This window comes from uncultured Turicimonas sp., from assembly GCF_902477955.1.
Classification (GTDB): domain Bacteria; phylum Pseudomonadota; class Gammaproteobacteria; order Burkholderiales; family Burkholderiaceae_F; genus Turicimonas.
This window is the reverse complement of record NZ_CABSJB010000026.1, coordinates 1-41,735: the sequence shown is the minus strand read 5'-3', so window position 1 is coordinate 41,735 and position 41,735 is coordinate 1. Positions and strand designations below refer to the sequence as shown.

General features: G+C 44.7%; 39 protein-coding genes and 2 tRNA genes. 14 read left to right on the top strand and 27 right to left on the bottom strand.

Translation table 11 applies throughout. The annotated features are described in order from the left end of the window. Positions 1–314 precede the first annotated feature (314 nt). The 4 genes from RDK53_RS08555 (at position 315) to RDK53_RS08540 (ending at position 4,141) form a co-directional block, all read left to right on the top strand. Entirely contained in the window at positions 315–983 is a 669-nt protein-coding gene (locus tag RDK53_RS08555; RefSeq protein WP_308514173.1) for a hypothetical protein, read from the top strand. Beyond that, positions 938–2,005 (top strand): ammonia-forming cytochrome c nitrite reductase subunit c552, encoded by a 1,068-nt coding sequence (locus tag RDK53_RS08550; RefSeq protein ID WP_308514172.1) that lies wholly within the window; start codon positions 938–940, stop codon positions 2,003–2,005. Before RDK53_RS08555 ends, RDK53_RS08550 begins: the two co-directional genes overlap by 46 nt. A 118-nt stretch (positions 2,006–2,123) precedes the next feature. After that, entirely contained in the window at positions 2,124–3,638 is a 1,515-nt protein-coding gene (locus RDK53_RS08545; protein ID WP_308514171.1) for a PLP-dependent aminotransferase family protein, read from the top strand. Continuing rightward, complete coding sequence (locus tag RDK53_RS08540; RefSeq protein WP_308514170.1) at positions 3,635–4,141, top strand: pyridoxamine 5'-phosphate oxidase family protein; 507 nt, start codon at positions 3,635–3,637, stop codon at positions 4,139–4,141. Before RDK53_RS08545 ends, RDK53_RS08540 begins: the two co-directional genes overlap by 4 nt. A 254-nt stretch (positions 4,142–4,395) precedes the next feature. Here the strand turns inward: RDK53_RS08540 and RDK53_RS08535 are convergent, their stop codons facing one another. Genes RDK53_RS08535 through RDK53_RS08510 form a run of 6 tightly spaced genes read right to left on the bottom strand, consistent with a single transcriptional unit; the run spans position 4,396 to position 9,278 of the window. Further along, complete coding sequence (locus RDK53_RS08535) at positions 4,396–5,454, bottom strand: aldo/keto reductase (RefSeq protein WP_308514169.1); 1,059 nt, start codon at positions 5,452–5,454, stop codon at positions 4,396–4,398. A 12-nt stretch (positions 5,455–5,466) separates the two neighbouring features. Further along, positions 5,467–6,492 (bottom strand): alpha/beta hydrolase, encoded by a 1,026-nt coding sequence (locus RDK53_RS08530; protein ID WP_308514168.1) that lies wholly within the window; start codon positions 6,490–6,492, stop codon positions 5,467–5,469. 9 nt (positions 6,493–6,501) lie between these two features. Then, positions 6,502–7,041, bottom strand: a complete 540-nt coding sequence (locus RDK53_RS08525; protein ID WP_308514167.1) for a flavodoxin — start codon at positions 7,039–7,041, stop codon at positions 6,502–6,504. Positions 7,042–7,056: 15 nt separating this feature from the next. Next, on the bottom strand, positions 7,057–7,680 hold the full coding sequence (locus tag RDK53_RS08520; RefSeq protein WP_308514166.1) for a flavodoxin: 624 nt from the start codon (positions 7,678–7,680) through the stop codon (positions 7,057–7,059). Beyond that, positions 7,673–8,281 (bottom strand): hypothetical protein, encoded by a 609-nt coding sequence (locus tag RDK53_RS08515; RefSeq protein ID WP_308514165.1) that lies wholly within the window; start codon positions 8,279–8,281, stop codon positions 7,673–7,675. Before RDK53_RS08515 ends, RDK53_RS08520 begins: the two co-directional genes overlap by 8 nt. A gap of 10 nt (positions 8,282–8,291) precedes the next feature. Then, the gene (locus RDK53_RS08510; protein WP_308514164.1) at positions 8,292–9,278 is read right to left on the bottom strand and encodes a cyclophilin-like fold protein; all 987 of its coding nucleotides are present in this window, start codon (positions 9,276–9,278) and stop codon (positions 8,292–8,294) included. A gap of 110 nt (positions 9,279–9,388) precedes the next feature. Between RDK53_RS08510 and RDK53_RS08505 the strand changes: the two genes are divergently transcribed. Further along, positions 9,389–10,279, top strand: a complete 891-nt coding sequence (locus RDK53_RS08505; protein ID WP_308514163.1) for a LysR family transcriptional regulator — start codon at positions 9,389–9,391, stop codon at positions 10,277–10,279. A gap of 90 nt (positions 10,280–10,369) precedes the next feature. Here RDK53_RS08505 and RDK53_RS08500 read toward each other — a convergent pair. The 8 genes from RDK53_RS08500 to RDK53_RS08465 form a co-directional block, all read right to left on the bottom strand. Then, positions 10,370–10,446, bottom strand: a tRNA-Val gene (locus RDK53_RS08500). Positions 10,447–10,746: 300 nt separating this feature from the next. Beyond that, complete coding sequence (locus RDK53_RS08495; RefSeq protein WP_308514162.1) at positions 10,747–12,846, bottom strand: bifunctional (p)ppGpp synthetase/guanosine-3',5'-bis(diphosphate) 3'-pyrophosphohydrolase; 2,100 nt, start codon at positions 12,844–12,846, stop codon at positions 10,747–10,749. Positions 12,847–13,041: 195 nt separating this feature from the next. Then, positions 13,042–13,392 carry a RidA family protein gene (locus RDK53_RS08490; protein ID WP_308514161.1) on the bottom strand — a complete coding sequence of 117 codons (351 nt, stop codon included), beginning with the start codon at positions 13,390–13,392 and terminating at the stop codon, positions 13,042–13,044. Positions 13,393–13,404: 12 nt separating this feature from the next. After that, a complete protein-coding gene (locus RDK53_RS08485; RefSeq protein WP_066590592.1) occupies positions 13,405–14,778 on the bottom strand; it encodes a PFL family protein in 1,374 nt (457 codons plus the stop codon). Between the two features lie 28 nt (positions 14,779–14,806). Continuing rightward, on the bottom strand, positions 14,807–15,373 hold the full coding sequence (locus RDK53_RS08480; RefSeq protein ID WP_308514160.1) for an ACT domain-containing protein: 567 nt from the start codon (positions 15,371–15,373) through the stop codon (positions 14,807–14,809). An 85-nt stretch (positions 15,374–15,458) separates the two neighbouring features. Further along, on the bottom strand, positions 15,459–16,295 hold the full coding sequence (locus RDK53_RS08475; protein ID WP_308514159.1) for a TatD family hydrolase: 837 nt from the start codon (positions 16,293–16,295) through the stop codon (positions 15,459–15,461). Further along, the gene (locus RDK53_RS08470) at positions 16,279–16,971 is read right to left on the bottom strand and encodes an ABC transporter ATP-binding protein (protein WP_308514158.1); all 693 of its coding nucleotides are present in this window, start codon (positions 16,969–16,971) and stop codon (positions 16,279–16,281) included. The genes RDK53_RS08475 and RDK53_RS08470 overlap by 17 nt, the downstream gene beginning before the upstream one ends. Beyond that, complete coding sequence (locus RDK53_RS08465) at positions 16,964–18,172, bottom strand: lipoprotein-releasing ABC transporter permease subunit (RefSeq protein ID WP_308514174.1); 1,209 nt, start codon at positions 18,170–18,172, stop codon at positions 16,964–16,966. The genes RDK53_RS08470 and RDK53_RS08465 overlap by 8 nt, the downstream gene beginning before the upstream one ends. Before the next feature lie 132 nt (positions 18,173–18,304). On the opposite strand from RDK53_RS08465, the gene RDK53_RS08460 reads away from it, so the two are divergent. From RDK53_RS08460 to RDK53_RS08435, 6 genes are all read left to right on the top strand, one after another. Beyond that, positions 18,305–19,360 (top strand): hypothetical protein, encoded by a 1,056-nt coding sequence (locus tag RDK53_RS08460; RefSeq protein ID WP_308514157.1) that lies wholly within the window; start codon positions 18,305–18,307, stop codon positions 19,358–19,360. Between the two features lie 3 nt (positions 19,361–19,363). Continuing rightward, positions 19,364–21,085 (top strand): single-stranded-DNA-specific exonuclease RecJ, encoded by a 1,722-nt coding sequence (gene recJ / locus RDK53_RS08455; protein WP_308514156.1) that lies wholly within the window; start codon positions 19,364–19,366, stop codon positions 21,083–21,085. Between the two features lie 460 nt (positions 21,086–21,545). After that, a protein-coding gene (gene prfB / locus RDK53_RS08450; protein WP_277041041.1) for a peptide chain release factor 2 occupies positions 21,546–22,650 on the top strand; the annotation gives its coding sequence in 2 pieces (ribosomal slippage) (positions 21,546–21,626 and positions 21,628–22,650; 1,104 coding nt in all). Position 22,651: 1 nt separating this feature from the next. Beyond that, positions 22,652–23,419: an SDR family NAD(P)-dependent oxidoreductase gene (locus RDK53_RS08445; protein WP_308514155.1), complete on the top strand. Its 768-nt coding sequence runs from the start codon at positions 22,652–22,654 to the stop codon at positions 23,417–23,419. 2 nt (positions 23,420–23,421) lie between these two features. Continuing rightward, positions 23,422–24,945: a lysine--tRNA ligase gene (gene lysS / locus RDK53_RS08440; protein ID WP_308514154.1), complete on the top strand. Its 1,524-nt coding sequence runs from the start codon at positions 23,422–23,424 to the stop codon at positions 24,943–24,945. 2 nt (positions 24,946–24,947) lie between these two features. Continuing rightward, the gene (locus tag RDK53_RS08435) at positions 24,948–25,802 is read left to right on the top strand and encodes an NUDIX domain-containing protein (protein WP_308514153.1); all 855 of its coding nucleotides are present in this window, start codon (positions 24,948–24,950) and stop codon (positions 25,800–25,802) included. 94 nt (positions 25,803–25,896) lie between these two features. Here the strand turns inward: RDK53_RS08435 and RDK53_RS08430 are convergent, their stop codons facing one another. From RDK53_RS08430 to uvrB, 11 genes are all read right to left on the bottom strand, one after another. Continuing rightward, on the bottom strand, positions 25,897–26,580 hold the full coding sequence (locus RDK53_RS08430; protein ID WP_308514152.1) for a hypothetical protein: 684 nt from the start codon (positions 26,578–26,580) through the stop codon (positions 25,897–25,899). Between the two features lie 200 nt (positions 26,581–26,780). After that, positions 26,781–26,975, bottom strand: coding sequence for a Fe-S cluster assembly protein IscX (gene iscX / locus RDK53_RS08425; RefSeq protein WP_308514151.1), 195 nt, complete (start codon positions 26,973–26,975; stop codon positions 26,781–26,783). A 2-nt stretch (positions 26,976–26,977) separates the two neighbouring features. Continuing rightward, on the bottom strand, positions 26,978–27,316 hold the full coding sequence (fdx, locus tag RDK53_RS08420) for an ISC system 2Fe-2S type ferredoxin (protein ID WP_277037719.1): 339 nt from the start codon (positions 27,314–27,316) through the stop codon (positions 26,978–26,980). Positions 27,317–27,318: 2 nt separating this feature from the next. Continuing rightward, a complete protein-coding gene (hscA, locus tag RDK53_RS08415) occupies positions 27,319–29,181 on the bottom strand; it encodes a Fe-S protein assembly chaperone HscA (RefSeq protein WP_308514150.1) in 1,863 nt (620 codons plus the stop codon). A 4-nt stretch (positions 29,182–29,185) separates the two neighbouring features. Then, positions 29,186–29,686, bottom strand: a complete 501-nt coding sequence (gene hscB / locus RDK53_RS08410; RefSeq protein ID WP_308514149.1) for a Fe-S protein assembly co-chaperone HscB — start codon at positions 29,684–29,686, stop codon at positions 29,186–29,188. A 20-nt stretch (positions 29,687–29,706) separates the two neighbouring features. Continuing rightward, complete coding sequence (gene iscA / locus RDK53_RS08405; RefSeq protein WP_066595548.1) at positions 29,707–30,030, bottom strand: iron-sulfur cluster assembly protein IscA; 324 nt, start codon at positions 30,028–30,030, stop codon at positions 29,707–29,709. Beyond that, the gene (gene iscU, locus RDK53_RS08400) at positions 30,030–30,425 is read right to left on the bottom strand and encodes a Fe-S cluster assembly scaffold IscU (protein WP_066595546.1); all 396 of its coding nucleotides are present in this window, start codon (positions 30,423–30,425) and stop codon (positions 30,030–30,032) included. Before iscU ends, iscA begins: the two co-directional genes overlap by 1 nt. A 15-nt stretch (positions 30,426–30,440) precedes the next feature. Beyond that, positions 30,441–31,649, bottom strand: coding sequence for an IscS subfamily cysteine desulfurase (locus RDK53_RS08395; RefSeq protein WP_277041059.1), 1,209 nt, complete (start codon positions 31,647–31,649; stop codon positions 30,441–30,443). A gap of 12 nt (positions 31,650–31,661) precedes the next feature. Further along, positions 31,662–32,135 carry an Rrf2 family transcriptional regulator gene (locus tag RDK53_RS08390; RefSeq protein WP_308514148.1) on the bottom strand — a complete coding sequence of 158 codons (474 nt, stop codon included), beginning with the start codon at positions 32,133–32,135 and terminating at the stop codon, positions 31,662–31,664. A 386-nt stretch (positions 32,136–32,521) separates the two neighbouring features. Beyond that, a complete protein-coding gene (locus RDK53_RS08385; protein ID WP_066595539.1) occupies positions 32,522–33,022 on the bottom strand; it encodes a low molecular weight protein-tyrosine-phosphatase in 501 nt (166 codons plus the stop codon). A 176-nt stretch (positions 33,023–33,198) separates the two neighbouring features. Then, complete coding sequence (gene uvrB / locus RDK53_RS08380; protein ID WP_308514147.1) at positions 33,199–35,244, bottom strand: excinuclease ABC subunit UvrB; 2,046 nt, start codon at positions 35,242–35,244, stop codon at positions 33,199–33,201. Positions 35,245–35,602: 358 nt separating this feature from the next. Between uvrB and RDK53_RS08375 the strand changes: the two genes are divergently transcribed. Further along, entirely contained in the window at positions 35,603–35,845 is a 243-nt protein-coding gene (locus tag RDK53_RS08375; RefSeq protein WP_308514146.1) for a hypothetical protein, read from the top strand. A gap of 243 nt (positions 35,846–36,088) precedes the next feature. Here the strand turns inward: RDK53_RS08375 and potE are convergent, their stop codons facing one another. After that, positions 36,089–37,396: a putrescine-ornithine antiporter gene (gene potE, locus RDK53_RS08370; protein ID WP_308514145.1), complete on the bottom strand. Its 1,308-nt coding sequence runs from the start codon at positions 37,394–37,396 to the stop codon at positions 36,089–36,091. A 66-nt stretch (positions 37,397–37,462) separates the two neighbouring features. Next, a complete protein-coding gene (speF, locus tag RDK53_RS08365; RefSeq protein WP_308514144.1) occupies positions 37,463–39,655 on the bottom strand; it encodes an ornithine decarboxylase SpeF in 2,193 nt (730 codons plus the stop codon). Positions 39,656–40,287: 632 nt separating this feature from the next. Between speF and RDK53_RS08360 the strand changes: the two genes are divergently transcribed. Continuing rightward, positions 40,288–41,490 (top strand): amino acid aminotransferase, encoded by a 1,203-nt coding sequence (locus RDK53_RS08360; RefSeq protein WP_308514143.1) that lies wholly within the window; start codon positions 40,288–40,290, stop codon positions 41,488–41,490. A 90-nt stretch (positions 41,491–41,580) separates the two neighbouring features. Then, positions 41,581–41,656 (top strand) — tRNA-Asn (locus tag RDK53_RS08355). The last annotated feature ends 79 nt before the right edge of the window (positions 41,657–41,735 follow it).

Sequence of the window (41,735 nt, the reverse complement as noted above, 5' to 3'; positions counted from 1 at the left end):
AAGGTTGGAGTCGATGAAGTGAGAAGCCTCGTCCGAAAGGACGGGGAGATGTCACAGGACCTTTTTATCTTCGTTAGTTCAGAATTGAGTTTCATTCTTGGCCAACCGTCCCCAGCCTCTGAATACTAAACTCTCCTCTCCATCACCGATGTCGGCCCTCTTAGAACTTTTTTGAGTATTTACCTTTCCTTCTACGCTTTGAGCTACAGGATCCTGGGAAAAAACCTAAAAGTGGACATAAATACCAGATTCAAAGTGGTATCAGAAAGCTTAACAGGCCTTAATAAAATGGTTTTGTGAACAAGGAGAAATAAATGAAATTTCTATCGACCACTACCTTATTAAGCTTTTCGATGTTACTTGCTACATCGGTTTTCGCTGCCGACAATACGGCAAATTCAAATTTCTTAAAAGAAGTAGACAAGAACCAATGTTTTGGTTGTCATAGCACTGCAATTAAAACGTTATCAACCCGAGGTGCCCACAAAAATTTAAACTGCACCTCTTGCCATGATATCGATGCAAACCACTTGAAGGCCCCTAGCGCAGACAACCGTCCTACGACGCACTTTGAATATGCGGCCTGCGGTCAGTGTCACCAGGAACAGCACAAAGACATTATGGATCCCAAGTACCACTATCAGTGGGCTTTAAACAATAAACCTCAGACGTATTCCGTCATTAGAGATATCGCCGGTGATAATTCCTTCAGAGACATTCAATATCGTTTGCCTAGATTTCACTCAAGCATCGTCACAGATTTAGCAAATATTCGTTCTGACGGTCGTTACGAATACAAAGACTTTTACAAAGACATGTCCAAGCCCGGCGCTCCTATGTGGGAGGCTTTAATTGACACCAGACCTCAAGAAGGTGATGCTATCAAGCCGTCAAAGACTCTGTCCCTAACATGGCGTCGCATAAAGGAAGAGAGATTATGGGCCGCTCCGACTGTCTTAAATGCAAAACTAACGACAACATGATGGATTTTGCATACCTCGGAAAGAAACATCCGAAGGCTCCTTTAGCTTTCAATGATCTGGATCACAAGGTCTTAAAGACAGTCAACAACAGCTTCAACTGCATTACCTGCCATGATCCTCACTCGGCCGAACCAAGAATTGTTTTTGATCACTTGATAGAGGCCATGACCCATAAGGACTTCAAGGACTACAACTATCAAAAGAATGCCGGCAAGACAGGTTATCCGAAGATTGAAGTTTTCAATATGGGTGTAAGAGGGTATCCGAGAAAGATTGCAATTTTGGATAAAGCCAATTCAAACTACATGTGCGGACAGTGCCACCAAGGCCACAATCGTTCTGAAACTTTCTACAAAGATTCCGACGGTCAGCTTGCCCATCCAAAAGAGGCGATTGATCGAGAAGGGTGGTCCGTGGGAACGTTTTTTGCGGCCAATCCAATCGAGCGTTGGAATATTGTCAGAGGCTTAGGACTGCATAATGGTGTTGACAAAGAAACCGGTGTGAAAACAGTTTCTACTGACCATTATCACATGGAAACACTTGTTGGTTCCACACATGGTAAAGCCGGAGTTGGATGCACTGACTGCCATTTCGCGAAGAAAGAAAACGGTAAATTAGAACACCAGCCGAGCTTACCAAGCCTCAAATACAAGAACACATGCGCCCGCAGCGATTGCCACGGCAATCCGAACGGAGACAACTGGAGCGAAGGTCAAGCGGCTTATATGGTTGCAACTATCCAGCAAAGATACCGTATCCATAAGGAAAGACTTGAACGATACGGCGCCGCTGCTAGAAAACTGCTGATACAAGCGAAAAATGGTGACGTTAAGATACCGGAAGCTCAATACAAAGAACTTCAAGACGCCTACAGTCTGTATTTACACACTAGAGGTTGGTACTTCAGTGACTATTCCGAAGGAGTACATGACCCAAGAGGATTCGAAAAGACTTCCTCCGAAGTTATCAAGAAATTAAGAACAGCCACAACCGAAGCCAATAAGGCGATCAAAGGCTAGATAAGCTTTAACTGAAACGAAGTTATATGCTTCGTTTCAGTTTTTTCTCTCGTTGGTGGTAAACAAAAGCAACGAGTGCTTTGATAATATTTTCTGTGCATCCTCTGTTAGAAGTTATTTGCTGACTCAGATTCCTATGACTCAAGCTATTAATCCATGTTTTCAGATTATTCGTATATCCAAAGAGAAAGGATCTCCTGCAGCTTATTATCAACTGTCAAAGAAAATCGAAAATCTGATTTCCGAAGGTTTTTTAAAAAGCGGAGATGAACTTCCATCTTCTCGAGTTTTGAGTTCTATTCTGAATTTATCTCGCACAACAGTCACACAGGCTTACAAGCGCCTATTAGAAGAAGGATGGATATTCAGTCAGAAAGGCCGGGGCTGTTTTGTCAGTGAATGCTCAATTGATTTGGATTTACATAAATCTTCCTTTGCGACGCTGTCCGGCAATATTAAGAAGCCTAAATTGCCAGTTAAAGCTGAAATTGCAAAACAAGCTTTACAGTTCCCAGTACAAAAGGAAGTACCTTTTGCTCTTATTGCACCTGACATGGAAAGCCTGCCTGGTAAAGACTGGACAACAATCGTGGCAAGAGTTTCAAAAAGCCCTTGGATGCACAATGCCTATGCAGAACCGGGCGGTTATCGACCGTTTAAAAAAGTCATTGCTGATTTGTTGAGAAGAAGCAGAGGGATCAATTGTTCCGGTTCTCAAGTAATTATCACATCCGGGGTTCAGGAAGACCTTTATTTAGCGTTACAAGCTCTGTTTAGTGAAGGCTCCAAAATCGCAGTTGAAGATCCCGGCTTTAGGCCTCATCGTGATTTAGTTGAATTTTTAGGGCACTGCCCTATTCCTATCCCGGTAAACGAGAACGGTATCAGCATCAATCAGCTTTCTAGCGATAAGGAGCTAGATGCTGTAATCGTCACACCGAGCTTTCAGTATCCAACAGGACATTTGATGAGTCTGGAGAGAAAACTGGAACTTATCGACTGGGCAAATTCTTGCGGAAAGTGGATTTTAGAAGACGGTTACGATACCGAACTTTTTACCGCTGACGACCCCAACCCCGCTATTGCATCTTTAGATCAAACAGGCTCAACCATTTACATGGGAAGCTTTACGAAAACAATATATCCTGGGTTCAACATGGGATACATTGTTCTTCCGGAACAATTAATTCCGGTTGTTGAAGGCATAAAAATGCTGACCCTCAGACATTCGAGTGAGGTCCACTCGGTAATCCTTACGGAATTTATTGAGGGCGGGTTCTATGAGGCTCATATCAGAAGACTCAAAAGAATGTATCAAAAGCGGCGCGAAACTTCTGTCCATTGCATCCAATCTCTTCTAAGCCAGTTTGGATCTCTGAAAGCTAATACCGGCGGTACGCATTTAACCTTTATCTTCAAACCTGAGTTAAAAATAAATGATGTTGAGTTAAACCTCTATTTACGACAAAATTATCATTTAGAAAGCCGACCGTTGTCCCCCTGTTATGTGAGGGATAAACCTCAGTCCGGTTTGATTTTAGGATACGCCCATTTCTCTGAACAGATATTGACTGACAGCTACCGTCGGCTAAGAGACGGCATCACAAACTTCCTTAAACGAGCCTATTTATGAGACAAGACATCGTCCGAAACAAACAAGTACTAAGTATTGAAGAATGTAAAGCCATACTGGATAGGAACATTCATGGCGTTATCGGTTTAAACGGAGATGACGGCTATATCTACACCGTTCCCGTGAGCTTTGTTCGGCATGGTGACCAGATATTTTTCCACGGTCGGCCCAAAGGCTATAAATCTGAAAGTTTTAGGCGAACCAGTAAAACCAGTTTTTGTGTGGTCGATCAGAGCTTTGTAGTCCCTTCTCTGCGAGCCAACGATTTCAGAAGTGTTATCGTTTGGGGACACCTCAAAAAAATTGAGACTGAAGAAGAAAAAGTCAAAGCATTACGAGCCTTGGCTCATAAATTTTGTTTCGGGATTCCTGACAATGAAGAAGAGATTCAATCTGCAAAGCAATATACAGAAGTGTACGCGCTCGTCATTGAATGCATGACCGGAAAGCAGGCTCTAGAAGAAGTGCGGCTTGCAGGCCAAAAACTCCGCGGGCAGAAATAGCAATATTTCCATTTCCCGTCTTTAGAACCAACCGAGGCCGGGATGTCTGTAGTTGTGTTCGATGCAATGGAAAATCTCTAATAAAAATACTTCTCTGCTGTTGACCCTTTTATTTTCTTATTCATAAGTAAACAGTTCCTGCCGGCGAAATCCGTTATTCCAACCTCCTTCCTGATGAACTCGGTTCTCCGGCAGTAACCGAAAAAAGATTCAGCACTCTTGCAAGTATCCATAAGATTTTTCCTGAAATACGTCTAGCAAACCTGAGCGGCTTCAACTTTTCCGTATCTGCTTCCTACGATAGGCTGACGCATAATTTCATCTTCGAGGGTTTTCCACTCACGCTCATCAATCAAAACGCATCCCGAAGCAAAATTCTCTTTCATATGTTCTGCTCGAGTAGTTCCCGGGATCGGCACAATCCAGGGCTTTTTAGAAAGAGCCCAGCCCAGTTGAACTTGAGCGACGGACAGTCCGTGTCGATTTCCGAAATCCTTGAGCTTCTCAACAATCGTGAAATTCTTGCTAATCGCATCAGGCGTAAATCGCGGCAGTGAAGACCGATTGTCATTGACAGCGGCAAATGTCGTTCCAGGCGTAATAGATCCAGCTAAAAAACCTCTGTTTAACGGGCTATACGGAACGAAACCGATACCGAATTCCTCTAATGTTGGAAATATCTTGTACTCAGCTTCACGCCACATAAGATGGTATTCACTTTGTACAACTGTGACGGAAAAAATCTTATGACTTCTTCGGATAACCTCAGCTGAAGCTTCACAAAGACCGAAATGTCTGACTTTTCCTTCTTTAACCAGGTCTTTCACCGTCTCGGCAACCACTTCCGGCGGAACTTTCGGATCGACACGATGTTGGTAAAAAACATCGATGACATCTCTCTTTAGTCGTTTAAGAGAGGCCTCACAAACCTTCCTAATTCTCTTAGGCGAGCTGTCCAGCGCTCCGTAAATCGGCTTTTCGTTTACGTCAAAGGCGTGACCAAATTTTGTAGCTACGAAGATGGATGAGTTGTCTCCGAGTGCTTCTCCAACCAACTCTTCATTATTGAAAGGACCGTAGATTTCAGCCGTATCAAAAAATGTGCATCCGCAGTCTACAGCCTCCTTAAGAAGACGAACCATAGAAGCTCGCTCCTTGATCGGACCTCTATGGTGTGTCATTCCCATGCAGCCAAAACCTAGAGGACTGACGGTTAGAGCAGCCTCTCCTGAGCCGAGTGTTCTTTGAGTGATGTTTGTTAGTGTTTTAAAAATAACACTCATTTTCTTGACCTTATATTTGGAAACGGACATCTCCGTCTTCTTCTATTTGCTAATCAGGTTCTTCCTAAAGAAATCGGCTAATTTTGCAACAGTAGGCGCCACAAATTCTTCTTTGTCATACATAGCAAAGTGAGAGGCTCCGGGAACCACGACTAGCTCTTTTGGTTCTTTTGCTTTTTCGTAAGCTTCCTTGCTGAAGCGCAGCGTCTGTGCCTTTTCTCCAGCGATGATTAGGACAGGTCTGGGTGAAATAGCTTCCATGTGCTCAAGCGGATAATACCCAGCGAACAAGCCTAACGTTGCAAAATGGAATCTATTGGATGCATTGGGAGAGGCGCCCCGCTTCTCCCGATAGTAACTAAAGGCTTCTTTTGTGAAGTCATCGGTCTTATCCGTCCAGTCCTTTTTATCCGGAAGCAACGGAAAAACCTTCGGCTTTTCGCCTTTTTCAATCCGGCTCCATTCGTCAGCAACCGCGTTCAATGTGTTTTGGAACTGCTCAAAGGAGACCTCAGCTCCTTCAATGCCGTGGCGCGCGGCCCCTCCGATATCGTAGGCTACAACAGAAGCCGTAGCTTTGACCCGAGGATCGAACTGCGCCTCATGCAAGGTATAGCCGCCTCCGGCGCAAATACCTAAGGTACCCACCGCTCCGATCCTTACTTCCTGACGATTTTCTAGGAAGCTCACTGCGCTTCTGATATCTCTCAGCCGTACTGAAGGATCTTCGTAATCTCTTGGTGTGCCGGTACTTTCTCCATAATGAGAGGCATCATAGGCCAAAGTGACAAAACCTTCTTTCGCCAATCTTTGAGCATAGAGACCTGCGGTTTGTTCCTTAACACCACCCCACGGATGACTCACCACGATAGCCGGATATTTTTGTGAGGCATCGTAATTAGCCGGAAGATACAAATTACCTGCGATTGTTTCCGGTCCGGATGCGAATTTTACAGAAGTTGATCCCAAAACATTAATACCGTCGGCAACGGTTTGCGCAGCCGCTGCTCCGGCCGCACAGAAGCCCACAGCTGAACAAAGAGCAAAATATCGAAGTTTGTTCCTCATGAATTCTCCTTAGATGGAAAGCCAATGTTTGAATTGCTTGGAAGCACCAAATCCGCTACCGTAAAATGCAATATTGCGATATTGATTTCCCGGCGCCAGTCGCTGAAGATCATCCAAAGTTGAGGCTTCTCCGCTGCCGCCGTGAGATGTGAACAGCATTAGAGTTTTTCCTCGAAGCTTCGTGTCTTGAAGAAACCTCTGAATTGGATAACACAGATGTCCTCCCCACGTAGGAGATCCGATATAAATTACGTCATAGCTATCTAAATCTTTCTCAATCGGATAAATAGCCGGAAGAGTGTTTGCCGCACGCTCAGCTTTAAAGCGTTCGATTGTTGCGTCATAATCTGCCGGATAGGGAGAGGTGCTTTCGATTCTTATAGTTTCAGCTCCGGTTAGCTTCGCTAAAGTGTTTGCCAAGGTCTCCGTATGCCCAGATCTTGAATAAAAGACAATTAGACTTTTAAGATCTTTTCCAGCGGCGTAAGACGTAATCGAAGCGGAAAGAAAGCCCGTTAAGAAAGTTTGTAAGATCCTTCTGCGATTCATTGATTTCTCCTTTTGCTAGAAAGGTTGCTTTAATGCATACATGGCCCACTCTTTAACTGTTTGTTCTGAATGTGCTAAATCGTCTCGGTTAATGGAAAGAGTCGGAAGAATTTTGGCGTTCCGAGCGCACCGTCTAAGTTCTGCGCTTGTTCGAGCCAGTCCTCCTGTCCCATGAACACAAAACGGAGCAATAATTTTTCCTTTAGTCGGAAGCATTTCCAGGAAACTGCAGACAGTCATCGGGAGCGTATAGCTCCAGTTAGGAAAGCCAAGAAAAAGGAAATCGAATTCAGGAAAAAGTTGTCGGCTGGATAATGCCGGACGATATTTACGCGTTTTTTCGTCAATGGCCTGGTCTAAGCATTCGTCGTAATTCACCGGATACGGCTCCTTGGCCAAAATAGGGAACACTTGTGCAGCAGTCGCCTCCCCTATCCACCTGGCCGCAATCGTAACTTGACCCGGAGCCTGTAGACTCGCACTCGTTGTTGCGTCGATGTCCGATGGTCTAATCTGTTCTTGGAACGTATTGTCATACCAGGAGTAATAGGCTACGAGAATCTTTCGTCCGGATCCCAAGACAATCGTTGGAAAAGCCGGTATAACTAATGCGGAAAGAATAAAGTGTCGCCTAAACATTGTTGGCCCTCCAAATTGGCAGCGTGTTCAAAAGAAGCCCAAAAAATACCGAGATAAACGGAACAAGGGTGACGAGAAAAAGTCCAGAATCATAATTTCGGAGCAAATCGACCATATTCATATCGAAGTCGCTGTATACAAAGTTCGGCAAACAATGCAAAGCGATGTATAAAGCTAGCATTCCCAAGGCAGCAAGACCGACTTTTACTATTCCTATTGCTTTGATCTTCTCTAGAGAAAGATGTACCCCAAAGTGAAAAAAAGAAAGTAAGAGAAAAACCATGCCCAGGCTATGATGCACGTCGATCATCAGTGCTTGTATTGTTTTGACTCTCAGAATAGGGAGGGCGTACCTGGAAAGAAGAGCTCCTGAGATCATCGTGAACAAAAATACAATCATTAAGGCAATTACAGAAAGGCTTTTAATCCTCAGGACCATGCCAAACCTCGGACAGACAGCAGAAAACCACCACTTCTGAGCCGCAGCGTGACACACGAAAACAGCGGCAGCAAAAAAGGCTAAATATTCATGCGCTTCTTCCTCGACCGCATTCATGCTCACGAGAAGCAGAATTAAAATCAGCATTGCGATTTTGAACATTACGAACCTCTTATTTCGTGAATTCAAAGACTTCGTAGGATTTAAGTTCGTTAAAAACAGACAGATCTGATGTGACTTTGCCCATTGGATAAACGGCCATACTCAAATGCGGCCGAGTACTTTGAGCATAGAAAATCGCAACTGTATCGTTTGTTGGGCAATAGGTTAAAGTGCCATCTTCAAAGGTGTACTGACCTTTAGAAACCGCATTGATTTTGCCGGGCATCGGTCCATAAAATTCCCGTCCGCCAAATTCTCCCATGCGTGCTTTCAGAGGAAGCTGCCGGTAAAACTCCATTGCCTCGGGAGTATTGTTCAGTTCTATGGTTAGATTTCTGCCTCCCACGGTGCATGAAATTTTTCTAAGAGAAGATGCCTGTGCATCCGGAGCAACGCGTTTTAACCAAGCAGAAACTCTAGTCGGAGCTGTATCTAAATCTGCTGAGGATAGTTGAAATCCATCCTTTTCAACTTGGCTTTGAGGCAAGAATCGGTTTAAGGAACCAAAAGCAGATGCACAGCCATAACCGTCATGAGTACAGAACGGAATCACACGCTTACCTTTAAGATCCTCTGTCGCCAAAAAGCTTACAACCGCTTGAGGAATTCTCATATTCCAGACTGGAAATCCTAAATAGATCGTGTCGTAAGGAGTTAAATCAGGTGCGGAAATGAGCTCTGGTCTAGTACCTCGGTTCTGTTCACTATGATTTCGTTCAATCGTTTCTTCAAAAGAATCCGGATACGGACTCTTCACTCTAATCGGATACACATCGCTTGAGTTGGTTTTGGCAATGATGTTAGCAACATAAGCTGATGAGCCGAGCTTGGAAGAAGGATGATAAGAGGCTTGAGTTACCGAGTCGACGGTTGGACTCACTGTATTCTCAAATTTAGAGAAATATACGACAGCAGTTTTGGCTTGTACCAAAGAACACATAAGAAGAGTCGTTAACGAGAGTACAACGGCTGAAGAGATACAAAGCTGTTTGTTCATGTCCATCACCTTTTAATTTGATAAACAAATTTTATAAATTCTCTTCTTTTATATCCAATACTTATTTATAATAGTATTTAATAAAATCTGTGCATGAATGGAACTTGAATATGGATTTACGTGTCCTCAGGTCTTTTATTACGATCTGCAAGCTCGGAAACATTACGAGAGCTTCCGAAGCGCTTTTTATTTCTCAACCGGCTTTAACTCGTCAGCTACAAGAATTAGAAGAAGAGGTTGGTACGAAACTGCTTAATCGAAGCACTCGCAACCTGACTTTGACTGAGAGCGGCTATCTCTTTTTACATCGGGCTGAAGAAATTCTTGCTCTTGCAAACCAAGCCAAACGCGAACTCTCTGAAAAAGGAGATTTTTTGCGAGGAATAGTTCGGATCGGAGTGGTCGAAACTTCGGCCATGGATTTTCTCACTGAGAAGATCGGAGAATTTACACGAGATTACCCGCACGTTTGCTTTGAAATTTACTCCGCCGACAGCGATGATTTAAAACGCTCTTTAGATGAAAACAAACTAGACATCTGCGTTCTCTTAGAACCGGTGGAAAGTGCCAAGTACATTCAAACTCCCATCCCGAGTAAGGATCGATGGGGTCTTGTTGTCAGAGAAATTGATATCTCTGAAGGAAAAACTCATTTTACTTATGAGGAAGTCAGCCAATTACCTCTCATCCTCCCAAGGCGCTATATCGTATTAGACGAAATCGCCAGTTGGCTTCATGTCCCTGAAAAAAAACTTAAGGTTGCGGCCTACCATAATTTACCTTCTAACGCACTTTCCATGGTGACGGCCGGCTTCGGTTCCCTTCTTTGCGTAGAAGGATCTTTCATCAATCGTGGAAAGCCTGGTCTGAAATTTCTTCCGGTAAAGCCTGAAAGAGCAGCAGGACATGTTGCTGTTAGAAAGAAAAACCGCTCCCTGTTCAAAGCCGCAGAATTCGTTTGGGACATGCTGAAAAACTCAGGAAATCTCTCAAAAGCTTAATTATTCGAGAAAAAGTTTCTGCCTGAAAAATGCACATTTTGTGCGCATAAGGAAAATCCGCAAGCTCCTGAAAGCCTGCGGATGGAATCTTGGTAGGCACAATTGGACTCGAACCAACGACCCCCACCATGTCAAGGTGATGCTCTAACCAGCTGAGCTATGTGCCTGAAGAGGTTTGAACTATACCAGTAGTTTTTTGACTTGGCAAGTCAAAATGAGAAATTTTTTCTAGACCGTTCGTAACTATTTGTTTTATAATTAATAGTTTTACATATTCTTGCATTTTAAGGATTGTAGAACTGCATCTTTAAGAAATTTTTCGAGGTTTTGAGACAATATTTTCTATTGAATAAGCACAGACTCTACTCCTCCTCTTTTCTTCTCTAACTGTCGGCAGCAAGCTTGCTGTGCGACGGCGCTAAAAAGCCCGCGTAAAGCGGGCTGAAATTAATTCAGAAAATCGGATCCTATTTTCGGCGTGCACTTACCACGTTTTTAATTTCGCGAAGCGCATTCAAGGTTCTCTTCAAATCCTCCGAGTTCTTAATCTCAATAGTAAAGTTGAAATGCAAGTCTCCTTTGTTTCTCGAAGAGTTCATGGCAACTACCGGCTGCTTTTCCTTCGAAAATACTTCGGAAATATCCCTTAGCAAACCGACACGTTCAATGGCAATAATCAAAATCTCGACCGGGTAGCTTACATCGGTATCAGTTGTCCAAGACACTTCGATAAGTCTGTCATGGCCTTCATCATCAAGATTTCTGATATTGGGGCAGTCTGCGCGGTGTACTGTCACTCCCCGTCCTCTTGTCACGAATCCTACAATGGGATCCGGAGGAACCGGATGGCAGCATCTTGCTAATTGAGTCAGAAGAGAATCCACGCCGACAACGAGAACCTTTCCTTTATCGTGATGAGCTGTTTTCTTAGTTGTGGCGACCGTCTCTTCTTGTTTTTCCTCTACTCGCGGCGCCAGGACGTTTTCAATGGCTTTTTGACCTAATTCATCCTTACCTGCAGCTAAGCACAGCTCATCCACGCTGTCAAAGCCTAATTTCTTTGCCAGTTCTTCCAACTTAACCGCTGTTTTGCCTAAACGGGCAAGATCTTTGTCAATCTTTTCTCGGCCCGCAGTTATGGCTTGCTCCATTTCTTGAGCATTAAACCATTGACGCACCTTTGTACGGGAGCGAGGAGAAGCAACAAAGCCGAGTTCAGGGTTAAGCCAGTCTCTGCTAGGTGCCCCAACCTTCACGGTTATGATCTCAACCGTCTGACCGCTTTGAAGCTTCGTATTAAGCGGAACCATTACGCCGTCAACCTTTGCTCCGCGACAACGGTGACCTAGCTCTGTATGAAGATGGTAGGCAAAATCAATCGGCGTACTGCCGGCAATCAAATCTAAGACCTTTCCCTGTGGAGTGAGCACATAAATATGCTCATCTTTAAGTTTGTCCGGAGTCGGAGTTTGCTGAACATCAGATTTCCAAGCCAACATTTGTCTGAGCCATGCCACTCGGTCTTCTTCATTTTCTCCGGCTTTTCGCTTAGAGCCTTCTTTATAGCGCCAGTGGGCTGCCACGCCGAGCTCGGCGAACTCATGCATTGCGCGCGTACGAATCTGGATTTCCAAAGGCTTACCTTGCGAACCGACCACCACCGTATGCAAGGATTGATAGCCGTTTGGTTTTGGTTTGGCAATGTAATCGTCGAACTCTTTAGAGAGAACTTCGCTGTTTTCTTGAATGAGAGAAAGTGTTTCATAGCACTTCTCAACGGAGTCAACAATGATTCGAACAGCCCTTACGTCATAAAGCTGTTCAAACTTCAGATTCTTCTTGCACATCTTCTTCCAAATGGAATAAATATGCTTAGGTCTGCCGCTGACGGAGGCTTGAATACCGTTCTTGACTAAAAGCTTTTGGATTCGTTTAACCGCCTCTTGAATGGAAGCAACTCTCTCCTCTCTTGTCTCTTCCAGAGCAGCTGCGATTTGAGCGAATTCTTTTGGTTTAGTAAAACGAAGAGAAAGATCTTCCAACTCCCATTTCATCTGCCAAATACCAAGCCTGTTAGCCAGCGGAGAATACAACGCTAATGTTTCAGCGCCATACTCTTCAGCGCCCGGAGCTTTAGTAGCTGCGAAATAACGAAGTGTTTGGAGTCTTGAGGCAAGTCTGAGAAGAACGACACGCAAATCTTGGCAAAGAGCAAGAAGGAGTCTTCTGACGGCTTCCGGCTGTTCGCTGATTTTTGCTTCACCTTCACGCGAACGTGCTTTTTCGCTCACATCCAAAACAACTTTGAGATTAGTAACCAGCTCACAAACGTGACGACCGAAATGTTTAGTCAGCCATTCTTTAGGATTTTTTAGCTGATCCCAGACAAAGAAAAGATAACCGGCAGCCAACAAATCATCATCGTCTCTAATTCCGCGAAGAATGTCGACTACGCCTTCTGCATGAGACATCACGGGCTCTCCCGTAAAAAGCACTTGTCCCTCGTAAAGCGGTTCAATGATTCTTCTGACTTCAGCCAGAGATAACGGAGGATTCGACTCTTCCATTTTATTTCCTACTTAAAATCTTTTTATCAAAAACAGACCTGATACAGAACCTGTCTTCCTCATAATTCGGTCAATTCTAAATTAAGGCCAATTAGTTGTCGAAATCTTTTAAGAATATCCAAACCAAAATCAGTCAAAAAAAAGAACTCCACAGATCTTCACCTATGGAGCCATTTTCTTGTCAGCAGCCTAGTCTTATAGTGCGGCTTCCGCTGAAACTTGAACTAAGAAGGCCGGACTGGAAAGTTCGCATTGAGCCACTGTCCTTGCGGGCGTACTTCCGGGTGTCACCCATGCTTCCCATTCTTTGTTCATATCTTGAAGATCACCGATATTGGCCAGATAGACAAAAGCGCGAAGCAAGCGGCTTTTATCAGTTCCTGCTTCTTCAAGCAATCCATCAATTAAGGCCAAAACATTTTTAGTCTGCTGGCGCGCTGTGCGGGCAGCAGACAAGTCAACCTGCCCGGAAATATAAACGATGCCGCCATGTACAACAGCCTCGCTAAACCGGTTATTAACTCGAATACGCTTAATTTCGCTCATTTTTTCTAACCGTTAGTTCTTGAAAGAATGGATCGGGGCAGGAATACGACCGCCTCTGTTGATGAAGTCTGCAGCAGTTCCTTGCTGGACCGGCATAATATCAGCTCCTCCGAGCAGTCCGCCAAACTCCGCTCTTTCGCCGACCGTCTTGCCCGGAACGGGAATCAACCGAACGGCGGTTGTCTTTGCGTTAATCATGCCGATTGCCGTTTCGTCAGCAATAATCGCCGAGATGATATCAGCCGGAGTCGAACCCGGAATAGCAATCATGTCCAGACCAACAGAGCATACGCAAGTCATGGCCTCTAACTTCTCAAGAGTGAGCTTGCCGCTGGAAGCTGCTGCAGCAATAGCAGCGTCTTCACTGACGGGAATAAAGGCACCGGACAAACCGCCGACTTGAGAAGAGGCGAACACGCCGCCCTTCTTAACAGCGTCATTGAGCATTGCCAACACAGCTGTAGAACCCGGAGCACCGATGGAACTTAGACCAACGCTTTGGAAAATTTCGCCGACGGAATCGCCGATAGCCGGAGTCGGTGCTAGAGAAAGATCGGCAACACCAAACGGAAGATTCATTCTTTGGGCGACTTCAGAACCGATCAGCTGACCTACTTTGGTCACTTTATAAGCAGTTGTTTTGATGATTTCCGCAATTTCGGAGATATTGAGATTTTCGCCTTCACGCTTTACTGCACGATCAATAGCTTTCTTTACAACGCCCGGACCCGAGACGCCTACGCTGATAACGGCGTCTGCCTCGCCTACGCCGAGATAACCACCGGCCATGAACGGAACGTCCTGAGGAATATTGCAGAATACAACCAACTTGGCACAGCCTAAACCGTCACGATCCGCAGTAGCTTCAGCAACATCCAAAATTCTATGACCCATTAACTTCACGGCATCCATATTGATGCCGGCCCGTGTGCTTCCGACGTTAATGGAAGAGCAAACTCGGGATGTAGTAGCTAAAGCTTCGGGCAATGCATCGATAAGATTCCTTTCTCCCGGAGTAATACCTTTTTCTACAAGAGCACCAAAGCCGCCTAAGAAGTCAACGCCTGCCTCTTTGGCACAATCATCGAGAAGCTGGCAAGTTTTAACCATTTGGTCGCGGCTGAAGCCCGCACAGACTGTACCGATCGGAGAAATCGTAATTCTCTTGTTGACGACCGGTATTCCGTATCTGTCTCCTACTTCATTGCAAGTAGAGACTAGGTTCTTAGCAAACTTATGAATCTTTGTGCGCACTTTAAAGGAGAAGGTGCCGAAGTCGTCGCTTATGCAGTCAAAAAGATTTAAACCCAAAGTGACGGTACGAACATCCAAGTGTTCGCTTCGCAGCATATCAATTGTCGATATAACTTCGCGTTCAGTAAGCATTTTTGTTCCTAATTATTCTTTAGATTGGTTAAGCGACAGAGACTCTGTGAATAGCTTCAAAAATTTGACGATGCTGCATGCTCAAAGAAACGCCTTGCTCTTTGGCTATGTCAGACAGGGTTTTGTGAAGAGCTCTTCTATCAATATCAAACGGGACGGTAATTTCAAATACCAACAATACTTTTTCAACACCGTCAAAACTGTCTTGATTAATAGAACGGAAGTTGTCGATATTAATTTTGCCTTCAAAGAAGATTCGGGTGAAAGCCTTGAGCAAACCTTTACCGTTTTTACCATCCACGGTCACGACAAACGGTTCGCCATCGGTATGGGAATCAGACCCTGCCTGATAGTCCAGAACGTCCACCCACATATTAAAACCGCGTTTTTCAAAAATTTTGACGATTTCGCTATGAACTTTCTCTTTAGAAACGTCCTTCGGCTTATTTACGATCATGATGGAAGAGAACTGATCGGCGACAGTTGTCTGGCTCATATCAACAAAATTGCAATTCAGTTTGCTGAGAGCTTCAGCTACGGAATAAACGACGCCGGCCCTATCCGGTCCCGCCACGGTCACTAGAATTTTGTCCACTTTATAAATCCTCTTTATTGGCTGTTGTGGATTATCACAAGACTGATTTTGTATATTAATTAAGAAGATAAGCCTATAAATCTTTTCAAGGTACTTTTTTGACAGCTCCGAGCGTCTTAAGTTTCGGGAATGCGTCAAAAGCATTTTGGGTTGTCTGCTCGGCAATTTCTTCCAAAGAGACCCCTCGGAGCTCGGCCGCCACTTCCGCATACATACGGATATCTCTGGGCATACTGTGGGCATCGTCCGGGTTTTCCGCTCTTCTTATGGAGGAAGGCATATCCGGACAGTCGGTTTCCAGAACCAAAACTTCTGCCGGAAGCGCCGAGAGGAGTTTTCTGATTCTGCAAGAGCCGGAATAAGTGCATGCTCCCCCGTATCCAAGCTTTAAGCCTAAATTGATGAAAATCTTGGCTTGTTCCAAGCTTCCGTTAAAAGCATGGATTGCACCTCCGCAAATTCCGATGCGTCTAATATGCTTAGCCACAAGATCGATAGCTCCCCGGGCATGTACGCTGACGGGAAGCTGGTAGTCTCTCGCGAGCTTCAATTGGTCGGAAAATACCTTTTCTTGGAACTCCATGGGGATCTTGTCGGTGATAGTACCGTCTAAACCAATCTCACCGATTGCGCTAAGAGTAGAAGTGGCCAAGTGCCGCTCTACGAACTCTCTAATGAGATTATGCTCTGTACAATAGGTTTTAGGATTCAGAGACAGCGGATGGATCCCGGCAGCATACCCGGCATTTATTAAAGCAGCGACAGTATGGGTCCGCAAAACACTCCGCCAGTCGCCTGCACAAATAAGCATTTGACAGACACCTGCATCAACGGCAAGTTCGACAGCCGAGGCGAGAGCTTGCCGAGACTTCGTAAATTCGTCAACAAATAAATGATTGTGGGAATCAACTAATCGAACCATCAGAAATTCTCCCGTCTTTCAGTCTTAAAATGCGATCGCATCTTCGAGCTAAATCCATATCATGGGTCACTATCACAACGGCGGTATGCTTCATCCTCGCTAACTTGAGAAGATAGTCAAAAACAGAGAGGGCCGTATCTTGATCCAAGTTGCCTGTCGGCTCATCTGCTAATAGACAAACCGGATCTCCCACGGTGGCTCTGGCAATCGCAACACGCTGTCTCTCCCCGCCTGACAACTGACTCGGTAAATGATCTTTACGATCGGCCAAGCCCATGACTTCTAATAGTTCAAGAGCCTTATTCTCCGCATAATCCGTTTTATCTCTTCTGATACGCAAAGGCATGGAGATGTTTTCCAACGCCGTGAATTCCGGAAGCAGATGATGAAATTGATAGACGAAACCCAGTTTTCTATTTCTGAGAATCGTCCTTTCTTTTTCTGTTAAATGTCCCAAATCTTCTCCGTCGATTGTGACGGAACCGCTATCAAACACATCCAAACCGCCTAGACACTGCAGCAAAGTAGATTTTCCGGAACCGGAAGTTCCGACAATTGCAACAATTTCACCGGCTCGAACCGATAAAGTCACTCCTTTAAGAACCTCTACCGTAGAATTTCCTTCCGTATAGGTTTTCTTTACATCAACAGCTTCAACTGCCAGTTTCTTATTCATATCTCAAAGCCTCCGCCGGTTGAATCCTTGCCGCACGCCAGCTCGGATAAATCGTTGCAGCCAAAGAGATAAGGAACGAAAATACGGCAATCGGAACGATATCGTCAGCTCTCGGCTCGCTCGGCATATTGGAAATCAAGTAAATATCCTTAGGCAGGAACTGAACGTTAAACATCGCTTCAATAGTATTTACAATCGACTCGACGTTAAAAGCAATGAGTAACCCAAGTCCCACTCCGATTGCAACGCCTACAAAACCAATAAACATGCCTTGGATCATAAAAATTTTCATAATCGACCCTTGAGACGCTCCTTGGGTTCTGAGGATAGCGATGTCGCTGCGTTTTGAGTTAACCGTCATCACCAAAGAAGATACTAGGCCGAAAGCACCGACCAGAACGATGAGAAACAAGATAATACCCATCATTCTTTTTTCGACCTGAACGGCGGCAAACCAATTTCTGTTTTGTCTTGACCAATCAAAAGCGTAATACCCGTCTTGGAGCTGAGAATTCAAATTTTTGGCTACAGCAGGTGCTTCCTGCATATCTTTCAATTTAAGACGCAATCCTGTGGGGCCTCCTGTGCGGTAAAGCGCGGCAGCATCATTTAGATTGATAAAGCTCATGGAGCTGTCATATTCATAATGACCGGAAGAAAACACACCGGAAACCGTAAACTGTTTCATTCTCGGAACCATTCCGGCAGGAGTGAACTGCCCTTGGGGAACCATCATAGAAATTTTGTCACCGGGAACGACGCCGAGGCTTCTAGCCAGATCCATTCCGATTACGATATTAAAAGAGCCCGGTTTGAGGTCAGAGAGTTTGCCGACCTTCATCACGGTCGCCACATTGCTGACGGATTTCTCAGCCTCCGGTTCAATACCGGTGACAGCTACACCTTTAATGTTGGCTCCGCTGCTGAGAAGTCCCTGGCTCCTAACATACGGTGCAGCACCGATAATTTCTTTATTTTTTGATTGAACTGTTTTTGCCAATGCCTGCCAATCCGAAATCGGAGCGGTTGTATGAACAATTTCTGCGTGCGGGAGAACGGAAAGCATTTTATCGCGTACTTCTTTTTGGAACCCGTTCATAACCGACAAAACAACGATCAATGCCATCACACCGACAGCAATAGATAAAACCGACATCCCGGAAATAAAAGAAACGAATCCGTCCCGTCTGCTCCCTCGCATGGAAAAAGTGTAGCGAAGCCCTACGGCCCACTCAAAAGGGAGCTTTTTTATAAAAGAATTTTTCACAAAAATTTTCCATCTGTAGAGGTGAAGCCATTTTAACTTGCAGAAGGCTGCTATTAGAATGACGGAATGTCTTCTTGTATATTTTTATTCCCAAACGCACTTCTTTCTGAAGAAGAACGGACCCAGTTGGGCAACGCCGCCGTTCCCGGCCCCCTTCGCGATATGTGCCAAGGATTCAGCGAACCCACGTGTTTTTCCGTTTTCGGAACTGAAGCTCTTCGAGGTACAGCCACTGATCAGTGGATATGGATGAATATTGCCAAAAAAGAGGACCTCATTCCTTACGCTCCTCTTCTTTGGGAAGGTTTCGGCGGACAAAGAATAGCCAAAGAGTTCTGGCAAGTCTCTCCCTACTATCTAGACGCCAAAGGCTACATTGAGGAAGCAGCGGAAGCTTTCGACTTAGATGAAGAGTGCTACCTACGAGATCTTCTGGCCCCTCTTGCCCGGAAATATAAGTTAGAAGTCCAAGTGCTGGACGGAAGGTTCTTTTTTGCAAGAAAAACCGCTTGGAAAATTGAAGTTTGTCCGTGGAAAGCTCAGCTGCATCAAAAACCCCAGCCGGTCTTCGGAGAGGACAAATCCGAGTTTGAAGCTATAAACAACGAAATTAAAAATCTTCTTCAAGGAAGCGAGCTTAATCAATACCGAAAAGAAAACAACCGTCAAGAAGTCCAGAGTTTATGGATAAGCGGCGGCGGATTTGACACTGCTATTAAAGACGTCTCCTTCACCCGAGTGGTTCAAACCAACTCAGTTCTTGTGAAAGGAATCTGCAAAGCTTGCGGAATTGCCAATAATTTCGTCACGGCCGAGGGCGCACCATGGCCGGCAGAATGTCCGGAAGGGGATCGCTTAAGCATCTGTACGGACTTTATGGATCCGGCCGTCAAGAAGGACAAGAGAAAATGGATTGATGCTTGGGAAAAAATTCGCAAACAGGTTGAGAACCATCTGGCTACTGCTAAAGGCCTCGAGAACCTGGAATTGTTCAATCCTGTCTTTGTTGCCACCGACGGCCTTAGAGTCAGCACGATCACAAAATCATTGAAGAAATCATTTTTTCCTATGTTTGGGAAGAAGCAGGACTTCTCCGAGCAATGGATTTGTCCTAAGGATTAAAGGATGTCACTTTTCAGCGTTAGACGTTTTAACTCCGTTGTTGCAAACAGCTTAGCCAGTGCCGGCTATCCAGCGCCCGTAGCTCGGGCCCTTGCAGCAAGAGGGGTATGTCATGCACAAGATTTAAACGGAGAAATCAAAGATCTGCTTCCTCCGCATCTTATGAAGAACTGCGTTGAGGCCGGAAAACTATTAGCCCAATGCATTCTCGAAAAGAAAAAAATTATCATCGTAGGAGACTATGACTGCGACGGAGCGTCCGGCGTAGCAGTCGGTATTTTAGGCCTCAGACTTTTAGGAGCTGTGTTCCCCGACTTTCTGATTCCGGACAGAGAAAAAGACGGTTACGGCCTGTCAAAATTTCTCGTTGACCGCGCTTTGATGGAAAAAGCAGAAGTCCTTTTGACGGTTGATAACGGCATCTCATCAATTGAAGCGGTTAAATACGCCAAAGAAAAAGGTCTGACGGTTATTGTTACCGATCATCATCTTCCAGCCGATGCTCTGCCCGAGGCAGATTTTGTTGTAAATCCTAATCAGCACGGAGACGACTTCCCGAGTAAAGCACTGTGCGGCGCCGGTGTTATGTTCTATCTTCTTTTAGCTACTCGAAGTGCGCTTCGAGAAATGGGAGTTTATTCTTGTGTACCTCAGCCAAATCTTTTAACTTTGATTGATTTGGTTGCCTTAGCCACGATTGCCGACGTTGTTCCGCTGGATCGAAACAACCGCATCATTGTTACCAAAGGCATTGAAAGAATTCGTCAGAACAAGCTGCAGTCAGGCCTATCAGCTCTGCTCAAAGTCGCGGGACGAAATTGTTTTGATATTTCTGCCACTGAACTGGCGTTTTCCGTGGCTCCGAGAATCAACGCCGCGGGACGTCTTTCCACTAATGACTTGGGCGTTTATTGTCTTATTAGCGCCGATGCACCGACAGCATTTGATTTTGCACAGAAGTTAGAGGAGCTCAATAAAGAGCGCAAAGTCAAAGAGCGCGAGATGCAGCAGGATGCACTCTCTTCTATCGGTACTTTAGATGATCCTGAAGCCCCTGCCATTTGTCTCTACGACCCTACATGGCATTCCGGCATCGTCGGATTGGTTGCCTCGCGCATTAAAGACAGCTATTACCGGCCGACTATTGCTTTTGCTCCGAGCACGGAAGAAGGACGAGAAGGAGAAATTAAAGGATCAGGCAGATCAATCACCGGCATTCATCTGCGAGACACTCTGGATCTCATCAATAAGAACCATCCCGGCTTGATTCTCAAATTCGGAGGCCACTCTTTAGCGGCGGGTCTGACTATTAAAGAGAAAGATTTGCCGGTTTTTGAGAAAGCTTTCAAAAAGGCCGTTCTCAAGAATGCTCCTTCCGGAACGTTTGTTAAAAACACTTTAGTCGACGGAGAACTTGCTCCTTCAGACTTCACCATGTCAGTTGCAAATGCCATTGACAGTATTGTTTGGGGACCGTCTTTTCCTGAACCGATTTTCGCTAATCGGTTTGTGGTTAAAAATCAAAAACTACTGAAGGACACTCATCTGAAACTCGATTTAGAGATGGACGGGGTAGCCGTGTCCGCCATTTGGTTTAGAAGAAAGAAACCGCTGCCTGAAAGAGCTTATCTGGCTTACAAGATCTGTGTTAACCAATGGGCCGGCCGCAGAACTCTTCAGCTCGTTATTGAAGACATGGAAGACGAGGAAGAAAGGCTTCTTTAGGAGTGGTCCGAACCTAAAACAAAACTCAAAACTGCTGGGAAGAAATAAAGGCTTTTCGGCAGTTTCTGTTTTCGTTTTTGAAAAGTAAAAAAATTGGACCAACGTAAGAATCACGAGCCTTTCTCATCTTCATCGCTCTCATAAACTTGAGCCTTGCAAGAATATGATTTGATCAAGAAACCTCAGTAATGCAGTTTTCATCCTCTTTCGGTTCGTCCTCGTAGGTCTTTGATAGCGTTTAGGCTCAAGGCCTGCATAAGAATATTTTCCCAAACTATTTGTTTCAACTTCAAGTGCCCTTGAGCTGCTTCACCTCTACTAACTACTTGGTTATTGGGAAAATTTTGCACAGCCCAACAGGCTCGATGTTGTTAAGGAAAAGCCGTTTTTAATGCCTATCATTGGTAGAATGTCAGGTTCATTGAAAGTTGTACCACTCTTGATTTAATTGGAAAAACGAATGGATGTTGAACGCCTAAACCTTATTTCTTCCACTGCGGAAGATCTCTTATCCCGCGTAGAAGAACTTCGGGGGTATCTTTGACTTCGACGAGAAAGAAAGAAAACTAGAAGAAGTCAACCGTGAAATAGAAAATCCTGACCTTTGGAATAATCCTGAAAGAGCTCAGGAAATCAGCCAAGAAAAGAAACGATTAGAAGACATCGTTCTCGGTTTGAGAGACCTGCAAACCGGCTTAAAAGATTCCTTAGAACTTTTTGAATTGTCTCAAGCAGAAGATGATGAAGACACTCTGCTTGCGATCGAGCATGACGTCGGCGAGATGCGGAAAAAAGTTGAGCATCTCGAATTTCAGCGTATGTTCAACCAAGATCACGATGAAGCCAACTGCTTCCTTGAAATTCAGGCCGGTGCCGGGGGCACCGAAGCTCAGGACTGGGCAAGCATGTTGGAAAGGATGTATCTCAAGTTCTCCGAACGTCAAGATTTCAAAGCAGAGCTCATTGAAGAGACTGAAGGCGATGTGGCCGGCATCAAAGGCTGCACAATCAAAATTACCGGCAATTATGCTTACGGCTGGCTCAGAACTGAAACCGGTATTCACCGCTTAGTCAGAAAGAGCCCCTTTGATTCAAATGCCAGAAGACATACTTCTTTTGCGTCCGTTTTTGTGTACCCGGAAGTTGACGAATCTTTTGAAATTGACATCAATCCGTCTGACCTAAGAATTGATACTTTCCGTGCTTCAGGTGCGGGCGGTCAGCATATTCAGAAGACAGACTCGGCCGTTCGAATCACACATATTCCGACAGGTATTGTTGCTGTTTGCCAAAATGGCCGAAGCCAGCATCAAAACAAAGCCGATGCGATGGCTGTTCTGAAATCTAAGCTCTACGAAGCTGAATTGAGAAAGCGCCAGGCCGTTCAGCAAGCGGTTGAAGACAGCAAGAGTGATATTTCTTGGGGCCATCAGATTCGCTCCTACGTGTTGGATCAGTCCCGCGTTAAAGACTTAAGAACCAATGTCGAAACAGGCAACACAACAGCTGTCCTGGACGGTGCTTTAGAACAGTTCATTGAAGCAAGTTTGAAGCAGGGAGTCTAAGATGTCGACACTAACCATCATCACCGGTGCCTCCAAGGGCTTAGGCAAGCAGCTGGCACTTCAATGCATGAAGGTAGGCGATACCGTTGCCACCATTGAGCGTCATCCGGACACTGAGCTTGTCGGAATCGCCAAAGAACGCGGCTGTGAGTTAATTCAGCTTCCCGTTGACTTAACAGATCTTAATTCCACAGTTTCGACAGTTTCCTGGCTGATTAACCAAGCCTCGCCGGAGCAATTCTCTTCTGTCAGGCTCATCAACAATGCCGGAGTTCTCGGACCTGTCGGACCGATTTCTGAGGCCTCTGCTCCTGACATCGATCACACGATCCGCATTAACTTTGAAGCACCGGTTCTTATTATTCAGAGATTTTTAGAATTAACCAAGAATTGGAAAGCGCCGAAGAGAATCATGAATATTTCTTCCGGCGCCGCTAGAAAAGACGTTCCGGGCTGGGCCATGTACTGTTCGACCAAAGCAGCCTTAGACAGATTTTCTTCTACCGTTTCCGAGGACGCCAAAATCCACGGAATCGATCTCAAGATTTCCTCCGTTGCTCCCGGCGTCGTTGACACCGGAATGCAAGAACAAATTCGTTCACTCTCTTCGGAAGATTTTCCGCAAGTCGAAAGATTTAAAACCCTCAAAGAAGAGAGTAAATTAACTTCGCCTGATAAGGCTGCCGCCAAACTTTTGGCCTATCTGGACAGCCCTGCTTTCGGACAAGAAACCATTACCGATATCAGAAACATTTCCTTCGAAGGATAAAAATGCAAAATCAAGAAAACGCAAAAGATCAAGTAGAGATCAAAGAGCAGGAAAACCACATTATCGAAGAGAGACTCGCCAAGTTAGACAAGCTTCGCCAGGCAGGTCCCGCTTATCCGAATGACTTCGAGAAAAAAGAAGAACTCGGCGATATTCGTGCCAAGTACGAAAACACTTCTGCACAAGAATTAGAAGCCAATCCGGTTGAAGTTCAAGTCGCCGGCCGCGTCATGTTGAAACGAGTTATGGGCAAAGCCAGCTTTGCTACAGTTAAAGACGTCAGCGGCACTATCCAGTTCTTCATCACTCTTGCAGAAGTTGGTCCTGAAACTTACGAACTCTTCAAGAAGACTATTGATATCGGTGATATCGTCGGTGCCAAAGGCACACTGTTCCGCACACAAAAAGGCGAACTCTCCGTCCGCGTCAAAGTTCTCAGACTTTTGACCAAGAACATCCGTCCGCTTCCTGACAAGTTCCATGGTCTGTCCGATCAAGAAATCCGTTATCGCCAAAGATACGTTGACCTGATCATGAACGAAGACACACGCAAGACATTCAGAATCCGCTCTAAAGCCATTGCCGCTACACGTCAGTTCATGATGGAACACCGCTTCATGGAAGTTGAAACTCCAATGCTTCATCCGATTCCGGGCGGAGCTTCTGCAAAGCCGTTCATTACTCATCACAATGCCCTCGATATGGACATGTACCTCCGTATCGCTCCCGAACTTTATTTGAAGAGATTGGTTGTCGGCGGTTTTGAACGTGTATTTGAATTGAATCGTTCCTTCCGTAATGAAGGTGTGGACGTTCGTCACAATCCTGAATTCACCATGATGGAATTCTATGCAGCCTACAAGGAATACCACTGGCTCATGGATTACACAGAAAAACTTCTCCGCTTTGTTGCCAACCAGACTATCGGCACAGAAATTATTCAGTATCAGGGTCACACCATCGACCTTTCCAAGCCGTTTGATCGCCTGACAGCAAAAGACGCCGTTCTTAAATACTGCCCGCAGTACACAGCAGAAAATCTTGAAGACGCCGACTTCATGCACAAAGAACTGGAAAGACTCGGAGAGCCACAGAAGAAGAACGTTGGTATCGGCGCCCTTCAAATGGCCATGTTCGAAGCAACAACAGAAGCCAAATTGATTCAGCCGACATACATCATTGACTATCCGGTTGAAATCTCTCCGTTAGCCCGTGCTTCCGACAAGAATCCGGAAATCACAGAACGCTTTGAACTTTTCATGGCCGGACGTGAAACAGCAAACGGCTTCAGCGAATTGAATGATCCTCAAGATCAGGCCGCTCGTTTCCAAGCTCAAGCAAAACTCAAAGCGGAAGGCGACGATGAAGCCATGTACTACGACGCTGACTATGTTCGCGCTCTTGAATACGGTCTTCCTCCGACAGGCGGCTGCGGTGTAGGTTTAGACAGATTCGTCATGCTCTTGACGGATTCTGCCAGCATCCGTGATGTTCTTCTCTTCCCACACATGCGTCCCGAGTCATAAACATGCTGAGTAATTCTGCCAAAGATCTGTTAGTTAACATTCTTACCACGCTAGGAAAACAAGCTGATGAGAAGATTCCTGCGACAAGAATTCCTTTATTTTTAAACGATATTCTTGTCGGACATTTGAAGAGCAAAGAAGCCGTTTTTCTCAAGAAAACATTCCGTTTTATTGAGCTTGACGGACCGTGTTCCAGATGTCGGATTTTGGCAGATGATGCGCAGCAAGCTTCTAAAAGAATTGCTGCAATTTCTCAGATTTTTAAACAATCCAGTCTCGTCACAGCGTGGCGAGACGAGTTACTACCAGTGGTTTCTGTCAAAGACTTCGGGAGAACCACGGTATTAGCCGAAATTGAAAGAGCGATGGCCAGACCATTTGCTCTTTCAACCTTTGCCGTTCATCTAAATCCTTACACACAAGACGGCCGTCTATGGGTAGCCCAACGTTCATTTAAGAAGGCAATAAACCCGGGCTATTGGGATAATTGCGCTGCCGGCATGGTACCCATCGGCGAGACATTTCCGACAGCCATGGCACGAGAAAGCTGGGAGGAAGCCGGTATCGAAGAAGGGACTCTCCAATTTCATTTTCTAGAGCGCCATTTGATTTCCAGAGCAGTAACCGAAGGATGGATGTTCGAGCATACGATTATGTTCGATGCTGATGTTAGCGACAACTTTGTTCCTCACAATGTTGACGGAGAAGTCGAGAAATTCGAACTTTTAACACAGGAAGAAGTGATTCAAAGAGCTGCTGTCGGTGCATTCACATTTGAATCTTCTCTGTCTGTTCTATTATCAATTGCCAACAAGAACGGCCTTTCAGCCGATCTCTTTAACTATCAGAAGAGCTAAATCTTCTATCTTGGGATTAGGAATACTTTAATGCTTTCAATACATTACTTCCTACCTTAACGTAGTTTTCATATATCCTCGCAACGATGCCTTCTTATTTATGCGGAGGAGCAACATATTCACGATCTGGAAATTCCATAGCAGTCGCTACACCTCTTCCTCTAATAAGTTGAGCGGAAGCGACATTGCTCAATGTAAACTTAAGAGTATCTTCCGGAAAGTTTCCTCCACGAGTGTTATGTAAAGGAATTTCTTCTCCTTCGTGACGTAAAAAGGCACTAGGAATTCTCACAGACAGGCTCTGTCCGCTATCGTTATCTACTGTAAGAGTAATCCGTAAATTATCAGGGTCAAAAAAAGTGAAGCCTCGGGCAATTAGCGTTATCTTTTTGCGGATCTCTTCACCTACAAAGACATTCATATTTTGATTGTTCTGACTGGAGGCCACGCAAATTTCATTTTTCCTGCAGTCTCTCATACCGACACCACCAATTATGAAAGGCACCTCAAAAGAAACGAAGCTTTCAAAACCTTCCTCTTTACATCCAAGATATTTGGCACCAGAAAAAATATAATTGACTTTTTGTTTGGCTTCCAAAACGGATGAACTTTCCATTTCTGTTGCCTCTTCCTTACAATCGGGAACTTCTATCGAAAGAGTTCCAGTACTCGGCTGAGGCTTTCCAAAAACTTGAGAATATTTCACGGGCAAATCAATCTCAGATTTACATCCAAGAAGAGCAAGAAAGATAATGGAAGATAGAAGTATTTTCTTCAAAATTAGACTCCTGATTGAGATTATTGAATAATTGATTGAGTTTGAATATCTTCTGCTGCAGCAAAAAATCTACCATCTAATAATGCTCCAAATCACCTCGGAGATTCAACATTAGTTATTATTTTTTCCACAAACAAAAACGGCCTTGTGGCCGCTTTTGTTTATGTCGGAAAGTCCAGTTGCTTCCCTAACTGCTTGAATTACTCAACTTCATCAAGCCACGCCATTAAGATCGCTTCAAGGATCTTTTCATTACTGGCCTCAGGATCATCTTCAAACCCGTCAAGTCCACAGATCATCTGATGCATCTGCGGAAAACCAAGCTTCAATGGATCCTGATCGGGATACTCATCCGCTAAAGCAATAGCAATATCTCTTGTATCAGACCACTTCATACTTAAAAAGCTTCCCTAGCGTGGTTTCTGGAGTACTTAGGAATCTCCACGGTAATGTCTTCATCGCCAACTGTTGTTTGGCAAGACAGTCTTGAATTAGACTTCAATCCCCAGGCCTGATCAAGCAAGTCTTCCTCATCGTCCTCAGCTGGAGCAAGGGTATCGAATCCTTTGTCGATATAGCAGTGGCAAGTTGTACATGCACAAGACAATTCGCAGGCGTGTTCAATTGGAACGCCGTTGTCCAATAAAGCACGAGCTAAGTTAGTACCTGCCGGTACTTCAAATTCCTTGCCATTAGGGCAAATAGTTTCATGGGGGAGAACTGTAATTTTTGGCATCTTTATACCTCGTAAACAGACTTACCCTGCAAAGCTGCAAGGATTGTTCGATTCATTCTGCGGGCAGCGAAATCTTCAGTCCCTTTAGAAAGGGCATTGATTGCTTTCTTAATGGCCTCAGTGTCATCTTGCTCCTTAACGCGAACAAGATCCTCAATTAAAGCGTCGATTTGAGAACGTTCCTCAGCATTAAGCAAGTCGGCATCAGTCTTTAAAGCGGACTCTGTAGATTCAAGCAAGCGGGCTGCTTCAACTTTCTGCTCACGCAATTCTCTCAGTTTCATATCCTCTTCGGCATGACCGTGAGAATCTTTAAGCATTCTAGTGATTTCATCCTCACTCAAACCATAGGAAGGCTTAACTGAAACGGACGCTTCTGCTCCCGTGGTGTTTTCTCTTGCGGAAACTGAAAGAAGACCGTCGGCATCCACCTGGAAGGTAACGCGGATTCTTGCAGCTCCGGCAACCATCGGAGGAATTCCTCTAAGCGAGAATTTTGCCAAAGAACGGCAATCTTCGACCATGTCCCTTTCGCCTTGAACGACGTGGAAAGACATTGCTGTCTGGCCGTCCTTGAAGGTTGTGAAATCTTGCGCCATGGCAACTGGAATTGCCGTATTTCTTGGAATGACTTTTTCTACCAGGCCGCCCATAGTTTCGATGCCGAGAGACAGCGGAGTAACGTCTAACAAAAGCCAATCTTCACCGGATTGATTGCCGGCAAGCAAGTTGGCCTGCATCGCAGCTCCAACCGCAACCACTTCATCCGGATCGATATCGGTTAAAGGCGGCTGATCAAAGTAGTTTTCTACCGCTTCACGAACATTTGGCATACGGGTTGAACCGCCGACTAAAACAACTCCTTTGATTTCGCTGCGTTTCAAGCCTGCATCTTTAAGAGTGTTTTTTGTCGTTTCAATGCATTTATTAACAAGATGAGCGGTGATAGCAGCAAAAGCCTCTCTGGAAATAGTCAGATTAACAATCTTTCCGTCGCTCAAAGTTGCGTGAATAACTGCCCTTTCGTGAGTAGTCAAATGTTCTTTAGCTTGTTTGGCTTTTCCCAAGAGAAGACGTGAATCGGATTTGTTGAGGAAGGATAATCCAGCCTGTTCCAAAATCCAGCAATACAATCTTTGGTCGAAATCGTCGCCGCCTAACTGGCTATTGCCGCCGGTGGCAAGAACTTCAAACACTCCCTTGGACAAGCGCAGGATAGAGACGTCAAAAGTACCGCCTCCCAAGTCGAACACGATATAAAGACCTTCGGCTCCTTTATCAAGCCCGTAAGCTAATGCGGCAGCCGTTGGCTCGGCTAACAAACGCAATACGTTTAATCCTGCCAATTTGGCAGCATCTTTGGTTGCTTGTCTTTGAGCATCATCGAAATAAGCCGGAACTGTTACAACAGCACCGACAAGTTCACCGCCTAACGCTTCTTCAGACCGTAATTTAAGCTTTTTAAGGATTTCTGCAGAAACTTCAACCGGAGATTTTTCCCCGTTTACTGTGCGAAGTCTAAGCATTCCTTCGCCATCTGTTAGATCGTAGGAGATGTAAGAGCCCTCTTGTCTGACTTCGTCAGCACTTCTGCCCATTAATCTTTTAACACTAGAAATTGTATTGAGAGGATCTTCCGAAGATTTCAGTCTGGCTTCTTCACCGACTTCCACCTCTCCGTTTTCAAGATATCTAACAACGGAAGGAAGAAGCTTTTCTCCCTTTTCATCAACAAGTACTTCCGGTGAGCCATTACGCACGGTCGCCACTAAGGAATTGGTAGTTCCTAGGTCTATACCTACGGCTAACCGCTCCTCATGGGGAGCGGTTGACATACCGGGTTCGGAAATTTGCAATAAAGACATAAAGTTATTTCAAATCTTCTAATTGCCTTGCGAGGAACATTATTTTTTTAATGTTCTCACCGGCAGTTTTTGGATCTTTATCCTCGTCCAAAGAATGTTCGACTTTTTTCAGCAAGTCTTCTTTTTCCTCAGAGATTTCTTCTTTTAGCTTCCCCAGCCGGGCCTCATCATTTGCTTCTTTAGCTGTTGAGATTTCTTCGCGGCGAATCAGCTGATCCATTAAAAACTCTTCATTAATTGAGCCGCTGGATTCTTCATCCACCGGAGACCCCAAAAGCGCACAAACAAGCTTGGCTCTTTGGATGGGGTCTTTCAGAACGGAGTAGGCATCGTTCAAACGAGTTGACCACTGCTGAGCATTTCTCTTTTCAGCCTCAGAGGCAGATGCGAACCTGTCCGGATGCACCATTTTCTGAATCTGGAAGTATTTTTGTCCGAGTTCAGCTTCATCAATCTTGAAGCTCACGGGCATATTAAAAATTTGAAAAGCATTAAAAGCAGTCAACTCATCTCTCCTAAACTGAATTAAACGTGAAAGGATTTGCCGCAGCCGCAGCTTTCTTTCTCGTTCGGATTGGTGAACTTAAATCCGGAGTTCAGCCCCTCTTTCACGAAATCGATGTCTGTACCGTCAATGTAAACAAGGCTCTTCGGATCAACAATGACCTTGATTCCGTAAGACTCGAAAACATTGTCTTCAGGCTCTGCTGCATCAGCAAATTCAAGAGCGTAAGCCATGCCGGAGCATCCGCTGGTCTTCACGCCGACGCGAATCCCAATGCCCTTGCCGCGCTTTGTCAAGAACTTCTGAACGTGTTCAGCGGCTTTTTCAGTCAATGTAACTGCCATTATTTCTTTCCTAATTGTTCTTGTTTATGACGGTAATCCTCTACGGCTGCCTTAATAGCATCCTCTGCAAGAATTGAGCAGTGGATTTTGACAGGAGGAAGTTCCAACTCTTCAGCAATAGCCGTATTTTTGAGCTGTTGAGCTTCTTCAAGAGTCTTACCTTTGATCAATTCGGTGACCAAAGAAGAGGAAGCGATAGCGCTAGTGCAGCCGTAAGTTTTGAACTTAGCGTCTTCGATAACACCTTGGTCATTGACTTTAATCTGGAGACTAAGCACATCGCCGCAAGCAGGAGCCCCACGTGTTCCCGTTCCGACATTGGGATCATTTTTATCCAAACGTCCGACATTTCTCGGATGGTTGAAATGGTCCATTACTTTTTCGCTGTATTGCATTACTTCAATTCCTTATTAATGTTCTTTCCACTCGACAGACTTGAGATCTGTACCTTCTTTGTGCATTTCCCACAACGGAGAAAGCTCTCTTAATGCTGCTACATTTTCTTTGAAGAGCTTGATGGTGTAGTCGATTTCTTCTTCGGTTGTAAATCTGCCGATAGAGAAACGGATGGAGCTGTGAGCCAACTCATCATCGATTCCTAAGGCTTTCAGAACATAAGAAGGTTCCAAGCTGGCAGATGTGCAAGCGGAGCCGGAAGAAACGGCAACGTCTTTGCAGCGAGCCATCAAAGCTTCGCCTTCAACGAACTCAAAACTCATATTCAAATTGAACGGAGCGCGATGTTCCATGCTACCGTTAACATGAACGGCTTCAATTTCAGAAAGGCCTTTGAGAAGCTTGTCGCGCAATTTTCTTTCTCTTTCGGCTTCCTGCTCTAATTCGAGACGGGCCAAACGATAAGCTTCGCCCATTCCGACGATCTGGTGAGTAGCAAGCGTACCGCTTCTCATACCTCTTTCATGGCCGCCGCCGTGAATGATAGCTTCGATTCTGGCGCGAGGCTTGCGGCGAACGTAAAGAGCTCCCATGCCTTTCGGACCGTAGACTTTGTGAGCGGACAAGCTCATCAAATCAATTTTGAGCTTTTCCATATCCAGAGGGATCTTACCGGCGGCCTGTGTGGCATCGCAGTGGAAGAGGATGCCTCTTTCACGGCACATTTCACCGATCTTTTCGATATCTTGGATAACACCGATTTCGTTGTTGACAGCCATAACGGAAACCAATGTTGTGTCAGGACGCATTGCTTTAGCGAGCTCGTCGAGGTCGATTAAACCGTCTTTGCCAACACCTAAGTAAGTAACTTCAAAACCTTCTCTTTCAAGCTCTCTCATGGAGTCAAGAACTGCCTTGTGTTCTGTCTTGACTGTGATTAAATGTTTGCCCTTATCCTTGTGGAATCTGGCTGCACCTTTGATAGCCAAATTATCGCTTTCTGTTGCACCGCTAGTCCAAACGATTTCTTTCGGATCGGCGTTGATCAATTTTGCAACTTCTGCACGGGCGTTTTCAACGGCTTCCTTTGCATCCCAACCGTAAGGATGGCTTGTACTAGCCGCATTACCGAAATGTTCATTCAGGTAGGGAATCATCTTCTCTACAACTCTTGGGTCAGTTGGAGTTGTTGCAGAGTAGTCAAGATAGATAGGGAATTTCATTATGGACTCCATTTATTTTTTAGAGCAATTAGATTTTGAAGGTTTAACAATCTTTACTTGTTGAATACCTTGATCCTTAAGCAGCTTCTTTTCCGCAAGATCTTTAAGAGAAATGCCATGGAGAAACTTTCGCATTTCTTCATTGAGGCTGTCCCATAAATCAAAGGTGATACATTCTCCCTGGCCGTCGCAACCGGCTCGAGACTTTGTACATTCGGAAGTTTTCAGGGTTGAATCTACGGCATCAAGGATCTCGTCAACTCGAATCTGATCGGAAGATTTAGCTAAGCGGTAGCCGCCTTTTGGGCCGCGATTGCCTTCAACCAAACCTGCCTTTCTCAGTTTTCCGAAAAGCTGTTCGAGATAGGACGGGGATAAGTGTCTTCTAGCACTTATTTCCGCTATAGTGACATGCTCCTGCGGGGCTTGAAGCGCAATATCAAGCATCGCAGTGACAGCAAATCTTCCTTTAGTAGTAAGCTTCATTATCCTATTCCGATTAATTTAGTCGGAAATATACTCTCATCAATTTCCGAGTGCAACTGTCGGAAATATTATTTTTCATCCTGAGCATGAGAACTTTGCTCGAATTTTTAATTATCAGATAAGTAAAACTGCTGGGATTCTTTCCAAGTGTTTGTTAAATAAACGAAACTATTTTGAGTCCAAAAAATAAATGAATTAGAAGCGATTATTCGAGAAAACGATTTTCTCATTCGAAAAGATGATGCTGTTGAGAAGATATTTAATGGTGAACAGGAAATCGTTGCCGGAAAGGTTTTGAGCAAGCAAGTTGTTAGGCGAAAGATTCCTCGGGATAAATCCCAGATACTAAAAAAGGACCTTTTCGGTCCTTTAGTAAGCGCGTAATTTTAGAAGTTTCTTGAAGGCGTGTACATAGAGGCTCTCTTCTTGACAACATCAAGTAGACCTTCACACGCATCTTCGCAATAATCCAACACTGTGTTGAAGCCTTCGTTGCCGCCATAGTACGGATCAGGAACAACAGCCGTGTCGTTTTCGCTCGCATAACGCATCAAGAGAGCCAATTTGTGCTTGTACATAGGAGGGCAAATCTGCTGCATTGCAGTAAGATTTTCCCAGTCCATAGCTAAAATGAAGTCGCATTCGCGGAAATCATCCACCGTTATTTGTCTGGCTTTAAGGTTGGAAAGATCATATCCGCGCTTCCTTCCTGCGATTTGAGCACGAACGTCCGGAGCCTCTCCGACGTGATAGCCATGAGTACCGGCAGAATCAACGATAACACGATCGCTCAAGCCAGCTTCACGGACCATTTTTTCAAAAACCGCTTCAGCAGTAGGGGAACGGCAAATATTTCCCATACAGACAAATAAAACTTTAACCATAATTAATTACGCCAATTTTTAATTTTTTTCTTCAAATCCAGCCAGTTACGTTAAAACAGGCACAGAAATCGCTCTTAAAAGGGACAATGCCTCTTTTAAGGCTGATATATAGTAAGCAAAATTATTGAAAAATAAAAGTATGTATTTTCCTATCTTGCGCTCTTTTGTGACGAAATTTTTTAGATTTTTTCATCAGAGTCGTGGCCGTCAGCACCAAAAACTTGTTTTTTCACGGTGCTTAGTTTGTCGCGAATAGCAGCAGCCTTCTCAAATTCCAAATTCTTAGCACACTCGAACATTTCTTTTTCCAGTTTTTTGATCTCTCTGGCCAGCTCTTTGGGATCCATTCTTTCCCAGTCCATCCCGTCAACAAGATTTGAAGCCGGATCATCAACCAGATCTTTGTAGACTCCATCAATAATGTCTTTGATTTCTTTCTTTACGCTCTTCGGCGTAATTCCGTGAGCCTTATTGAAGTCGCTTTGTTTCTTGCGTCTTCTTTCCGTTTCCTCCATAGCCAAACGCATGGAGTCGGTAATTTTATCGGCGTAAAGAATAGCTTTTCCTTCGACATTACGTGCTGCGCGGCCGATGGTTTGAATTAAAGATCGCTCACTGCGCAGGAACCCTTCTTTATCTGCATCCAAAATAGCCACAAGAGCGACCTCAGGAATATCCAAGCCTTCACGAAGCAAGTTAATGCCCACTAACACATCGAAAACGCCGGCACGCAAATCTCGGATGATCTCCACTCTTTCAACCGTGTCAATATCAGAGTGCAAGTAACGAACCTTAACTCCGTTATCTTCCAAGAACTCAGTCAGATCTTCTGCCATTTTCTTGGTAAGTGTCGTTATTAATATTCTTTGTCCTTTGGGCACCCGCTCTTTGATTTCAGCTAATACATCATCCACCTGAGTGCCTGCCGGACGTACTTCTACTTCCGGATCGATCAAACCTGTCGGGCGAACCACTTGCTCAACAATCTGCGACGAATGTTCAGCCTCATATTTGGAAGGAGTAGCGGAAACAAAAATTGCCCTTCTCATCTTCCGTTCAAACTCATCAAATTTAAGCGGACGGTTGTCTCTAGCACTCGGCAGTCTGAAACCGTATTGAACAAGAGTGTCTTTTCTTGATGCGTCGCCTCGGTACATTCCCCCTATCTGACCCAACAAGACATGTGATTCATCAAAGAACATCAAGGCATCTTTCGGCAGATAATCAATTAACGTCGGAGGAGGTTCTCCCGGTAACGCACCCGATAAATGACGGCTGTAGTTCTCAATGCCTTTACAGAAACCGAGTTCATTTAGCATCTCGAGGTCGAACTGAGTTCTTTCTTTAATTCTCTGAGCTTCCAGCAGCTTTCCTTCGCTCAGAAATGTGGCTTCTCTTTCTTTAAGTTCTTCCTTAATCGTGTCAATAGCCCGAAGAATGTCATGGCGCGGTGTTACATAGTTAGAAGTCGGATAAATCGAGAAACGATCCACTTTATGTCTGACCTTCCCTGTCAGCGGATCGAAGAAATACATTTCCTCAATTTCATCATCAAAGAGCTGAATTCTCAATGCCAATTCTGAATGCTCGGCCGGGAATACATCGATAGTATCGCCACGGACGCGGAACGTCCCTCGAGTGAAATCCATATCATTTCTCTGATATTGGATTCTGACCAAATGAGCAATCAAGTCACGCTGATCAATTCTTTGTCCGCGCTTTAAGATAAGCCGCATTTCCGTGTAGGACTCCGGTTTCCCGATACCGTAAATTGCACTGACGGTCGCCACAATAATGACGTCACGTCTTTCCAGCACACTCTTAGAAGCGGCCAAACGCATCTGTTCGATGTGCTCGTTAATTGAAGAATCTTTTTCAATAAAGAGGTCGCGCTGGGGAACGTAGGCTTCCGGCTGATAGTAATCGTAGTAGCTGACGAAATATTCAACGGCATTATTCGGGAAGAAATCTCTCATTTCCGAATAGAGCTGTGCAGCCAAGGTTTTATTCGGAGCCATGATAAGGGTCGGCAGCCCTGTTTTGGCAATTACATTGGCCATGGTAAAAGTTTTACCGCTGCCGGTCACCCCTAATAGGGTCTGTGCCGCAAGTCCGTCTTCTACGCCTTCCACTAATTCTTTAATTGCCTGCGGTTGATCGCCTGCCGGCTCAAAAGGTTGGTGGAGTTCAAACGGGGAATTTGGATAACGAATAATATTTGCCAACTAACTTCTCCTAACTACTCGGATAATCCTATCACTCGCAGTCAATTCCAAAGAGTATAGATTTTCAATTTGAGATGAGAAAGGCAATTTCCAGAGCCTCTGTAATGGCTTTAGGGAAAAATATCAAAGAGAAGAACTCGACTGTATCATTCTTTCCACAACATATTGAAGTCATTAATTTTGTCTCTTTCCTTTTCACCGATTTTCTGCGGCACCCGTCCCGCCTTGTTCCAAAAGAATTTAGTAAACAAAAAATTGTGAAATATTTCCTCGTCGGCAAAATTCCCTGGAGACCAAACCCTAATACCTCTCTTTCGATTGACATGCTAGGATGATCGCAGAACAAAGGAGGGGAAAAATGAAGAAAACTTTCTTGATCTTAGCCGCTGGTCTTTTGGTTTTTGGTACTGCAAACGCTAAATTCGTTCATCGCTGGGACGCAGACTCTCTTTCTAAAGGAAAGTTTGTTCCGGTTAAAACAGCTTTCGTCAAAAAGGAAGTGAAAGTTGAAGGAATCCAGATAGAAAACAAACACATTCTGGTCAAGATCGACTACACAGGAAAAATCTTCACAGAACCGAGCCTTATCGCTAAAAATTAATTTTTCATAGAAGTTTTGAAAAAGTTGGACCTGGGATTTCAATTTCTCTTGGTCCAATTTTTTGTACTTAAAAACTCTGGGCTTATTTGCTCAACATTATCGTCATATCGCGCGACTGAGAAGAATTGTCCTTCTTAACCATTCTTATTTTTATACCGAAAACAACTTCAAAACAGACAGTGACACAAAGACCGCCTTACGGCGCCCTTTGCGTACCCTGGAGAATTGCTAAGTTAGGATTTATTAAGCTTCATTTTTACTGAACTTCGGTGCGATAAAGCCCCAGAGAGTCCAACCGAGGAATGTGGCTAAAGAACCCCAGAAAACTTCGTTGATGCCGGTGGAGAACAAAGCGTAGAAGCTGTAAACCGCACCGATGAAACCGATGAAGACATACACTTTAGCTTTGGTGACTTCAACATGAGCTGCCTTCATGATGACCGGCAGAGCTGCCATAGACAGGATGTAAGGCATGATGTTTGTCACAACGGCGAGGTCAACGAGTCTGTTGAACTGCTTGAACAATTCCGGGCTGATTGTCATGAAGCAGAAACCTGTCTGGACTGCAACAATAATCAGCATACCGAGAACCGGAGCTTCCCATTTGTTGACTTTAGCAAAGGCTTTCGGGAAGAAACCGTCAACTGCAGACTGCTGGAATACTTTAGCAATTGTGAACTGCCAGCCAAGAGTGGAGCCTGCACAAGACAGAACCAACATGAACATGACGATCTTACCGATTGTGGAGTTGAACATCATGGTAAATGTCAAACCGAACGGAGCATTAGATTTCACGAGTTCTGCGTTAGGAACGATACCGGCGATGATGTTGGTGGAAACAATGTAGATGATTGCCACACCAATCGTAGCAGCCAATACTGCGATTGGAACATTCTTTTCAGGATTGTCAACGGCGTCAGAGTTTGCACAAGCACTTTCCAATCCAAGGAAGGCCCACAAAGTCATGGAAATCGAAGCACCGACAGCGCTGAAGAACGGTTCGTTATGAGGGTTCCAAGCTTCGATGTACATTGTCGGGCTGAACCAGAACCAGCCGATAACGGACAAGCAAAGAACCGGGAGAATGGCGCACCAAACTGCAACCGAGCTGAATTTGCCGGTAATAGAGGCACCGGCGAAGTTTGCTACTGTGCAAAGCCAAAGCACGACGATTGTAGAAATACATACGGCTACCGGGCTTAGTTCCATTTCCAAGAATTCAGCGCCATAACCGACACATGTAATAGCAATAGCGATATTAGCGAACAGCAAAGATACACCGTACGTGTAGTTTGCCATGAAGTTACCGGCCTTACCGAATGCGTATTCAGTATAGCCGCCCATACCTGGACGTTTACTGAACATTCCGCACTTAGCAAATGCATAAGCCAAGCACAAAGAACCTAAAGCGGTAATTAACCAAGAGAGGATTGAGATAGTTCCCACTTCTGCCAACTTTGTAGGAAGCATAACAATTCCGGAGCCCATCATGTTAATAGCAGTAAGCAGTGTCAACTGCGTGACGGACATCTTTGCACGATTTTCAGACATGATATTTTTTTATCCGAATAAGTAAGTTGATCCCCGGAGCCTCCCGGCTCCGGGCGTTGGAAGAAATTACGCTTTAGGCTGAGACAAGCGTTTTGCAACCTCTTCTTTGAGGACGTAGCAATAAACTCTCTTCTTGCCGTCTTCGTTCTTGAGGTATACACCCTGCAGCTCTGGAGCGAATCCAGGCATACGGTTAATAGCTTCTTCCCATGCTAAGAAGTACTGCAGAACCGGACCTCCCCAAACTTCGCCCGGGAAGCAGCAAAGAACTCCCGGTGGATAAGGAAGAGCTCCTTCAGCAGCGACTCTGCCTTCTGCCTGATCCATTGGAATGAGATCAGTTTGGCCGCGAAGGAAGGCAAAGTGAGCTTCTTGTGGATTAACAACAGATTTCGGGAAATAGTCAAAGCGGAACATTTGCTTTTGAATTTCCTTAATGTTTCTCTCTTTGTAGAAATCGTGCATTTCTTGGCAGAGCTGTCTGATTGTATAACCCTTGTAACGTTCTTCGTTGGCCTTGTAAACGCTTGGAAGAACATCTTCAAGGGCTGCATTTTCATCAAGCAGTCTTTCGAAGCGGGCAATCTGTGTAACCAGATGGTCCATCTTTTCTTTGTCTTCGGCAGGAGTCATCAAGAACAAAATGGAGTTCAAATCGTTCTTTTCAGGAATGATGCCGTTTTCACGCAAGTAGTTGGCCAAAATAGTTGCCGGAACACCGAACTCTTCGTATTCACCTGTTTCAGGATTGATACCCGGAGTTGTGAGCAAGAACTTGCATGGATCGACAATGTATTGATCCTGACCGTATCCTTCGAAGGCATGCCATTTTTCACCGGGACCGAACTTGAAGAAGTTCAGATCTGTAGCAATCTGTTCTGTCGGATAATCCTGCCATGGAGTTCCGTTAACCTTAGTAGGAATAAACGGCTTGATGTAGTGGCAAGTTGCCAATAGAAGTTTGCGAGCTTCAATAGTTGTTCTGACGCAATCGGCCCACAATCTTCTTCCTGCTTCACCTTCCTGCATCTTGGCATTAACGTCAAGAGCGGCAAAGAGAGGATAGAACGGGCTTGTAGAAGCGTGCATCATAAAGGCGTTGTTAACGACTTTATGAGGAATGTATCTGTCTTGACCCTTAATATGGGAGTCTTTCTTGTGAATCTGAGAAGTCTGTGAGAAACCTGCTTGCTGCTTATGAACGGACTGTGTAACGAAAATACCTGGGTCTTCCGGTCCCAAATCCAAAAGCAATGGAGAGCAGTCTCTCATCATTGGAATGAACTGTTCATAACCAACCCATGCGGAGTCAAACAGAATGTAATCGCAAAGATGGCCGATCTTGTCAACTACTTGACGGGCATTGTAAATAGTACCGTCATAAGTACCGAGCTGAATAACGGCAAGTCTAAACGGTCTCTTAGCATTTGCTTTTTCAGGAACTTTTTCGGCAACCAGCTTTCTTAAATAAGCTTCGTCAAAGCACTTTTCATCAATACCGCCAATGAATCCATAGGGGTTGCGTGCAGTTTCCAAATAAATCGGTGTTGCACCAGCCTGGAGAAGAGCACCGTGATTAATGGACTTATGGTTATTTCTATCGTAAAGAACCAAGTCTCCCGGTGTTAAACAAGCATTCAGCACAACCTTATTAGAAGCGGATGTACCGTTCAAAACGAAATAAGTCTTATCAGCGTTGTAAATCTTGGCAGCTGCTTTTTGAGATTCGCATGGAGCTCCTTCGTGAATCAAAAGGTCGCCCATAGAAACGTCTGCGTTGCAGAGGTCGGAACGGAAGATTTCTTCACCGAAGAAGTCATAAAAAGCGCGGCCTGCCGGATGACGGCGGAAATAAGAACCACCTTGGTGTCCCGGGCAGTCAAATTGTGCTTTACCCTGTCTTACATAGTGTGTAAGAGCCCCAAAGAACGGAGGAAGAACTTTGCTTTCGTATCCTCTAGCGGCTTCGTCGATTTGACGGCCATAGAGACGGCGGTTTGTTGGGTCGTCATTGATAACACCAACGATACGGCCGATCAATTCTTTAGGTGTTTCCTGATCGGAATCCATCATTAAGAAAATTGGAAGACCGAATGCAGTTGCATCAACTCTCTTCAATTTACCGTTACGGTAGTCGTCAAGGCTAATAACTACTGCAGAAACTTCAGTTAAATCAGCTGTGACAAGGTCTACAACTTCGCGTTCAACTTGAAGCATGTCTTTAATTTTCTGGGAAGCAGCAATTTTCATTTTATGCATAATAGTGTCCTCTGGTTTTATTACTTAAAGTAATAACTCCATCAAAAAATTTTTAAGCGAATTTTGTGCCCAAGTTTATGAACGGCAATAGTCGACCAATCTCTTCCCACTGAGAGATATAGAGAATCACAAACTTGAACTTAACCGGAAATGGTTAGGATCCAGGAGGGCTAAAAGCCGCTGGAGCAGAGGACTAGCGGCCCGTGCCGCTGAATTTATCGAATGAGAAGCAATCGCGCATTGAAAACTGCGTCAGATGACGAGTGCGGCGCATGCCTATGTTGAATAGGCACTTGCCGATGTTGAAGATGCACATGGCAGCACTCCTAATAAAATTAAGATTGTCTTAACAGACGTAGAGAAGTCTATATATCTCTAAGATATTTGTCAATAAATTTTCTCAATTTGGGTTTGGTTTCATTCACCCCTGTTGCTTTTGTGGTCACACGTATTTTTGCTCCCTATCTCTCAGAAAATTGTCTTTCCTTTTCAATCAAAAAAATCTCTACATGTCAACGCTCCTATGAGCTACAAAAAAGCTCTCTTGATTCGGATTTCCATACAAATTTTGGATTAGTCTTATAAAGTTAAGTTTCAAATCTTCACAATTAGTAACTTTTTAAGGAAAAACGATGAGTACCTCTGTTTTTGATGTCGTTGAAATGGCTCCGGACGATCCTATTCTCGGATTAAACGAAGCGTTCAAAACTGACCCTCGTAAGGAAAAGGTTAATTTAAGTATTGGCGTCTACTGCACAGAGGAAGGGAAAGTCCCTTTACTGAAGGTCGTTGAGCAGACTGAAAAGAAACTTGCTGAAGCAGGTGCACCTCATACTTATTTGCCGATTTCCGGTATCCCTGCCTTTACTTCAGGCGTTCAGAAATTAATCTTCGGCCCGGACTCTGAAGTTGTTAAGACTAAACGTGCTGCCACCGTCCAGTCTTTAGGCGGAACAGGCGCTCTTAAAGTCGGTGCCGATTTTTTGGCCACAGTCCTTAAGAATCCAGAAGCTGTCGTCAGTGCTCCGACTTGGCAAAACCACGTTGCCATCTTTGAATCCGCCGGTTTCAAAGTAGGTTCTTATCCTTATTATGATAAAAAGACAGGGGAAATCGACTTCCCTGCCATGCTTGAAACTCTCAAAGGATTAAAGAAAGATACTGTTGTTATTCTTCATGCTTGCTGCCACAATCCAACCGGTGTTGATTTGACTCAAGAACAATGGGCACAAGTCGTTGACGTTTGCCGCGACAAAGGCCTCATTCCGTTCTTAGACATCGCCTACCAGGGCTTTGGTGCAGGACTTAACGAAGACGCCGGCTCCATCAGACAGTTCGCTGATTCGGGTATCCCTTTCTTTGTTTCCAACTCCTTCTCTAAATCCTTCTCTCTCTACGGGGAAAGAATCGGCGCTCTCACAGTCGTTTGCAAATCGGAAGAAGAAGCTAAGAGAGTTAACTCTAAACTGAAGTCCGTTATTCGCGCTAACTACTCTAATCCCCCTGCTCACGGAGCCAAGATTGTTTCTGCCGTCCTCAACGACCCGGAACTTCTTCAGCAGTGGCATGAAGACTTGAAAGGGATGCGCGAACGCATTAAAGAAATGCGTCACCTCCTGGCTGAAGCACTCAAAAAGGAAGGTGCCAAGGTTGATTTCTCCTTCATTGAGAATCAGAACGGAATGTTCTCCTTCTCTCGTTTGACACCTGAGCAAGTTCAAAGACTTAAAGACGAGTTCGGCGTTTATGCCGTTAAGTCCGGACGTATCTGCGTGGCTTCGTTGAATAAGGCCAATGTTGACTACACTGCAAAGGCTATTAAAGAAGTGTTGTAAAAAAAGGACATCTTTCTAGAAAAACAAAATTTTTCTTATTTTTGATTTGCACTGAGAAAAAAACTCGTATATAGTTACGTTCTCATTGATTCTCCGATAGCTCAGTCGGTAGAGCGACGGACTGTTAATCCGCAGGTCGTTGGTTCAAGTCCAACTCGGGGAGCCAAAGATTAAAAATTGAAAAAGTTTCATTCCCCGATAGCTCAGTCGGTAGAGCGACGGACTGTTAATCCGCAGGTCGTTGG

Excerpts from the sequence above, each read along its gene's own strand:
- RDK53_RS08555 (WP_308514173.1), top strand. The coding sequence starts at position 315 with ATGAAATTTCTATCGACCACTACCTTATTAAGCTTTTCGATGTTACTT.
- RDK53_RS08550 (WP_308514172.1), top strand. The coding sequence starts at position 938 with ATGGGCCGCTCCGACTGTCTTAAATGCAAAACTAACGACAACATGATG.
- RDK53_RS08540 (WP_308514170.1), top strand. The coding sequence starts at position 3,635 with ATGAGACAAGACATCGTCCGAAACAAACAAGTACTAAGTATTGAAGAA.
- RDK53_RS08535 (WP_308514169.1), bottom strand. The coding sequence starts at position 5,454 with ATGTCCGTTTCCAAATATAAGGTCAAGAAAATGAGTGTTATTTTTAAA.
- RDK53_RS08530 (WP_308514168.1), bottom strand. The coding sequence starts at position 6,492 with ATGAGGAACAAACTTCGATATTTTGCTCTTTGTTCAGCTGTGGGCTTC.
- RDK53_RS08525 (WP_308514167.1), bottom strand. The coding sequence starts at position 7,041 with ATGAATCGCAGAAGGATCTTACAAACTTTCTTAACGGGCTTTCTTTCC.
- RDK53_RS08520 (WP_308514166.1), bottom strand. The coding sequence starts at position 7,680 with ATGTTTAGGCGACACTTTATTCTTTCCGCATTAGTTATACCGGCTTTT.
- RDK53_RS08515 (WP_308514165.1), bottom strand. The coding sequence starts at position 8,281 with ATGTTCAAAATCGCAATGCTGATTTTAATTCTGCTTCTCGTGAGCATG.
- RDK53_RS08510 (WP_308514164.1), bottom strand. The coding sequence starts at position 9,278 with ATGAACAAACAGCTTTGTATCTCTTCAGCCGTTGTACTCTCGTTAACG.
- RDK53_RS08505 (WP_308514163.1), top strand. The coding sequence starts at position 9,389 with ATGGATTTACGTGTCCTCAGGTCTTTTATTACGATCTGCAAGCTCGGA.
- RDK53_RS08495 (WP_308514162.1), bottom strand. The coding sequence starts at position 12,846 with ATGGAAGAGTCGAATCCTCCGTTATCTCTGGCTGAAGTCAGAAGAATC.
- RDK53_RS08490 (WP_308514161.1), bottom strand. The coding sequence starts at position 13,392 with ATGAGCGAAATTAAGCGTATTCGAGTTAATAACCGGTTTAGCGAGGCT.
- RDK53_RS08485 (WP_066590592.1), bottom strand. The coding sequence starts at position 14,778 with ATGCTTACTGAACGCGAAGTTATATCGACAATTGATATGCTGCGAAGC.
- RDK53_RS08475 (WP_308514159.1), bottom strand. The coding sequence starts at position 16,295 with ATGGTTCGATTAGTTGATTCCCACAATCATTTATTTGTTGACGAATTT.
- RDK53_RS08470 (WP_308514158.1), bottom strand. The coding sequence starts at position 16,971 with ATGAATAAGAAACTGGCAGTTGAAGCTGTTGATGTAAAGAAAACCTAT.
- RDK53_RS08465 (WP_308514174.1), bottom strand. The coding sequence starts at position 18,172 with ATGCGAGGGAGCAGACGGGACGGATTCGTTTCTTTTATTTCCGGGATG.
- RDK53_RS08460 (WP_308514157.1), top strand. The coding sequence starts at position 18,305 with ATGTCTTCTTGTATATTTTTATTCCCAAACGCACTTCTTTCTGAAGAA.
- recJ (WP_308514156.1), top strand. The coding sequence starts at position 19,364 with ATGTCACTTTTCAGCGTTAGACGTTTTAACTCCGTTGTTGCAAACAGC.
- RDK53_RS08445 (WP_308514155.1), top strand. The coding sequence starts at position 22,652 with ATGTCGACACTAACCATCATCACCGGTGCCTCCAAGGGCTTAGGCAAG.
- lysS (WP_308514154.1), top strand. The coding sequence starts at position 23,422 with ATGCAAAATCAAGAAAACGCAAAAGATCAAGTAGAGATCAAAGAGCAG.
- RDK53_RS08435 (WP_308514153.1), top strand. The coding sequence starts at position 24,948 with ATGCTGAGTAATTCTGCCAAAGATCTGTTAGTTAACATTCTTACCACG.
- iscX (WP_308514151.1), bottom strand. The coding sequence starts at position 26,975 with ATGAAGTGGTCTGATACAAGAGATATTGCTATTGCTTTAGCGGATGAG.
- fdx (WP_277037719.1), bottom strand. The coding sequence starts at position 27,316 with ATGCCAAAAATTACAGTTCTCCCCCATGAAACTATTTGCCCTAATGGC.
- hscA (WP_308514150.1), bottom strand. The coding sequence starts at position 29,181 with ATGTCTTTATTGCAAATTTCCGAACCCGGTATGTCAACCGCTCCCCAT.
- iscA (WP_066595548.1), bottom strand. The coding sequence starts at position 30,030 with ATGGCAGTTACATTGACTGAAAAAGCCGCTGAACACGTTCAGAAGTTC.
- iscU (WP_066595546.1), bottom strand. The coding sequence starts at position 30,425 with ATGCAATACAGCGAAAAAGTAATGGACCATTTCAACCATCCGAGAAAT.
- RDK53_RS08395 (WP_277041059.1), bottom strand. The coding sequence starts at position 31,649 with ATGAAATTCCCTATCTATCTTGACTACTCTGCAACAACTCCAACTGAC.
- RDK53_RS08390 (WP_308514148.1), bottom strand. The coding sequence starts at position 32,135 with ATGAAGCTTACTACTAAAGGAAGATTTGCTGTCACTGCGATGCTTGAT.
- RDK53_RS08375 (WP_308514146.1), top strand. The coding sequence starts at position 35,603 with ATGAAGAAAACTTTCTTGATCTTAGCCGCTGGTCTTTTGGTTTTTGGT.
- potE (WP_308514145.1), bottom strand. The coding sequence starts at position 37,396 with ATGTCTGAAAATCGTGCAAAGATGTCCGTCACGCAGTTGACACTGCTT.
- speF (WP_308514144.1), bottom strand. The coding sequence starts at position 39,655 with ATGCATAAAATGAAAATTGCTGCTTCCCAGAAAATTAAAGACATGCTT.
- RDK53_RS08360 (WP_308514143.1), top strand. The coding sequence starts at position 40,288 with ATGAGTACCTCTGTTTTTGATGTCGTTGAAATGGCTCCGGACGATCCT.